The sequence below is a fragment of the Streptomyces sp. NPDC019890 genome (assembly GCF_044903445.1).
Taxonomy (GTDB): Bacteria; Actinomycetota; Actinomycetes; order Streptomycetales; family Streptomycetaceae; genus Streptomyces.
Map to the genome: position 1 here is coordinate 56472 of NZ_JBJDQK010000012.1, position 56734 is coordinate 113205.

A 56734-nucleotide genomic window follows, 5' to 3' on the forward strand; every position below is an offset into this window, starting at 1 on the left:
ACTCACTGGGAGGTACGTACATGTCCGTGACGACCACGGCCGGAGCACGTCTGCGTGCCGCCGGCGGCGGTGCAAACCGCTGGGTCGTCCTCGTCGTCCTCTGCGTCAGCCTGCTGCTCGTCGCGCTGGACGCGACCGTGCTGCACGTCGCGGTGCCCGCCGTCACGGAGGATCTGCGCCCCAGCGGCGTCGAGCTGCTGTGGGTCGTGGACGCGTACCCCCTCATCTGCGCCTCGCTGCTGATCCTCTTCGGCACGCTCGGCGACCGGGTCGGCCGCCGCCGGGTGCTGCTGCTCGGCTACGGCATATTCGGCATCGCATCCGCGGTCGCAGCACTCGCGACCACGCCGGAAGTGCTGATAGCCGCCCGTGCACTGCTCGGCGTCGGCGGCGCGATGATCATGCCCGCGACGCTCTCGATACTCCGCGCGGTCTTCCCCGACCGGCGGGAGCGGGCGACGGCGATCGGCATCTGGACCGCGGTCGCCGCGGTCGGCGCGGCCACCGGACCGGTCCTCGGCGGCTTTCTCGTCGAGAACTTCTGGTGGGGTTCGGTCTTCCTGATCAACATTCCGCTGATGGCACTGATACTGCCCGTCGGCCGCTGGCTGCTGCCCGAGTCTAGGGGCGGCGCCGACGGGCCCTGGGACGTGCTCGGCGCGCTGATGGCCGCGGCCGGAGTGCTCGGCGTGGTTCTCGGTGTGAAGCGACTGGGCGCCGGCGACAGCCTCCTCGACATCCGCACGACCGCACCGCTGCTGCTGGGCGCCACACTGCTCGCCCTGTTCGTACGGCGCCAAAGGCGCCGCGAACACCCGCTGATCGACATGCGGATGTTCGCCAGGGCCGCCTTCTCCACCTCGGTCGGCTGCATCATCCTCGCGATGCTCGCCCTGGTCGGCCTGGAACTGATAGCCGTCCAGTACCTCCAGCTGGTGCTCGGTCTCAGCCCGCTGGAGACCGGTCTGCGACTGCTGCCGCTCACCTTCGCCGCGATGGCCGCGGGCGCCACCGGTTCGCACACGCTGAACCGCACAGGCCCGCGCCGGATGGTCGGCTGGGGCTTTGTGCTGACCGCCGCCGCGGTGCTGCTGCTGGTCCTGATGGGACAGCACGACCGGCCCTGGCTGCTCACCACCGCCTTCGTACTGCTCGGCTTCGGACTGCAGACCACGCTGTTCGGCGCGTACGAGTCGATGCTCAGCGAGGCCCCCGCGGACCAGGCCGGCGGAGCGGCCGCCATCGGCGAGACCTCCTACCAGCTGGGCGCGGGCATGGGCATCGCAATGCTCGGCAGCGTCATGAACGCCGCCTACGCCCCCGCCTTCTCCTCGCTCGCCTCAGTCCCGGCCCGGGACAGGGCGGCGGCCTCCCACTCGCTGGGTGAGGCCTACCAGGTGGCGGACCGGCTCGGCGGCCCGGCCGGCGAGGTGCTGCGCACCACGGCCCGCCACTCCTTTGTCAGCGGACTCCATGTCACGCTCCTGGTCAGCGTGGGTCTGCTGCTGCTCGGCGCGCTCGCCGCGCTGCGACTGCCGAAGATCATGGAATGCGCGACGGCGGTCGAGAAATGCCCCAGGCCGCGGCGTCCGGAGGTCTCGCTCCCGGCGAGCCGCGAACCGGCCGAGGCCACCGGGTCTGGACGCGCGGCACACTGAGTCGTAACGTCGTGCGGAGCCCGTAACTAACACTGCTAGTTTTCCGAGTTCCGCCGTGTGAACGCCGCCGGAGGCCACGTCATGTCCGCACCCTCGAAGCCCGCACCCTTCGACCCGAGCGATCCCCTCGGCATCGACGATCTGCTCGACCCCGAGGACCTGGCGATCCGCGACACCGTCCGCGACTGGGCCGCCGACCGCGTGCTGCCGTACATCGCCGACTGGTACGAGCGCGGCGAGCTGCCCGGCATCCGCGAACTGGCCCGGGAGCTCGGTGCGCTCGGCGCGCTCGGCATGTCGCTGAAGGGCTACGGCTGCGCGGGCGCCACCGCCGTCCAGTACGGACTCGCCTGCCTGGAGCTGGAAGCCGCCGACTCCGGCATCCGCTCGCTCGTCTCCGTACAGGGCTCGCTCGCCATGTACGCGATCCACCGCTTCGGCTCCGAGGAGCAGAAGCAGCGGTGGCTGCCCGGCATGGCGGCGGGCGAGATCATCGGCTGCTTCGGCCTCACCGAGCCCGACCACGGCTCGGACCCGGCCGGTATGCGCACCTTCGCCAAGCGCGACGGCTCGGACTGGGTGTTGACCGGCCGCAAGATGTGGATCACCAACGGCTCGGTGGCCGGGGTCGCCGTCGTATGGGCGCAGACCGACGAGGGCATCCGCGGCTTCGTCGTACCGACCGACGCCCCGGGCTTCTCCGCCCCCGAGATCAAGCACAAGTGGTCGCTGCGCGCCAGCGTCACCAGCGAGCTGGTCATGGACGACGTGCGGCTGCCGGCCGACGCCGTACTGCCGGACGTCACCGGTCTGAAGGGCCCGCTGAGCTGTCTCACGCACGCCCGCTACGGAATCGTCTGGGGCTCGATGGGGGCCGCGCGTGCCAGCTTCGAGTCGGCGCTCGAGTACGCGACGACCCGCGAGCAGTTCGGCAGGCCGATCGGCGGCTTCCAGCTCACCCAGGCCAAACTCGCGGACATGGCGGTGGAACTGCACAAGGGCATCCTGCTCGCGCACCATCTGGGCCGCCGCATGGACGCGGGCAGGCTCCGCCCGGAGCAGGTCAGCTTCGGAAAGCTCAACAATGTGCGGGAGGCGATCGAGATCTGTCGCACCTCGCGCACCATCCTGGGTGCGAACGGAATTTCGCTGGAGTACCCCGTGATGCGGCATGCGACGAATCTCGAGTCGGTGCTCACCTACGAGGGCACCGTCGAGATGCATCAGCTCGTGCTGGGCAAGGCGCTCACCGGCCTCGACGCCTTCCGGTGACCCGGCAGCCCGTGTCCCGCGTCGGACGGGCTCGTCGGCCGGCGAGCGCCCTGCTCAGCTCTGGTTGAAGAATCCGTCCTGCCCGCGGCCCGCTGCTTCCCCGCTGACGACCTGGGTGTCGGCGGGGCTCAGCAGGAAGACCCGGGTGGCGACGCGCTCGATCGAGCCGCGCAGCCCGAAGGTCAGTCCCGCGGCGAAGTCCACCACGCGCTTGGCGTCGGAGGGCTCCATGGACGTGAGGTTGACGATGACCGGGACGCCGTCCCGGAACAGCTCACCGATGGCACGGGCGTCCCGGAAGCTGTCCGGTGACACCGTGGCGATCCGGCGGCCCGCTTCCTCGGCGGACTCGGAGGCCACGCGCACCCGCGGGTCGGTGACCCACGCGTCAGCGGCCTCAGCACCCTCGGCGTACTCGTCGTCGTAGTAACGCTCGTCGCCGTCCTCGACGAGTCCCAGCCAGGCGCTTGCCTTGCGCACAGATCCCATGGACGCCTCCTTTCACTGCAGTCCGCTCTCTGCGGTCTTCTGCCCGTTCCGCATCCCCCTATGGTCGTCCATAATGCGGATCGCGCGCCAAGTGGATAGTCGCCGCACAGGGGATTCGTGACGGTACTGGTGCAGAAGATGTGTCGATTCGTCAAGGTTCTTCCCGCAGGCGGAGCATGATCAGCCCAAAATATGAAAGTCCGGCCAGACGGGTGACGTCGGAGACGTACAGGTGAACGGTTCGCTCGATACGATGCGTGCCGCACTGTTGAACGACTCTCGGGGGACGTTGTGTTCGGAATCGTCAGGCCATGCACTCACCGCCTCGGCGACGGGCTGAAGACCGAGTGGATGGCCCATCTCTGCGGGCTCTGCCTGGCACTTCGCGCCGACCACGGCCAGTTCGCAAGGGTCGTGACCAACTACGACGGTCTGATCGTCTCGGTTCTGACGGAGGCTCAGGCCGAGCGCACCCCGGCCTCCCGGCGCACCGCAGGCCCCTGTCCACTGCGTGCCATGCGTACCGCTCCCGTCGCCAGAGGCGAGGGAGCGCGGCTCGCGGCCGCCGTCTCGTTGGTGCTGGCGTCCGCGAAGGTACGGGACCACGTCGCCGACCGGGACGGCGTGTTGGCCCGCAGGCCGGTGGCGGCCGCCGCCCGCAAGGTCGCCGCCGGCTGGGACCGGGCCGGGGCGCGCACCGGCTCCGCGCTCGGCTTCGACACCGCGGTGCTGCTCGACGCGGTCGACCGGCAGAGCGGCATCGAAGCGCTGGCCGGCCCGGGCACCTCGCTGCTGACGGTCACCGAACCGACCGAGACGGCCACTGCGGCCGCCTTCGCCCACACCGCCGTACTGGCAGGGCGGCCCGAGAACGCAGCCCCGCTCGCCGAGGCCGGAAAGCTCTTCGGGCGACTTGCTCATCTGCTGGATGCCGTGGAGGACAGAGAAGCTGACGCAGCGTCGGGCGCCTGGAACCCGCTCACCGCGACCGGCACCTCGCTCGCCGAGGCACGCCGACTGGCCGACGACGCGGTGCACGGGGTGCGCCTCGCGCTGCGCGACGCCCGTTTCGTGGACGACGGTCTTGTGCATGTGCTGCTCGCGCATGAGCTGCGGAACTCGGTGAACCGGGCGTTCGGCACGACGACGTGTTCGCACGCGGGGTACGGAGCGCAGCAGCCGCCCCAGCACGGAAGTCCGTACCAGGGCGGCGGCCACGGGCCGTACAACACGAACAACCCCTACGGCGGCGGGGGCCCTTACGGCGGGGGCAACCCGGGGGCGCCGGGCGGGCCCGGCGGCCCCGGTGGGCTGCCTCCCCAGTTCGGCGGCGAACCGCCGAAGCCGAAGAAGCGCGGCTTCCTGGCCGGCTGCGCCGTCTTCACCGGCCTCTTCTGCACCTGCCAGATCTGCTGCGCCAAGGAGTACGAAGGTCCCTGGTCCCGCAAGAAGCGGGAGGGCTGCTGCCGGGACTGCGACTGCCCCAGCTGCGAGTGCTCCGCCTGTGACTGCTGCTGCCCCTGCGACGGATGCTGACCCGGCGTCAGCTCACGTGATCCCGGGATCCGGCGTCAGCTCACGTGATCCCGGGACCCGGTAGCGGCTCACTTGATCTCGGGCGGCGAGATCTCGGACTTCTCGATCGCCGACTCGGTGGTGCCCCACTTCTTCAGGATCCGGTCGTACGTCCCGTCCGTCTTGAGCCTGTTCACCGCGGCCTGGAAGGCGGGCGCCAGCGGGGTGCCCTTCTCGAAGGCGAAGCCGACGTCGAGCCGCTTGAACTCATTGAGGAACTTCGTGTCCCCCTGCTGGGTGACGGCGTAGCGCAGCCCGTTGATCGTGCTCATCACCACATCGCTGCGGCCCTGCTGGAGGGAGATCCAGATCGCGCCCGTCTCGGCGTAGGTCTGGATCTTGTACGGCTTCCTGCCCGCCTTGGAGCAGCTGTCCTTGTTCTTCTCCAGCGACGCCTCGAACGTGGTGCCGGCCCCGGTCGCCACATTGAGGCCGCACAGATCGGTGAAGTCGGAGATCTTCGTCAGTTTGCTGCTCTTGAGCGCGGCGAAGCCCTGGCCGTCATTGATGTACGTGACGAAGTCGATGGTCTTTCGGCGCTCGTCGGTCACACCGAAGTTCCCGGTGCCCAGGTCGTACTTGCCGCTGCCCAGCGCCGGCAGGATCGCCTCGAAGCTCGCCACCTCGCGCTTGAGCCGCAGCCCGAGGACTCTGGCGACCGCCTCGGCGAAGTCGATGTCCTGGCCGACGACGGTCTTGCCGTCCTCCAGATAGGTGGCGCCCGGCGGGGTGCTCACGGCGCTGGCGATGGTGAGCGTGCCCCGGCTGCGTACATCGGCAGGCAGCAGCTTTGCGGCCGCCTCGTCCTTCGTGACCGACGACACGACATCGGTCGTGGGGATCTTCCCCGGCTTGGCGCCCGGCTCGGCCCCGACGCCGGCGGTCGCCGGGTCGCCGGAGCCGCAGCCGGTGAGCGTGAGCGCGGCGGCTGTGATCAGCGCAAAGGCGACGGCGTGGCGTGTCCGGCTCATGATGTGTGGGTCTCCAGATGTTTCTCGAACGGCAGGTGGCCGAGCGACTCCGGATCTGCGGACAGATCGAAGAGCGGGCGGTATCCGGCCGCCAGATAGAGGCCCTTGGCCTCGGGCTGACGGGGTCCGGTGGTCAGATGGATCCGGGAGTAGCCACGGTCGGCTGCCTCCCGTTCGAGCACCTGCAGCACGTGCCGGGCAAGGCCCCTGCGGCGGTGCCCGGAGTGCGTCCAGATCCTCTTCAGCTCGGCGGTGCTCGCGTCATAGCGGCGGTACGCGCCTCCGGCCACGGGCCGGCCCTGCTCCAGGAGCAGCACAAACGCGCCGTCGGGCGGAGCGAACTCCTCGGACGGGTAGCGCTCCAGATCGGAGGCGGAGCCGTACCGGCTGGTGTACTCGTGGGCCAGCTCATCGAGAAGCGGGCGGGCCAGGGGGTCGTCGACCGTGGTCCGGTGCACGGACAGCGCGGAACCACGGCTCGGGGTGAACGTCATGCGTGCCCTTCTTCGAGCAGGCAGAAGGAAACAGGGGTGTGGCGAGGGGAGGGGTGCGCGACGCGCGGTGCTGTGTGAGTGAAGGCGCGGAAAGACGACGCGGAGATGCGTCGGAAAAGCAGCGGGGTCAGCTCAACAGGAAGAGGACCACACGCGACCGAAGTCGATGTGGGAGCGCGTGACCAGCCACTGCTGCGAATGCATGGCCTAAGTGGAACAGGCATCCGTTTCTGCGTCAAATGCGCTGAGACATACGGCTCACAGTGTGGACAGGCTTGACAGCAGGCCGCGCTGCCCCTCAGCCTCAAGTACGGATCGTGCTGAGGGGCTCGGTCCACCTGTGTTTTCTGGTGAAGGCATTCCCGTGTTCGATCTCTGCATCCACGGAGCCTTCGTATGGCTGTGCCCACAGACACCCTCCCCGGGACCCCTGAATCTCCAGCGTCCCCAGCGGGCGAGCCCGCCGAGACCGACGCCGTACAGCCGCGCATCGTGCCCGTACGCCGAACCGGCCAGTGGGCGGCGGCAGTTGCCGTCCTCCTGCTGCTCGCGGGCGCCCTCAACTCCGTCATACGCAATGACGCGTTCCAATGGGACGTCGTCGGCGACTACTTCACCTCGGCCGCCGTACTGCGCGGCCTCGGACTCACCCTCTGGCTGACCGGCGTTGTCATGGTGCTGGGCTTCGCGCTCGGCACTCTTCTCGCCGTGATGCGGCTCTCCGCCAACCCCGTTCTGCGCAACGTCAGCTGGGGATACACCTGGCTGCTGCGCTCGACGCCGATCCTGGTGCAGCTGCTGTTCTGGTTCAACATCGGAGCGCTCTACCCGCAGATCCTCGGCATCAAGACGGTCGATCTGCTCGGACCGGTCACCATCGCGATCATCGGGCTCACGCTGCACGAGGCCGCGTACGCCGCCGAAGTGGTGCGCGGCGGCATCCTCTCCGTCGAGCGGGGACAGATCGAGGCCGCCGAGTCGCTCGGCCTCGGGCGGTGGCGCCGACTGCGCCGGATCGTGCTGCCGCAGGCCATGCGCTCCATCGTGCCGCCCGCCGGGAACATGCTCATCGGCACCCTCAAGGGCACCTCGATCGTCAGCGTGATCGCCGTACATGACCTGCTCTACTCGGTGCAGCTCGTCTACCACCGCACCTACCAGGTCGTGCCGCTGCTGCTCGTCGCCACCGTCTGGTACACCGTGGTGACCTCGGTGCTCAGCGTCGGGCAGCACTACGTCGAGAAGTACTACGCACGCGGCACAGCAGGTGCGCGATGACGTCCGTCGTCGTGATCGGAGCCGGTCCGCGGGGGACCGGCTTCCTGGAGCGACTGGCCGCCAACGCCCCTGAGCTGTATGCCGATCTGCCCCTGGACATCCATCTGGTGGACCCGCATCCGCCGGGCGGCGGCCGGATCTGGCGGCACGAGCAGTCCCCGCTCCTGTGGATGAACTCCATGGCCGAGGACGTCACCATGTTCACCGACGACACGGTCACGCTGGACGGGCCCGTACTGCCGGGCCCCACGCTCGCGGAGTGGGCAGGTCTCGACGGCCAGTCCTTTCCCAGCAGGCAGCAGCAGAGCGCGTATCTGCGCTGGGTGTACGAGGAGGCGGTGGCGGCCCTGCCGCCGACCGTCACCGTGCACGAGCACCGGGCGCGGGCCCTGCGCGTCCGCGGTCCGCGCGACGGCCGCCAGCGGGTCTGGCTCGAAGGGCGTACGGAGCCGCTCATCGCCGATCTGGTCGTGCTCACCCTGGGCCATCTCGACGCCGAACTCGACGACGAGCAGGTGGAGTTGGCGGACTTCGCGCGACGCAACAAGCTGCTCCATCTGCCGCCGGACTTCACCGCGGACAGCGATCTCTCCGTCCTCCCGGCCGGCGAACCGGTCATCGTCCGCGGCTTCGGGCTCGCCTTCATCGATCTGATGGTGCTGCTCACCGAGGGACGCGGCGGACGGCATGAGAACGGCGAGTATGTGCCTTCCGGCCGGGAGCCGGTGCTGTACGTCGGATCGCGGCGCGGCGTCCCGTACCACTCCAAGATCGGCTACAGCTGGCGGGGCGAACGGCCCCCGCTGCCCCGCTTCTTCGGGCCGGCGGAAGTCGACATGTTGCTCAGGAGGTCCGATCGCCCGGACTTCCGGCGTGACATCTGGCCCCTCATCGACAAAGAGCTCGGCTACGCCCACTACCACCGGCTCTTCGCCGCCCATCCCGAGCGCACCTCGGTCAACTGGTGCGACTTCGAGGAGAAGTACGCAGCCGCCGAGCCCGGCAGCCCCGAACTGCTCACGCTTGTCGCCGCCTCCGTCCCCGACCCCGCCGACCGTCTCGACCTCGATGCGCTCGACCACCCCCTGGACGGGATGCGGTTCTCCTCGTACGACGTACTCCAGGACGGGCTGCGCGGCTATATCGCGGCCGACCTCGAACGCCACCACGACCCCGGCCACAGCGAAGACCTCGCCGTCTTCCTCGGACTGCTCTCCGTCTACGGGCAGTTGATCCGGCTCGGCGACGTCGGCGGCTGGTGGCACGGCTTCTTCAGCTATCTCGCCTCGGGCCCGCCAGGACCCCGGCTGCGCCAACTCCTCGCGCTCTCCCGCGCGGGCGTCGTCCGCTTCCTCGGCGCGGGCGTCACCGTCGAGGCCGACGAGCGGCGCGGGATCTTCCGGGCGGGCAGCGCGAGCGTGCCGGGGGAGTGGATCGAGGCGCGGGCCCTGGTCGAGGCCCGGCTGCCGGAGCCCTCGCTGGAGCGCACCCGCAGCCCGCTGCTGCGCGCGCTGTACGCGGACGGTGCCGCCGCGACCCCGGGCGGACTGCTCTCGGTGGACCCCGGGGACGGCCGGGTGCTGGACCGCGAGGGCCGCCCGCATCTACGCCGTTTCGCGCTCGGCCCGCACACCACCGCCCGCGCGAGCGGGGCCTTCACCCGGCCGCGCACGGGCGGCCCCGCCTTCCGGCAGAACGACGCCACCGCGCGCAGCGCGCTCGCCCTGCTTCGCGATCTCGCCTGTCGCGAGCGCCTGAGCGTCTGAGCGCCTGAGGTCTGAGCATCTGAACGACTGAGCGCCCTGAGACCCACCCCCTGTCTCGTACGTACGAACGTGAGGACCCCATGTCGCTGACCAGCGATCCACCTGTCGACAAAGCTCCACCACTCACCGTCGCGGAACCCGAGGACTACGGCGCCCTCAAGGTGGTGCCCGTACGCCACCCCTGGCGCTGGGCCGCCGTCGCCGCCACCGCGATCCTGCTGGTGCAGTTCCTGCACGGGCTGGCCACCAACCCCGGCTGGGAGTGGGAGGTCTTCGCGCAGTTCTTCACGGCCGAAGTGATCCTCAAGGCCGTCTGGATCACCATCCAGCTCACCTTCTACGGCACGGTGATCGGCTTCGCCCTCGGCATCGTCCTCGCCTTCATGCGGCTGTCGGCGAGCCCCTTCCTCAAGTGGGTCGCCTTCACCTACATCTGGGCGTTCCGCTCCATCCCGCTCATCGTGCAGCTGCTGTTCTGGTTCAACCTCGCCTACCTCTACAAGGAGCTGCAGTTCGGCATCCCCTTCGGGCCCGGCTTCTTCTCCTTCGACACGATGGGCCTGGTCGGCGCGATGAGCGCGGCCGTCCTCGGACTCGCCCTGCACCAGGCGGCGTACGCGGCGGAGATCGTCCGCGGCGGCGTACTGGCCGTGGACAGCGGTCAGCTGGAGGCGGCTGCCGCGCTCGGCATCCCCCGGCTGCGCCAGCTGCGCCGCATCGTGCTGCCCCAGGCGATGCGCTCGATCCTCCCCAACGCCGCCAACGAGATCGTCTCCCTCTTCAAGGGCACCTCGATCGTCTCCGTCATGGCGATCGGCGAGCTCTTCTACCAGGTCCAGGTCATCTACGGCCGCAACGGCCGGGTCGTCCCGCTGCTGATGGTCGCCACCGCCTGGTACATCCTCCTGACCACCGTGCTCTCCGTTCTCCAGCACTACGTGGAACGCCACTTCGCAAAGGGGGCCACGCGATGAGCGCGATGGTCGACGTACGGTCCGTGCACAAGAGCTTCGGCGCGCTGGAGGTGCTGCGCGGAGTCGATCTCGAAGTGCGCACGGGGGAGGTCGCCGTCGTACTCGGGCCCTCGGGCTCGGGCAAGTCCACCCTGCTGCGCACCATCAACCATCTGGAGAAGGTCGACAGCGGCTGGATCAGCGTGGACGGCTCACTCGTCGGCTACCGCCGCTCCGGCGACAAGCTGTACGAACTGCGCGAGCGCGAAGTGCTCAAGCAGCGCACCCAGATCGGCTTCGTCTTCCAGAACTTCAACCTCTTCCCGCACCTCACCGTGATCGACAACATCATCGAGGCGCCGGTCTCCGCACTGAAGCGGCCCCGCAGGACGGCCATCGCGACCGCCGAGAAGCTGCTCGCCAGGGTGGGACTCGAAGACAAGGCGTCCGCCTACCCCAAGCAGCTTTCCGGCGGGCAGCAGCAGCGCGTCGCCATCGCTCGCGCGCTGGCCCTGGAGCCGAAACTGCTGCTCTTCGACGAGCCGACGTCCGCACTCGACCCCGAGCTGGTCGGCGAAGTCCTCGATGTCATCAAGGACTTGGCGCACCAAGGCACCACGATGATCGTGGTCACCCATGAGATCGGCTTCGCCCGTGAGGTCGCCGACACCGTGATCTTCATGGACGGCGGCCGGATCGTCGAGCAGGGCGCCCCCGCCGACGTACTCGACAACCCCCGGCACGAGCGTACCCGCGCCTTCCTTTCCAAGGTCCTGTGAACCACCCATGTCTGCAAGGAGTTTCCACGTGAACACCCGCCGCACCTTCGCCACCGCCGTCGCCGTGATCGCCGCCTCCAGCCTGCTCGCCGCCTGCGGAGGTACCGGCGACGCCACGACCGACGCGGTGAAGCCCAAGGGAGCGCAGGGCGAGGGCATCAATATCTCGCCCGACCAGCACCGCATCCGCGGCAAGAAGGTCGACGCCATCGCGGCCAAGGTGCCCGAGGCGATCCGTAAGCGCGGCACGATCCGCATCGGTGCCAGCGCCGACGCCTCGCCACCGCTCGGCTTCTACGCGACCGACGACAAGACGCGCATCGGCGCCGAGATCGACATCGCCACTCTGATCGTCGACACCCTGGGCCTGAAGCCGCAGTTCGAGGAGGTCTCCTGGGAGAACCTCTTCGTCGGCCTGGACAGCTCCAAGTTCGACGGCGTCCTGTCCAATGTCACGGTCACCGAGGAGCGCAAGGAGAAGTACGACTTCGCCACCTACCGGCTCGACAACCTGGCCTTCGAGGCGAAGAAGGGCACCGACTGGCGGGTGAAGGAGCCGAAGGACGTGGCGGGGAAGACCATCTCCGTCTCCTCCGGGACCAACCAGGAGAAGATCCTCGTCGACTGGAGCGAGCAGAACGTCAAGGCAGGCCTCAAGCCCGTCGACATCAAGTACTTCCAGAAGGACACCGACTACTACCTCGCTCTCCAGTCGGGCCGGATCGACGCCTACCTCGGGCCGAACCCGACGGCCGCGTACCACGTGGCATCGGCCGGACAGACCCAGATCATCGGCACCCTGTCGGGAGGCGGCTCCCAGGTCCAGGGCAAGATCGCCGCAACCACCAAGAAGGGAAGCGGGCTGGTCGAGGCGTATGCCGCGGCGATCGACCAGATCATCAAGGACGGGTCGTACGCCAAGGTGCTGAAGCGCTGGGGGCTCTCGAGCGAGGCGGTCGCGAAGTCGGAGATCAACCCGCTGGGCCTGCCCAAGATCAAGAACTGACCGGCGCAGGGCTCCAGAGAGGCATTCATCGTCATGTCCGCCACCCCCCGCCCGCTCCATCTGGCCGTCGCCCTCGACGGCCCGGCCCGGTACGACGCCGAGTACTACGTCGGTCTCTCCCGTCTTGCCGAGCGGGGCGCCCTCGACTTCGTCACCCTCGGCGACTCGTTCGCCCGGCCGGGGCTCGACGCCCTCGCGGTGCTGTCGAGAGTCGCGCCCACCACCGAACGGATCGGTCTCGTACCGACCGTGACCACCACGCACACCGAGCCCTTCCATGTGTCCGCGGCCGTGGCCACCCTCGACTGGGTGAGCCGCGGCCGCGCGGGCTGGCAGGTCGATGTGTCGACCACCGGGGCCGAGGCCCGGCTCTTCGGCCGCCGCCCGGCCGCGCCCGGCGACGCTCTGTGGCAGGAGGCCGGCGAGGTCGCCGATGTCGCCGCCCGGCTGTGGGACAGCTGGGAGGACGACGCGGAGATCCGCGACAGAGCGACAGGTCGGTTCATCGACCGCAACAAGCTGCATCATGTCGACTTCCAGGGCAGCACGTTCAGTGTGCGCGGCCCCTCGATCGTGCCGAGGCCGCCGCAGGGCCGTCCGGTCATCGTCGCGGACGGCACGGGGGAGCCGGCCAGAGCGGCCGCGGCCCGGCACGCCGACGTCGTTCTCGTACGGGCGGGCGCACCCGAACAGGCCGCCGCGCTCCGCGACGACATACGCCGGCGGGCACAGGAAGGCGGCCGGGACCCGGCCACCCTGCGGGTGCTGGTCTCGCTCGTCGTCGACCTCGGCGAGAGCGAGTCCGCGCCGGAGCCCGGCCTGGACAGCGGCCCTCGGCTCGCCGGCGGCCCGCACTTCAGCGGCGGCCCGGTCGACCTCGCCGAACTGATCACCGAGTGGCACGCTCAGGCGGCGGTGGACGGCTTCCATCTGGCGCCCATCGCGCCCCACCGTGACCTGGAGCGGATCGTCAACGGCACCGTCGCGCTGCTCCAGCACCGCAGTCTGTTCCGCACCTTCTATCCGGGCGGCACGCTCCGCGAGCATCTGGGACTCGCCCGGCCCGCCAACCAGTACGCACAGGCACGGGGAACGGCATGACGACCCGCAAACAGATGCATCTCGCGGCCCACTTCCCGGGCGTCAACAACACCACCGTCTGGGCCGACCCGCGTTCGCGCAGCCAGATCGACTTCTCCTCCTTCGAGCATCTGGCCCGCACCGCCGAGCGCGGACTGTTCGACTTCTTCTTCCTCGCCGAGGGGCTGCGGCTGCGGGAACACAAGGGCGAGATCCATGACCTGGACGTGGTCGGCCGCCCCGAGTCGATCACGGTGCTGAACGCGCTCGCCGCCGTCACCGACCGGCTCGGCCTTGCCGCCACGGTCAACGCCACGTTCAACGAGCCGTACGAACTGGCGCGTCGGCTCGCCTCGTTGGACCATCTCAGCGGTGGCCGGGCCGCCTGGAACGTCGTCACGTCCTCGGACGCTTTCACCGGAGAGAACTTCCGGCGCGGCGGCTATCTCGACCGGGCCGACCGCTACACCCGCGCCGCCGAGTTCGTCTCCACCGCCCGCAGGCTCTGGGACTCCTGGGCTCCCGACGGCCGTCCCCGCCCCTTCGCCCACAGCGGCCGGCACTTCGCGATCGAGGGCGAGTTCACCGTTCCCCGCTCGCCGCAGGGCCATCCCGTCGTCATCCAGGCGGGCGACTCCGACGAGGGCCGTGACTTCGCCGCATCCGCAGCAGACATCGTCTTTGCCCGCTGGGGGTCCGGGGGTTATCCCCCGGGAAGGCACAGCACGCGGCACGGGACGCCGGAGGCGGGGCGTGCCTTCTATTCGGACGTCAAGGCCCGGCTCGCCGCCCACGGACGGGAGCTCGGCGACCTCAAGATCATGCCGGGGGTCACCTTCGTCATCGGCGACAGCGACGCCGAGGCGCAGGAGAAGGCCGCCGAGATCCGCCGTCAGCAGGTCTCGCCGCAGAACGCGATCCTCGCCCTCGAGCTGGTCTGGGGCCGCGACCTCTCCTCGTACGACCCGGAAGGACCGCTCCCGGACATCGATCCGGACCCGGACTCGACGCTGGTCCAGGGCCGGGTGCGGATCGGCGACCCCTTCGCGACCGCCGCCAAGTGGCGGGCGCTGTCGGAGGCCAAGGGCCTGTCGATACGGCAGACCGTCATCGAGACGACCAGGAGGCAGTCCTTCATCGGCACCGCGAGCAGCGTTGCCGCCGCCATGGACGAGTTCGTGTCGACCGATGCGGCCGACGGATTCATCCTCGTCCCCCAACTCACCCCCGGCGGCCTCGACGACTTCGTCGAGCAGGTCGTACCGCTCCTCCAGGAGCGCGGGGCCTTCCGTACGCAGTACACCGGCTCGACGCTGCGCTCGCACCTCGGGCTTCGCGAGCCGGTGTGGAAAGGCTGAAGAATGAGTACAGACACGCGCGCGGCCGCCGCAGCGGATGCCGCGCACGAGTGGAAGAGCTGGCACGAGCACCGCAACGAGGCGGTCTCGGCGCCGTACGGACCGCTTTCCCTCACCGGCACGCACTGGCTCTCGGACTACCCGGAAGGTCGAATTCCGGCCGTCCCCGGCCAGTGGCGCGAAGACGGTGACGAAGTGGTGCTCTCCGCCGCCCCCGAGGACGGTCTGAGCGTCGACGGGCACCGGCTGACCGGCGAGATCCGGCTCACTGCGGACCACGGCCCGACCCCGGACTCCCGGGTCGCGCACGGCGAGCGGCGCCTGGTGCTGCTGCGTCGCGAAGGGCTGTGGGCGGTACGGGACTTCGACCCGGACGCCCCCGCGCGCCAGGCGTTCAAGGGCATTGAGGCCACCGAGTACGACGCCCGCTGGGCGCTGCCGGGACGCTTCACCCCGTACCCGGAACACCGCAGCGTACGCGTGCAGAACGCGGACGGACGCGAGCGGGGTCTGGGGCTCGGCGGAGAGATCACCTTCGAGCTCGACGGCGAGGAGCGCACCCTCAAGGTGGCAGTCGAGCCGGACGGCTCGCTGTGGGCGGTCTTCGCCGATGCGACCAGCGGGAACGGCAGCTACCGCTTCCGCTTTCTGCGGCTCGCCGCACCCGCCTGGGGGTCTCCCGGGACGAAGTCTGGGGGAGGTGCGGTGACAGTCGACTTCAACCGTTCGCTGCTGCCGCCGTGCGCCTTCGCGGACCACTTCCTCTGCCCCTTCCCGCCGCCCGGCAACACGCTCGCGACCGGCGTCCCGGCGGGCGAACGGAACCTTCTGGGCCGCTGACCCGTCTCAGGGGCGGAGACAAGTGCGCAGCCCCGGTGGCCACTGAGCCACCGGGGCCGTTTGCCGTGGCGCGCCGCGGCCGAAAAGCGCCCTTGCGCGGGTAGTTGAGCCCACGAATACTCCCGAACAGCGCTTGTCAGGGGCACGGCATGTTCGGAAACCGGACAGGCTCCACGTGTGCTCCATGGCTGCGCCTCACGGGCCCCGAACCCCACAACGGGCCCCCGATTCCCCCATGGAGGAACGACAAGTGAGGATCAAGCGCACCACCCCACGCAGTGGCACGGCGAGACGTACGCGTCTGCTCGCCGTCACCACTGGCCTGATCGCCGCCGCAGCGTTCGCCGTCCCCGCGGCCAACGCGAACCAGGCTCAGACCTTCAGCGCCAACCAGCTGACCGCGGCGAGCGACGCCGTGCTCGAAGCGGATGTGGCAGGGACCGCCTGGAACATCGACCCCGCGACCAAGAGCCTGGTCGTCACGGCCGACAGCACTGTCTCCCAGGCCGAGATCGCCAAGATCAAGCGTGCGGCCGGGAGCAACGCCGGCGCGCTCCGTATCGAGCGCACCTCCGGTACGTTCTCCAAGCTCATCTCCGGCGGCGACGCGATCTACGCGACAAGCTGGCGCTGCTCGCTCGGCTTCAACGTTCGCAGCGGCAGCACGTACTACTTCCTCACCGCCGGCCACTGCACCGACGGCAACCCGCCCTGGTACACCAACTCCTCGCGCACCACGAGCATCGGCCCCACGGTCGGCTCCAGCTTCCCGGGCAACGACTACGGCATCGTGCGCTACTCCAACACCTCGCTCTCCCACCCGGGCACCGTCGGCAGCCAGGACATCACCAGCGCGGCCAACGCCACGGTCGGCATGTCCGTGACCCGCCGCGGCTCCACCACCGGCATCCACAGCGGCACCGTCACCGGCCTCAACGCCACGGTCAACTACGGCGGCGGCGACATCGTCTACGGCATGATCCGCACCAACGTCTGCGCCGAACCGGGCGACAGCGGCGGCCCGCTCTACTCCGGCAGCCGGGCCATCGGCCTGACCTCCGGCGGCAGCGGCAACTGCTCCTCCGGCGGCACGACGTTCTTCCAGCCGGTCACCGAGGCCCTCAGCGCCTATGGAGTCAGCGTCTACTGACGCACCACCACTGCAACCGGCAGCAGTCGAGCCCCCGTCCGTATGACAGGACGGGGGCTCGACGTCACGTCCCGATTTGAGAGGATGTCAGTGCGGTCGGGCACTGGAGGGACGGGGGTTGCAGGTCAGTGAAACGCATCGGAGTGACCGGCCACAGGGGAATTCCCTCCGAGGGCTACGCCCATATCCGCGCCGGAATGCACGCGGTGCTCCGCGGCCACGAAGGCTCGATGGAAGCCCTCTCCAGCCTCGCGGCGGGCGCCGACCAGCTCTTCGCGGACATCGCCCTGGCCTGCGGCGCCGAGCTGACCGTGGTCATTCCCAGCGGGGACTACGAGGACGGTTTCACCGTCCCCGACGAACTGGCCCACTTCCAGCACCTCAGGGGTCGGGCCACCCGGGAGGTCCAGCTGGCCTTTCCGTACGCCACCGACGAGGCCTACTACGCGGCCGGTGCCTATATCGCGGACAACTGCGACCGCCTCCTCGCGGTCTGGGACGGCCACCCGGCCCGCGGCCTGGGCGGCACGGGCGACATCGTCCGCTACGCCCGCCACCTGGGCAAGCCGGTCACGGTCATCTGGCGCGAGGGCCTGCAACGCCTCTAGAGCCTGTCCGGCCGGGCAGACCCTAACTCCGATGTCTGACAAGCCAGTCCGTGTGCTGGGGCGACACGATGCGCTCCGTCTCGTACACCGCCGAAGGCCACTGCGCATCCGTCACCGTCGTCTCCATCGCGGTATGCATCGCCGCCAGGTCCTCCTCCACCAACGAGTGGGCCGCGATCAGGGGTTGATGGCGGCGGATCTCGCTCCACGCCAGACATGCGGCAGCCGCCGCCGACAACAGGCCTGCCAGGTCCACCGATTCGGCGAGTGAGAACGTCCGCAGCAGGGCGAAGAACAGTGCCAGCGCGGTGAGCATGCCGATCGAGGCCGACCAGAGCAGCGTGGCGCGGCGGGAGATCTCCTTGCGGCGGTGGTACCAGTTGCGCTGTTCGATCAGCCGATCCCTCACATAGGTCTCTTTGCGGACGCTGAATGCCTTGGCGCGCAGCAGTCGCATCGGTGTCGTGATCAGCTCTCCGGCCGCCACCTCCCGCACGCTTGTGCGCGGGTCCTCCCAGCCGACCTTCGTCAGCTCACGCAGCCCTTCCTCCAGGCGTAAGGTGAACAATTCGTCCGCGTCGGTGGAGTTGGAGTCGAAGGGCGCTCCATGGACCGAGTACCGCCAGCACATCGACTTGATGAACTCCGCTGCGGAGCGATTGAGTTGCCAATGCGACTTTGCTCTGCGCCGCGAGGAGCGATAGCTGAACAGCAGCACTCCGGCGTACGCCAACGCGCTGAGTGCGCCGGGGAGTTGGAAGGTGTCACCGAGCTTCAGTGACGACGGAAGCGCCGCCAGGGCCGCGCCCGCGACCAAGAGCAGCAGCTGGTAGCGGGTGGCGCCGACGGCCTCACGCTGGCGCGAGATCGCTATTGCGTCCGTATGGTGGAAGAGAACCGGCATATCATTGTTACGGAAGACCATGCTTTGCAGTGGGCCGGGAAACCCGGTCATGCGCACCCCTGTCTGCAGTTTTGTCTTCACTCTTTAGGCGGAATGGCTTGTTCCGTACTCTCCTGCGAGAATGCGATGCAACGCTTTTGTTCCGTCTCCACGTGCTGAGTTGCTGCGGGTGGCCATGAGAGTAAAGTCGTGCCGCCAGCATCGCAACGGTGCGTGGTACCTGTGCTGGACACAACATCAAGGACGGCCTCCCATGACGTTTCAGACCTCAGCGTCCTTCGCCGCTGCGAAGAAGAACCGCGTTCCACTGGCGCAGATCGATGTGCGTGGCGACGACACTGCCAGGAAGCTGGCCCGAGTCCTCTCGACCCCCGCCGACCGCTCGCTGCGTGCCGCCACCTTCAACTCGGCGCTCTAGACTGGCCGAATGACTGGACCCCTGGTCCCATTCCGCGAGATCGTATTGAAGGTTCACAGCAGATGCGATCTTGCATGTGACCACTGTTATATCTATGAACACGCTGATCAGAGCTGGCGTACCCGCCCGAAGGCAATCTCTGACGAAGCGATTTCCTGGACAGCTCTGCGACTGGCCGAGCATGCCAAGAGTCATGCCCTGCCCTCCGTGTCAGTGATCCTGCACGGAGGGGAGCCACTTCTGGCCGGGCCTCAGCGTCTGCGGCGCGTCTGCGAGGAGCTCACCGGAGCCCTCGACGGAGTCGCCGAACTCGACCTTCGTATCCATACGAACGGCTTACAGCTCAGTCCCCGCTACCTCGACCTCTTCGGCGAGTACGACGTCAAGGTCGGCATCTCCCTCGACGGCGACAGACGCGCGAACGACCGCCATCGCCGCTTCGCGGACGGCCGCACCAGCCATCCACTGGTCCTCCAGGCCGTCGACCTCCTCCGGCAGGACCGCTACCGCCACCTCTACCTCGGGCTTCTGTGCACCATCGACGTGGCCAACGACCCCCTCGCCGTGTACGACGCCCTCACCGAGCTGGACCCCCCGCGCATCGACTTCCTCCTGCCGCACGCCACCTGGGACGATCCGCCGGCCCGCCCGGACGGCTCACCCACCGCCTATGCGGACTGGATCCTGAAGATCTTCGACCGCTGGGACCGCCAGGGCAGGACGGTGCCGGTGCGGCTCTTCGAGTCCGTGCTCTCCACCCTCGGCGGCGGCCCCAGCCTCACCGAATCCCTCGGCCTCGCCCCCACCGACCTCGTCGTCGTCGAGACCGACGGCACCCTGGAGCAGGTCGACTCGCTCAAGAGCGCCTACGAGGGCGCGGCAGCCACCGGGTTCGACGTCTTCACGCATGCCTTCGACGATGTGGCGGCCCACCCCGGGGTCAGAGCGCGCCAGCTGGGGCTCGCGGGCGTCAGCGAGACCTGCCGCCAGTGCCCGGTCGTACGCTCCTGCGGCGGCGGGCTCTACACCCACCGCTACAGCTCCCGGAGCGACTTCGACAACACCTCCGTCTACTGCACCGACCTCGAGGCGCTGATCCGGGGCATCGAGCAGCGCACGGCCACCACCACCGTGTCCCCGGCGGTCACCGATCCCGGCGAGCTCATGGCCCAGCACCAGGACGTGACCCGCATGCTGCTCGCCGACCTCCATCTGGAGCTCGACGGGCGGGGCGGCGAGGCATGGGAGGAGGCCTGGGAGTTGGCGTGCGCGCTGGAGGGGCAGGGCGATGCGCTCGACGTGGTGTACGGCCATCCGTACACGCACACCTGGCTGCAGGAGACGCTGGCCGCCCTGCGGGCAGCAAAGCCGGAGACGGCCGCGCTCGCGCTGCGGCTGCCGTCGTATCTCGCGGCCGCGGTCGTCCGAGGCGGTCTTGAGACGTCCGTCCGGGTGCCGTACCAGGACGGCAGGCTCTGCCTGCCCACGCTCGGCGAGCTGAGGCTGACCGGCGGTGCGGAGCACGGCGTGGCCGAGCTGAGCGTGGCCGAGAAGGGCTTCCTGGTGCGCGTGGGCGGCCGCGAGCCGCAGCATGTGCACACCGGCCGGGAGAGTGCCCTGTGGCGGCCCGTGCGCACGCTCGGCGGCGACGGGACGCCGAAGCTGCGGCTGGACGACCTCGACCCGTACCGGGACTGCTTCGGCGTGCCCGTGCGCAAGCGGCTCGGCGCCGGCGAGGCGGCTGCGTGGAGCGGACGGCTGGCCGAGGCCTGGGGGCTGTTGTGGCACACCGTTCCCGAGCAGGCGACCGAGGCCGCCGACTGTCTGACCACGCTGACACCCCTGATCGCGGGCGAGCCGGCACAGGGCCGCCACGGCTATGGAGCGCTCGGGATCGCGCTGCCCGATACGGCCCGCGGGCTGGCGCTCGACCTGCTGCGCGGCTTCCGGCGCGCCAAACTGCATGCGCTCGTCGAGGTCACGGATCTGTACGCACAGGACGGCTGGTGGCGCCACCCGGCCCCCTGGCAGGACGAGCCGGTCACCGCCTCCGAGCTGCTGGCCGGGGCGTACGAACGCGTGGGCCTCGCGGCCTTCGAACCGGCGGGGGCGGAGCAGGCCGGGCGCGCCCTGGAGACCCTTGAGAGCGCGGCGGAGCTGACCGTCGGCGGGCGGCGTCTGCTGGACGAGCTCCGGAAGGAGGCCGGCCGTGGCTGAGCCCGCGAGCGGCGGCGAGCTGGCGCGGTCACTGCGTGCGCTGGGGGTACGGGACGGCATGACGCTGCTCGTCCACGCCTCCCTGCGCGCCACCGGGCTGCCCGCCACGGCCGTGCGCGACACGCTGCTCGATGTGCTGGGCGAGGACGGCACGCTGGTGGTCCCCACCTTCACCCCGGCGAACTCCGACACCTCGCCCCCGTACCTCGCCGCGGTGCGCGGGATGACACCCGAGCAGGCGGCGGCCTTCCGGGCGGAAATGCCGGCCTTCGACGCGGCCACCACGCCCAGCCAGCGGATGGGCCGGTTGGCCGAGTCCGTGCGCACCGCCGACGGTGCCGTACGCAGCACCCATCCGCAGACTTCTTTCGCCGCCCTGGGGCGCCGCGCCGCGGAACTGCTCGCCGATCATCCGCTGGCTTCCCACCTCGGTGAGGACTCCCCGCTGGGAGCTCTGTACCGGGCCGGGGCGCAGGTTTTGATGATCAATGTGGATTTCTCGGTGTGTACGGCATTCCATCTCGCCGAATACCGGACCGGATCACCTCTGCGCACCTACCGTTGTGTAGTGCAGCGACCGGACGGGGGCAGGCAATGGACGCAGTACGAGGACGTCGAACTGAACGACAGCGATTTCGACGTGATCGGTGATGCCTTCGCCTGGGGTATGGAGCAGAAGGGACAACTGGGAGGAAGGCCCGCAAGGTTGTTCGCGATCAAGGAAGCAGTCGACCACGCGGTGAGCTGGATGACCGAAAAGCGGTGTTGATTGACTGAACAGCGGGGGGAAGGAGTGGGTCGGGCTCCGGAATGATTAATTCGCTCGCATCTCTCATCGATGCTGGGTGTGAGGGCGGGCGTTCACACAGGACGGGGGTCGTGTGTCAGATTCATCGCAGCGAGCGGCGGACCATCGGCCGTACTTCTTCTTGAGTTACGCGCACACGCCGCGGTACGGGGCAGGGGGCCCGGACCCGGACATGTGGGTGGAGCGGCTCTTCCGGGATCTGTGCGGCCATGTGATGGCCATGACCGATCTGCCGGCCGGGGCCCCGGCCGGGTTCATGGACCGGGAGATCCGCTCGGGGGAGGGCTGGTCGGAGCGGCTGGGTGAAGTTCTGGCCACCTGCCGGGTGTTCGTGCCGCTCTTCTCGCCGCGGTACTTCGCCAGCGAGATGTGCGGCAAGGAGTGGTACGCCTTCGCCCAGCGGGCGATCTACCACCAGGCCAAGAGCAACAGGCCCGCCGAGGCGATCGTGCCCGCGCTGTGGGTGCCGATGCCGCCCGAACAACTCCCGGGTCCCGCCGAGCGGTTGCAGTTCAACCACCGGGCCTTCGGCGACCGCTATGTCACCGACGGCCTCTACGGGCTCATCAAACTCCGGATATTCGCCGAGGAGTACGAAGCTGCAGTCTATGAACTCGCCAAACGCATCGTCAGCGTCGCCGACACTACGCGCGTCGGCTCCGGCAACCCCGTGGACTACCGGCAGGCGCCCAGCGCCTTCGGCAGGCCCAGCGGCGGCCCCCGCCCGATGCATGTGACGGTCGCCGCACCGACCCGCCACGACCTGCCCGAAGGCCGCGCGTCCGACTACTACGGCAAGCAGTCGCAGGACTGGAATCCGTACCACCCGGACTCCGCACGCCCGTTGGCGTACGTCGCACAGGACCTGGTGCGCTCACTCAACTACCAGGCCACGGTCTCCTCCTTCGACCACGAGACGCCGCCCGACCCGAACCATCCGCCCACCCGGCCCGAGATTCTTCTCGTCGACCGCTGGGCGCTGGAGGACGACGACCGGTGTCGGCGGCTCGCCGCCTTCGACGCGGAGCCGCGGCCCTGGGTGAGCGTCGTCGTCCCGTGGAACCGCGACGACCCGCAGAGCCGGGTCTCCGAGGCGGAGCTGGTCGAGAAGCTGGAGCAGACCATGCCGCATCAGATGCGCCAGGGCAGAGCCGCCTGCCGGGCCGCCGCCAGAGGAGTGCTCAGCATGGAGGCATTCGGCCAGATCCTGCCCCAGGTGGTGGAGTCGGCGGCCCAGGAGTATCTGCGGCACGCCGAGGTCTTCCCGCCCGCGGCGCCCCCCACCCCGGGAGCCCGCTCTTCCGAACGGCCGCGGCTGCGCGGCCCGATGGCCGAGTACGGCACCACGCACTACGTCCCGAACACGCGTGACATCGCCCCCGATGCGGAGGACACGGATGACAGCCAGTCGTGACGGACGCATCGTCACCTTCTATTCGTACAAGGGAGGTACCGGCCGCACGATGGCCCTGGCCAACACGGCGTGGATTCTCGCCGCCAACGGCAAACGGGTCCTCGCGGTCGACTGGGACCTGGAAGCGCCGGGCCTGCACCGCTTCTTCCACCCCTTCCTCGACCCCTCCACGCTCGGCGCCACCACCGGGGTCATCGATCTGATCACCGAGTACGCCTGGGCCGCGACCAGTCCCGAGCCGCGCCGCGACGACTGGCACCTCGACTACGCGCGTATCCAGCCGCACGCCGTCTCGCTCACCCCGGAGAACCTGGGCTGGGAGTTCCCCGACGGGGGCACGCTCGACTTCGTCTCCGCGGGCAAGCAGAACCGCGAGTACTCGGCGACCGTCTCCACCTTCGACTGGGACAACTTCTACGACCGGCTCGGCGGCGGCCACTTCTTCGACGCGCTGCGCGAGGACATGAAGGCCAACTACGACTACGTCCTCATCGACAGCCGCACCGGCCTGAGCGACATCGCCGACATCTGCACCGTCCATCTGCCCGACGTGCTCGTGGACTGCTTCACGCTCAGCGACCAGTCCATCGACGGTGCCGCCGCGGTGGCCCGGCAGATCGACGAGAGGTACGGCGGCCGCGGCATCAAGATCTTCCCCGTCCCGATGCGGATCGACGAGGGCGAGAAGGAGAAGGCGGACGCCGGACGTGCGCTGGCCCGGCTGAAGTTCGACCGCTTCCCCACCGGCCTGGCCGGCGAGGAACTCACCGCCTACTGGGGCGCGGTGGAGATTCCGTACCGGCCCTACTACGCGTACGAGGAGACCCTGGCCACCTTCGGCGACGAAGCGGGTCTGACCAACTCCCTGCTCTCCGCCTTCGAACGGCTCACCGCCGTCGTCACCGACCAGCGGATCACCTCGATGCCCGCGGTCGGCGAGGAGGTCAGGCTCAGGATCAGAGACGCCTTCACCCGGCGCAGGCCCGCCCTGCCCGCCGACCTCTTCCTCAGCTATGTCGCCGAGAACCGCATGTGGGCCGACTGGGTCGAGTACCAGCTCACCCGGGCCGGATTCCGGGTGGTGCCGCGCGATGTCTCGGTGGAGCGCGAGCCGTCCGACCTGGACGAACTGGCCGCCGAGAACGCCGCACGCACCGTCGTGCTGCTGTCCACCGCATATCTCAAGTCCTCCCGCGCGGTGGAGGTCTATACGCGAGCCGCGGCCGACGACCCCGGCGGAGGCAGGCACCATCTGCTGCCGGTCCGGGTCGGCGACGTCAGACTCACCACGCCCTACATCGACCGCAACCCGGTGGATCTCTTCCGGCTCGACGAGGTGCACGCGACCACCGCGCTGCTGCGCGCGCTCGACCGCCCGGTCCAGCTCTCCGACAGCTCCTCGCCGGGGCCGCGCTTCCCCGGCACCGTGCCGAAGATCTGGAACGCGCCGCCCCGCAACCCCGGCTTCACCGGACGCTCGGTGGTGCTGGAGCGGATGCGCGACCAGCTCGGCGGCGGCATGGCGGTGGCCGCGGTGCTGCCCCAGCCGCAGACCCTGTACGGGCTCGGCGGCGTCGGCAAGACCCAGGTCGCCCTCGAGTACGTACACCGCTTCATGGCCGACTACGACCTGGTGTGGTGGATCTCCTCCGAGCGGACCGACGACGTGGTCGCGGGACTCGCCGAACTCGCCGTCCGGCTCGGCGCCCAGGGCGGCGAGGACATGGCGGCCGCCTCGCAGGAGGCCATCGACCTGCTGCGGCGCGGCGTGCCCTCCACCCGCTGGCTGCTGGTCTTCGACAACGCCGACGACCCGGAGCAGCTCAAGAGGTTCTTCCCGCCGCAGGGGCCCGGCCACATCCTGGTCACCTCCAGGAACCAGACGTGGTCGCAGTACGGGGACGCGCTGCCCGTCGACGTGTTCCTGCGCGAGGAGTCCATCGAGCACCTCCAGCGCCGTGCCCGCGGGCTGAGCATCGAGGACGCGGACCAGGTCGCCACCGCCGTCGGCGATCTGCCCCTCGCCGTCGAACAGGCCGCGGCCTGGATCGCGGAGACCGCCACACCCGTCGCCGCGTATCTGGAACAGCTCAAGGAACAGGCCGCGAGCGTCCTCGCGCTCAACCAGCCGGCCGGCTACCCCGAGCCGGTCGCCGCGACCTGGAACGTCTCCATCCAACGGCTCAAGGAACGCTCGCCCGCCGCAGTGCGGCTGCTCCAGCTCTGCGCCTTCTTCGCGCCCGAGCCGATCTCCGCGAACCTCCTCTACAGCAAGGAGATGATCGACGCGCTCAAACCGTACGACGCCTCGCTCCAGGAAAAGCTGGTGCTCGGCCGGGTCATCCGGGAGATCGGCAGGTTCGCGCTGGCCAAGGTCGACCAGGTGTCCAACAGCATCCAGGTGCACCGGCTCGTGCAGGCGGTCATCCGGGCGCAGCTGAGCGAACAGGAGCAGCAGGACGCGCGACACGCCGTCCACCGGGTCCTCGCGGGTGCCCGGCCCGATGACGACGAGCCGATCGACAACCCCGAGACCTGGCCGCGGTTCGCCACCATCTGGCCGCATCTGGGCACCTCCGAGGCCCGGTTGTGCAAGGAGCCGGAGACCCGCCGACTGATGATCGACCGGGTGCGCTATCTGTGGAAGCGCGGCGACCTGAACACGGCCTACACGCTCGCCGACGAACTGCGCGAGAACTGGCGCGAGATGCTGGGCAACGACGATCTCCAGTACCTCTACCTCCGCTTCCACCTCTCCAACATCCTTCGCTCACAAGGTCGCTATGTGGAGGCCAAGGAGCTGGACGAGGTGACTCTGGAGCGCCAGCAGGCCGTGCTGGGCACGTCCCATCCGCATACGTACATGACCACCAGCGGTCTCGCGATGGACCTGGGCACCCTCGGCCAGTACGGCAGGGCGATGGAGCTGGCGACCGAGGCGCACGAGGGCTTCAGCCAGATCTTCCACGAGTCCCATCCGCGTACCCTCGCGGCCGCCAACAACCTGGCGCTGAATCTGCGCATGGTCGGGCAGTACTCCAGGGCGCGCGAGATCGACCAGGAGGTCTTCGACCGGCGCACCGAGGTACTCGGCCCGGAGCATCCGTACACCCTGTCCTCCGCGATGAACCTGGCGCGGGACCTGAGGGAGGTCGGACGGTACGAGGACTCGGTCTCGCTGGCGAGCCGGACGTACGACCTCTACAAGGAGCAGCTCGGCCGGACCTTCCCCGGCACGCTCGCGGCGGCCAAGAGCCTCGCGGTATCGCTGCGCAGGGCAGGCAGGCTGGAGGACGCGCGACGGCTGACCACGGCCACGCGCAACCGCTATCGCGCCAAGTACACCTCGGCCACCCCGGACTGGCTCGCCTGCGATCTGAACCTGGCGGCCGACCTGTTCGCGGCGGGTGAGCCGGTGGCCGCGCGGGATCTGGCGCAGGAGGTCGTCGACCAGTACATGAAGGTGCCGGGGGAGCGGCATCCGTACACCCTGACCGCCATCAACAATCTGGGCATCTTCCAATGGGGCTGTGGCGCTCCCGAGGCCGCGGAGGCGCTGCTGCTGAAGGTGTCGAGGACGATGCGGGAGGTGCTGGGCGAGAGCCACCCGCACGCCCTTTACAGCACGATCAACCTGGCCAACGCCCTGGCGGATCTGGGCGGTCTGGAGGAGGCGCTGGAGATCGAGCAGCGAACCGTGGCCCGGCTGCGAGAGGTCCTGGGTGCGTACCACCCCGAGGTGCTGGGCGTCGCCTCCAACATGTCCGTCACGCTGGGGCTGCTCGGCCGTAAGGACGAGGCGGCGCGGCTGCGGGCGGAGACGGTGGAGGAGCTGCAGCGGCTGCTCGGGGACGAGCATGCGCTGACGCGGATCGCACGCGACGAACGAAGGGTCCACCGCGACTTGGAGCCGCTCGCGGTGTGACGTGCGGGAATGCGGCGTTGCGATTGATTCGTCCATCGCAACGCCGTTCAGTGCTGCCCGGATTCCTTTGGCTATTGCGGGTGGCTATTGCGTGATGTCGCAAACAGCTTTGCGAAGCGCACCGCACATCGCCGGGACAGTGAATTGATGAACTCGGCTGCGGAGCGACGCAGTTGCCAGTGCGACTTTGCTCGCGTCCTTGTCGGCCGATGAATCCGACACTGATCACGGTGATGCAAATTCGCAGGTCAGAGCACGCAGAAAGGTTTCCTCTCCATTCGCTGGAGTGAGCAACTCGCCGCAGGGCTCGAATGTGTGGGGCGACTCTTTTGTCGCAGCTCTCGGTGCTGAGTTGCTCTGGGTGGCCACGAGAGTAAAGTCGTGCAGAACCCAACGGCAGGCATCCCGCCTTCTGTTGGTGCATCTGTCGCGATGGCATCCCGGCATAATGCGCTGGGAGCCCCAGGACTTCTTTTCCGACCGTCGGCCTCGACAACCCGATCGGAAAGAGGGGCTCCCAGCCGGGCCATCCGGCGCTCCCCATCATCGGAAGAGAGAGGACGACCCGTCATGGAGTTTAAACCCCTGTCCCGCCTGCGGCGCTTCGCCCGTCGCATGGCCCATGAGCTGCGGCGGTTGGGTCAATGGGCCGCCGCGCGCCGGCGCGCCGCGCTTTCGCTGTTCCTCCGTGGCCTGTGCCAGGGGCTCGGTGTGAGCACCGTCGGTCTCGTCGTGTTCCTGGTCGAGCGCAGCGTCTGACCCCGGCGCCGGGGCCCTCAGCACTCCAGGAGCCAGGTCAGGATTCGCGGCAGGGCATGCAGCGCGTCGAAGTGGGCGGCGGCCGGTTCGAGTACGGCCGTCGCGCCCGGGATCCGCTCCGCCAGCCAGCGCGAGTGCCCCACCGGCGAGAAGACGTCCTTCTCGCCGTGCCAGAGCATCACCGGGCCCTTGATGTCGGCGGGGTCGAACCCCCACGGGCTGCAGAAGGCGAGTGCGTCGTCGATCCAGCCGTACGCGGAAGTGCGCAGCGCCTCCTGGTAGTTGCGAAGGAGCATGGATCTGACGCCCGCGTCCGCCACCACCATCCGGTCGGACTCGGTCAGCTCCCTGCGCAGATCGTCGAGCAGCCGGATCGGGTCCTTCCTGATCTCGGCGGAGCGCAGGATGAACCGCTCGGTCAGCCCTACCGGATCGACCGCCGCGGTGGTGTACTCCAGCACGTTGGACGCCGCCATGCCCTCGAACCAGTCGAGCCCGTCGGCGTCCCGTGGCGCGAGTGTCACCAGCGCCGCGGTACGGGTGATCCGTTCGGGCATCAGGGCGGCGCAGGCCAGCGCATGCGGCGCGCCGCCCGAGCGGCCCACCACGGCGAACCGTTCCAGGCCGAGCTCGTCGGCGATCGCCCTCACGTCCTGTGCCACATCGGCGACACTGCGACCCGCCAGCCGGTCCGAACCGCCGTAGCCGGGGCGGTCGTACGCGATCAGCTGCGTGCCGCGCTGGTACAGCACCATGCCGCGCGGCGCAGGTCCCAGCCGGCTGCCGGGGGTGCCGTGCAGCAGGAAGACCGGCCTGCCGCGCGGATCTCCCAGCCGCTCCACCATCAGATGCCGCCCGTCCGCCGCGTGCAATCGACCTCGCACCCCGGCGACCCCCTTCGTCGTATGTGCCCTGTGCAGGGGCCACGATGAGCCCTGCATTCCCCGCCCACTCGATGATTACCCATCAGAGGCCCCGACCGGGACTCCCTTTGACGTCATTTGGGGGTTACCTTCGAAAGAGGCACGTGCATGCGCGTCCACCTCGCACCCCAGGGGGCCGTGATGGTAGAGGCACTGGTGACGGCCGGCGCACTCGTCGCGTCTGCCGGAGTCGTCTATGTGATGGCGGCGGCCCGGGTGGTCAAACAGTACGAACGAGGGGTGGTCTTCCGGCTCGGACGGCTCAGGTCCTCGGTCCGCGGCCCGGGTTTCACGCTGGTCGTCCCCTTCGTCGACCGGCTCCGCAAAGTCAATATGCAGATCGTGACCATGCCCGTACCTGCCCAGGACGGCATCACCCGGGACAATGTGACGGTCCGCGTGGACGCGGTGATCTACTTCAAGGTCGTGGATGCCTCCGAGGCGATCGTGCAGGTGGAGGACTATCGTTTCGCGGTCTCGCAGATGGCGCAGACGTCGCTGCGGTCGATCATCGGCAAGAGTGATCTGGACGATCTGCTGTCGAACCGTGAAAAGCTCAATCAGGGGCTCGAGTTGATGATCGACAGTCCGGCGATCGGGTGGGGCGTGCAGATCGACCGGGTGGAGATCAAGGACGTGTCCCTGCCGGAGACGATGAAGCGGTCGATGGCGCGGCAGGCCGAGGCGGACCGTGAGCGGCGGGCCCGGGTCATCAACGCGGACGCGGAGCTGCAGGCGTCGAAGAAGCTGGCCGAGGCGGCGAAGGAGATGTCGGAGCAGCCTGCCGCCCTGCAACTGCGGCTGTTGCAGACCGTGGTTGCGGTCGCGGCGGAGAAGAACTCCACGCTGGTGCTGCCGTTCCCGGTGGAGCTGCTCCGCTTCCTGGAGCGGGCCCAGCAGCAGCCCCTGCCGCCCGCGGATTCCAGTTCCGCAAAGACGGAAACAGGACAGGACTAGTCCTTACTCGCTGCCCATAACGCAGTTGCGGGCGGTGTTCGCAAACGGAACCGATGGAAGTGGCCAGTGCGAACCCATCGTGTGAAGAGCCTGTGAACGCACCCGTGTTGTCGTGTGCCCGTCCTGAAGTCGACCTTGTGTGCTACCGATCGGTATCGGAATAGTGGGCGGCTCATCCTCCGTGTCCTGGCACCCCACTTGTCCGGACGCGGCCCCCACAGGAGGTCGATGTTGAAGCACCGACGCATACCCAAGAGGAAAGCGGCAATGGCAGGCGGCGCGGTCGTCGCGCTGGTCGCCGCGGGCGTCACATTCCAGAGTGCGAACGCCAGTGACAACACTGAGCAGTTCACCGCCAAGACACTGTCGGCGATAGCGGCCGGAAACCTTGCCTCCACGCTGAACAAGGACCTGGGTGCCGACGCGGCCGGTACCTACTACGACGCCGACGCCAAGACTCTCGTGGTGAACGTCCTCGACGAGTCCGCGGCCCAGGCCGTGCGCAAGGCGGGCGGCAAGGCGAGAATCGTGGAGAACACCCTCGCCGAGCTGAAGACCGCCCGGCAGACCCTCACCACGAAGGCGACCATCCCCGGCACCTCCTGGGCGGTCGACCCGGTCACCAACAAGGTCGTCGTCACGGCCGACCGTACGGTCAAGGGCGCGCAGCTGACCAAGCTCAGCCAGGTGGTCAAGGGCCTGGGCGGCAAGGCCGAACTGAAGAAGTCCGCCGGGGAGTTCAAGCCCTTCATCGCCGGTGGCGACGCAATCAAGGGCGGCGACGGCCGCTGCTCCCTCGGCTTCAATGTCGTCAAGGACGGCGAGCCGTTCTTCATCACGGCGGGGCACTGCACCGAGGCGATCTCCACCTGGTCCGACAGCAGCGGCAAGGAGATCGGCCAGAACGCGGACTCCAGCTTCCCGGACAACGACTTCGGTCTGGTCAAGTACACCTCGGACGTCGCGCACCCCAGCGAGGTCAACCTCTACAACGGCAGCACGCAGGCCATCACCAAGGCGGGCGAGGCGACCGTCGGCATGAAGGTGACCCGCAGCGGCTCCACCACCCAGGTGCACGACGGTGAGGTCACCGGGCTCGACGCCACCGTGAACTACGGCAACGGCGACATCGTCAACGGCCTCATCCAGACCACGGTCTGCGCCGAGCCGGGCGACAGCGGCGGCTCGCTCTTCGCCGGCGACACGGCGATCGGTCTGACCTCGGGCGGCAGCGGCGACTGCTCATCGGGTGGCGAGACCTTCTTCCAGCCGGTGACGGAGGCACTGTCGGCGTTCGGCGCGGAAATCGGCTGACTGGGGGTTGGCCCCCAGACCCCCGTATGCGACCTTCGGCCGCATGTCCTCAATCGCCGGACAAATTAAGCCTCTCCGGCGATTGAGGCGCTGGGGTCCCCCCACGCCCGCAGGGCGTAGGGGGCGGGTTCGGGGGCGGAGCCCCCGCAATCGGGGTCCGGGGCGGAGCCCCGGGGCTTGGCGGGCGCGGCCCGGCCTCACGCGCGCGGCCCCGCCGCGGTCCCGCCCCCCACCGTCACATCCGCCCCGACCGTCGTCGGCCCGCGGCCGCGGACCAGCCCGCACAGCAGCGTGACCAGCGCCCCGCCCACCGCCCACGCGGCGAGCACCAGCATCGGGCCGCCCGCGCCGTTGCCCTTGAAGTACGCGATCGAGCGTGCCGTGAAGGTGCCCGCGCCCGGCGGCAGCGCGGGTCCGACGGCCCGCCAGAACGTCGGCAGCAGCGGATACGGATACGCGCCGCCCGCGCTCGGGTTGCCGAGGACCACCACAAGCAGGATCGCCAGACCGATGCCGACGACGCCCGCCAGGCCCTGGAGGCCGAGGGTGATCGCCCCGACCGCGAAGACCAGCAGTGAGCCGAGCCCCCACAGCGCCCACACGCTGCCGGGCAGGGCGTCGAGGATGGGGCCCGCGATGACCGTGCCGAGCAGGCCGGCCGCGATCGAGTACAGCAGCAGCACGCCCAGTCTGATCAGGGCGCGCGCCGTGTTGGCGGGCCGGGCGCCCGCGCTGATCGCGAGGCTCGCCGCGCACAGATAGCCGCCCACGCACCAGCCGATGACCAGGTAGAACGACGAGAGTCCGCGGGCGTCGCCCTTGGCGCTCGGGACCACGTCCACGACGGCCACGGTGCGCTGCTGCGCCCTCTCCGTCTGCACGATGACCGCGGTGAGCGCCTGCGCGAGCGAGGCGCCCGAGGCACCGGCAACCAGCAGTTTGTCGGCGGCGCCCCGCGGATCGACGATCAGCGCCCCGTCGACGTCCCGGTTCTTGATCTGCTGCAGCGCGGTCTGCGCGTCCTTCACCGCGCGCGGATCGAGCGGATCGCCGGGCAGTGCCGACAGCCGCCGCACGGCCTGATCGGTGATCTCCGTCCGGGGTGTCACGACGGCCAGCGGGATCTCATGAGGCTTCGGGTTGTGGAAGGCGCCGAGGTACGACGTGATGAAGGCGAGCTGGAGCGCCAGCACCCCGATGACCAGGACGGCCGCCCGCACACTCACGGCGTCCTTGATCTCGGCGAGGAAACCCTGACGAGGATCACGCGGACTGCCAGGCCCACGGGGGCTGTCAGCTGACTGGGTCATGGGCCCCACGCTCCGTGTCGCATGGTGTTTACGCAGGTGGGAGGGGTCCGAATGGCTGATGGAACATGTATCGCACGAATGTTCGAAACTTGGTCTATGGTGGAGGTGGGGGAGGTGAGACGGACTGATCCAGGAGGTGCAGGTGCCCGGGTTCACGCATCTGCACACCGTTTCCGGGTTCTCCCTGCGGTACGGGGCATCGCACCCGGAGCGGCTTGCCGAGTGCGCCGCCGAGCGGGGCATGGACGCCCTCGCGCTGACCGACCGCGACACCGTCGCGGGCACGGTCCGCTTCGCGAAGGCCTGTGCCCGGGCCGGGGTGCGCCCGCTGTTCGGCGTCGACCTCGCGGTGGGGGAACGGGTCCGCGAGGAGGGGCCGACCGAACGGCGGCGTACCCCGGTGCGCGGCGGGGCGTTCGTGGACGAGTCCGCTCCCCGTACGGTCTTCCTCGCCGAATCCCGGGAGGGCTGGGCCGAGCTGTGCCGACTGGTGACCGCCGCCCATGCGACCGGCGGCGGCCCGCTGCTGCCCTGGGACGACAACCACGGCGAGAGGCTGACCGTGCTGCTCGGACCGGCGTCCGAGATCGGTCGGGCGCTCACCGCGGGACGCCCCGACCGCGCGGCCGCGCTGCTTGTGCCCTGGCGAGAGATTTACGGCGACCGGCTGCGCCTCGAGGTGGTGCACCACGGCCTCAAGGGCACCGGACCCGGCTCGCTGCGGCACGCCGCCCGCACCCTCGGCTTCGCCGCCGAACAGGGCGTACGGGCCGTGCTGACCAATGCCGTCCGGTACGCCGACCCGGGGCAGGGCCCGGTCGCCGACGTCCTCGACGCGGCTCGCCGCCTGGTCCCGATCGACCCGCGCAAGGGGCTCGACAGCGGGGAGCGCTGGCTCAAGGAACCGGCCGCGATGGCCCGTACCGCCGAGCGGGTTGCCGAGGCCGCCGGCTTCCGCCGGGACACCGCGCACCGGCTGCTCACGATGACGGAGGAGACGGCGGCAGCGTGTCTGATCGACCCCGAGGACGATCTGGGGCTCGGCACCGTCCACTACCCGGAGCCGCATCTGGTCGGCGCCGGGCGGCGCACCCCGCAGCGGGTGCTGGCCTCCCGCGCCGCCGCCGGAATGGTGCTGCGCGGCTACGACGGCCGCCGTGAGTACTGGGAGCGGATGCACCGGGAGCTGGACATCATCGCCTACTGGGGCTACGCCTCCTATTTCCTGACGGTCGCCCAAGTCGTGGACGACGTACGGAAGATGGGCATCAGAGTCGCGGCACGCGGCTCCGGAGCCGGCTCGCTCGTCAACCATCTCCTCGGCATCGCGCACGCCGACCCCGTCGAACAGGGGCTGCTGATGGAGCGCTTCCTCTCCACGCGCCGCTCCGTGCTGCCCGACATCGACATCGACGTGGAGTCCGCCCGCCGTCTCGAGGTCTACCGCGCGATCATCGGCCGCTTCGGCGAGGAGCGGGTCGCGACCGTCGCCATGCCCGAGACCTACCGGGTGCGCCATGCGGTACGGGACGTGGGCGCCGCGCTCTCCATGGACCCGGCCGAGATCGACAGGATCGCCAAGTCCTTCCCGCACATCCGCGCCCGCGATGCCCGCGCCGCCCTGGAGGAGCTGCCCGAACTGCGCGAACTGGCGGGGGAGTTTCAGCGGGAAGGGGACACGTACGGACGACTGTGGGAGCTGGTCGAGGCGCTGGACGCGCTGCCGCGGGGCGTCGCCATGCACCCGTGCGGAGTGCTGCTCTCGGACGCCACGCTCCTTGCGCGTACGCCGGTGATGCCCACCAGTGGCGAGGGTTTCCCCATGTCGCAGTTCGACAAGGACGACGTGGAGGACCTCGGGCTGCTCAAGCTCGACGTCCTGGGGGTGCGGATGCAGTCGGCGATGGCACACGCGGTCGCCGAGCTGCGGCGGGCGACCGGGCAGGAGCTCGACCTCGACGACCCGCGGCAGGTGCCGCCGGGCGACCCGGCGACGTATCAACTCATCCGGTCCACCGAGACGTTGGGCTGTTTCCAGATCGAGTCGCCGGGCCAGCGGGACCTGGTAGGCCGGCTTCAGCCCGCCACCTTCGACGACCTGGTCGTCGACATCTCGCTCTTCAGGCCGGGGCCGGTCGCGGCCGACATGGTGCGGCCGTTCATCGAGGCCCGGCACGGCCGGGCGCCCGTCCGCTATCCGCATCCCGACCTGGAGGGGCCGCTGAAGGAGACGTACGGAGTGGTCGTCTTCCATGAGCAGATCATCGAGATGGTGAACATCATGACCGGCTGCGGCCGGGGCGAGGCCGACCGGGTGCGGCGCGGGCTCTCCCACCCCGAGTCGCAGGGGGAGATCAAGGTCTGGTTCGCACAGCATGCGGAGGCCAGGGGGTACACGCCCGAAGTCATCGCCCGCACGTGGGAGATCATCGAGGCATTCGGCTCGTACGGCTTCTGCAAGGCGCACGCGGTGGCCTTCGCCGTGCCGACGTATCAGTCGGCCTGGCTCAAGGCGCACCATCCGGCGGCCTTCTACGCCGGGCTGCTCACGCACGACCCCGGGATGTATCCGAAGCGGCTGCTGCTGGCGGACGCACGGCGGCGCGGGGTGCCGGTGCTGCCGCTGGATGTGAACCGGTCGACGGTCGGACACCGCATCGAACTGGTGTCTGATAATTGGGGTATCCGGCTGGCACTCGCGGATGTGTACGGCATCAGTGAGGCGGAGGCGGCCCGGATCGAAGCCGGGCAGCCGTACGCCTCGCTGCTCGACTTCTGGCAGCGGGCCCGCCCGGGGCGGCCCGTCGCCGAACGGCTCGCCCAGGTCGGCGCGTTGGACGCGTTCGGTGCGAACCGCCGTGATCTGCTGCTGCATCTCGCGGAGTTGCACCGTACGCAGCGGGGAGCCGGGGCGTACGGAAACCAACTCCCCCTGGGCGAAGCGGGGAAGACCTCGCCCATCGGACTGCCCGACCTGAACGAAGCGGAACGGCTCAGCGCCGAGCTGGGTGTCCTCTCCATGGATGCCTCGCGCAATCTGATGAGCGATCACCACGCCTTCCTGGCGGAGCTCGGCGTGCACAGCGCGCAGCGGCTGCGGTCGGCGAAGCACGGCGAGACCGTACTGGTCGCGGGCGCGAAGGCGGCCACCCAGACACCGCCGATCCGGTCCGGCAAGCGGGTCATCTTCACCACGCTCGACGACGGCACGGGCCTGGTCGACCTCGCCTTCTTCGACGACAGCCACGCCGCGTGCGCGTACACCGTCTTCCACTCCTGGCTGCTGCTGGTACGCGGGGTGGTGCAGCGGCGCGGGCCGCGCAGCCTCAGCGTGGTCGGCGCGGCGGCATGGAATCTGGCGGAGCTGGTGGAGCTGCGGCGTACGGGCGGTCTTGACGCGGTCGCGGCGCGGCTGGCGGAGGTCCCGACCGAGGCGGCCCCGGCCGACAGCGGCCGCCGTATCCAGCTCGCCACGGGATATGAGCTGAACCCCTGGGCGGATCTCCAGCCGGCGGGCGAGCAACAGGGCGGCACCGGAAGGAAGTTGTGGCACCAGAGCCCGGGGAGCGCGGGATGATCCTCTACGTACGTTTCCGGCCGGCCCCGATGCATGAGACGGGCGGGGTCGAGGCGGCGCTGCCCGCGCTGCTCGGTCTGGCCGAGGACATCAGCCCCGTGGTGCAGGCGCTCCCGCCGGACGCCGCGCTCCTCGATGTGCGCGGCGCCGAGCGGTACTTCGGGCGGGACGCCGGCCAGCTCGGCTCGCTGCTGCGGGTGCGTGCGCTCGCCCACTGCGGGGTGGAGTGCGCGATCGGGGCAGGGCCGAACCCGATGCTGGCCAGGATGGCGGCACGGGAGGCCGGGCCCGGCACGACCCTGGTGGTGACGGACGGCGAGGTGGCCGGATTCCTGGCCGGCAAACCGGTCGCCGCGCTGGACGGCGTGGGGGCGACGACGGCCCGCACCCTGTGTGCGTACGGCCTCGACTCCATCAGCAAGGTCGCCGCCGCGCCGCTCGCCGTGCTCCAGCGGATCGTCGGCGCGCGAGCCGGGCGCGAGCTGTGGCAGCGGGCGCACGGCATCGACCGCACGCCGGTCGTCCCGAACGCCGCGGCGCGTTCGGTCGCTGCCGAACGGGCCTTCGGCCGCGACGAGCTGGACCCCGTACGACACCGCCGGGCGCTGCTCTCGATCGCCGAGGAGCTGGGCATGAGGATGCGCGGCGAGGGTCAGGTGTGCCGTTCGCTGACCCTCACGGTGCGGTACGCGGACCGGTCCACGACCACGCGGTCGCGCACCCTGCGCGAGCCGACCGCCCACTCCGCGACGCTCACCGGTACCGCGTACCGGATCCATGAGTCGCTGGGCCTGCAGCGGGCCCGGGTGCGGAGCCTCGCGCTGCGCGCCGAGGATCTGACACCTGTCGAACAGGCGGCGCGGCAGCTGACGTTCGACCCCGCGGACGAACGGGCGCGCAGGATCGAGGCGGTGGCGGACCGGGCGCGGGCGAGGTTCGGGCCGGGGGCTGTGGTGCCGGGCTCACTCGCGGCATGAGGCCCGCGGTAACGCCTGCCATGCCTTTACGTAGCACCCGCTATTGACACGTATTCAGTTTTTACCGACACGTAACTTCCAATCCACGGTTACTCGTGCGTAAGTTGTCGTGAGCACCGCCAAACCAATCCAGCCATCGCTACTCCCCTTGAGCCGCAAGGAGATTGCTCGATGCTGTCATGGAAGCGTGCGCTCAGACCGGTCGCAGCCTTGCTGTTGGCCGCCTGCGCCACTCTCACCCCCTCAGTCGCCGCGCAGGCCGATTCAGCCACTGAATCGGCCGTCGACTCGGCACCCCACAGCGGTTGGAACAACTACTCCTGCAAGCCCTCCGCCGCCCATCCCCGTCCCGTCGTCCTCGTCCACGGCACCCTCGGTAACTCCGTGGACAACTGGCTCGCACTCGCCCCGTACTTGGTGAACCGCGGATACTGCGTCTTCAGCCTCGATTACGGGCAGCTCCCCGGAGTGCCCCTCTTCTACGGCCTCGGCCCGATCGACAAGTCGGCAGAGCAGCTCGACACGTACGTCGACAAAGTGCTCACAGCGACCGGCGCATCCAAAGCGGATCTCGTCGGCCACTCCCAGGGCGGCCTGATGCCGCGCTACTACCTCAAGTTCCTGGGCGGGGCGGACAAGGTGAACGCGCTGGTGGGCCTCGGACCCGACAACCACGGCACGACGCTGAGCGGTTTCGCGAAGCTGCTGCCGTACTTCCCCGGCGCGGAGGATCTGCTCAACGCCGCAACCCCGGGGCTGGCCGACCAGGTGGCCGGCTCCGCCTTCCTGACCAAACTCAACGCGGGCGGCGACACCGTGCCCGGCGTGCGCTACACGGTCATCGCCAGTCGGTACGACGAGGTCGTAACCCCTTACCGTACGGCGTACCTGGAGGGACCGAACGTACGGAACGTCCTGCTGCAGGACCTGTGTGCGGTCGACCTGTCGGAGCATCTGGCGATAGGGCTGTTCGACCGGATTGCATTCCACGAGGTGGCGAACGCCCTTGATCCGGCGCACGCCACCCCGACGAATTGCGCGTCAGTCTTCAGCTGACGCTGGTGCCTGGTGCCTGGTGGACGGTCAGCGGCTGCGACGGCCGCTGACCGTCGCCTTGCGCCGGGCGGCCCCGAACATCGCGGCGGCACCGAGTGCGAGGGCGGCGGCACCGCCGATGGCGATGTACGAGGTGTTGCTGTCACCGCCGGTCTCGGCGAGGTTCTCAGTACTGGCGCCGGGCTGGGAGGCGCTGTTGGCCTCGGGAGCGTTGGGAGCTTCGGGGGCCGGAGCCTCGGCCTTGGTGCTGTGGTCCCCGCCATGCCCGTTGTGATCGACGGTGGACTTGTCCGCGTTGTCCGCGATCTCCTTCTCGGAGGGGGCGGACGCCGTCGGAGCGGCGGAGCCGGCGCCGCCGTTGTCCTGGCCGAAGACCACGTCGGAGCAGGTGTAGAAGGCCTCGGGCGAGTCCGAACGCTGCCAGATCGAGTAGATCAGATGCCGCCCGGACTTCTTCGGGACGGCGCCGTCGAAGACGTACTCACCGTTCACCAGCTTGGGGTTGGTGACCTTCGCGAACGGCTTCCCCTCCAGGTCCGACCACTTCAGCGGCTTCGTCGGGTCGTAACCGTCCTTGGTGAGGTACAGCTCGAAGGAGCCCTTGTGCGGGGCGGTCGCCTTGTAGTGGAAGGTGTGATTGCCGGACGCAAGCTTGGACGACGGCCAGTCGGCCCGCGGCAGATCGAGCCCCTTGTACTTGTCCCGTCCCGCGCTGCACAGCTTGCCGTCCGGGATCAGCTGCTTGTGATTGCCCGCGGCGTTGGCGATGTTGACTTCGTTCCAGTCGTAGAAGGCCTGCGTCCCGCTGGCCGCGACCGCCGCCTTGCACGCCGCGGAGTCCGGGCTCTCCGGCCCCTCGGAAAAACAGGCGGACACCCGGCTGACCGGGTCGGTCATCGACCCGTGCGCAACGGCCGGCGCGGCGGCGAGCCCGACGATGGCGAGCGGCGCGATGCCGAGGGCGGCGACCGTGGTGACCTTACGGCGGCGAGCGGTCATGGTGACGTACTCCTTCAAGAGCGGCGTGTGGGGGGTCCAGAGCCGTGTTCGAAGGAGCGGCGCGGCCCCCCGTAGGACTACGGCACCGAGCCTTCGAACGGGCTCCGGCGCTCAGCAAGCTAGCCGCTCGGAAGGCTGAAATCGCCTGCTGGGAGGGGGTGATGGCGATCCTTATGCTGCGTTTAAGGAGGCGCTAAGAGGGGGCTCAGGAAGCGGCAGCGCTGAGGGGGCCGGCCCGCTGGTCAGGGCGGGGTCATCGTCCGTAGTTGTCCAGGGAGGACCGCCTCGTGTTGGCGGCGGTGGCTCCCAGTCTGGCTCCCCTTGTGGCTCCCCGAGCAGGGAGCAGCGAGTGAGGCACCAGCCACACCAAGATCATCCCCTGTGGTGGGGTGGCTCTGGGCGACGTCTCGCGGAATCCGCTGGTGCGACGCAGCTTCGGCGTCAAGAATCGCCGGATGCATGAAGTGAAGCTGTCCGATGGGATCATCACTCTGTCGCCGCTGCGCCTGGACGATGTGAAGGTCCATCTCACGGGGGAGGATGAGCTGCTGGTTCGCTGGCTCAACGGTGGTCCCGGCACGCGCGAGGGCGTTGAAGCGTACTTCCAGCACTGCTGGGAACAGTGGGACACTGCCGGGCCGCTCCGCGCTTTTGGCATCCGGGTAGGCGCCGACGAGGCGCTCGCGGGGACGATCGACTTGCGGTTCACAGGGGAGGGCTTGGCTCCCGGCCAGGTGAATGTCGCCTACGGCCTCTATCCGTCATGGAGGGGGCGTGGCCTGGCTACCCGCGCGGTCCTCCTGGCGTCCCAGTACGCGGCCAGTGAGGGTGGGGAGGAGGCGGTGATCCAGGTGGAGCCGGAGAATCCCGCATCCGCCGCCGTCGCGCGGCGGGCAGGATTCACCCCCGGCAAGCAGCCGCACAGCAAGGACGGCACACGGTTCCACTGGTACATCCGGGACCTGCGCGTCGCTCTCCAGTGATGATGGGAACGTGTGAAGTCCGGCCAGTGTCGCTCTTCGTTCCCCAGCTGCTCAGGGTTTCGAGCCGGGCGTCGGAGGCCGCTCGTCTTGGCGGCTCCTGAACGGAGGGGTCCCACCTAGGTGGCTTGGACTCAAGGGGAGGCGAGGCTCGCGCGTGCTGCGGCCATGAAGGCGATCTTGTGTTCCTCGAGGTGCTCGTTGACCTCGACGTCGCCGATCTCTCGCCACACCGCCTGGTTGAGTGCCCGACCGTATATGTGCACAGGGGCGTGCAGGTCCGCGTCGCTGAGCAGCACGAGGTGCCGTTCAGCGATCCAGAGCCTGGTCATGGCACCCGAAGCGGTACTGTTCCAGTCTTCGTCATCGCCCCAAGCCTCGGGACGGCTGTAGGCCGCCCGTTCGGCATCCTGGGCGCAGGCGATGAAGTCCTTGATCGCCTGCATCTGCTCTGCTCGGCGCGCCTCGCAGGTGGCTGCTGCCTGGCGGCGTTCCTCCAGCCGTTCGGCGGAGCGCTGAGTGGCGCGCTGGGAGAGCGCCGTCAGGCCGCCGCCGAGGGCGACGCCTGCGAGTGAAAAGATCGGTGCCCACACTTCCATCGCCACGCGGCGCCCCCTACGACAAGTCCTTGTGCATCAGCGTGCACATGGTCTCGTACCGGAGCAGTGAGGCAGATCAGCGCCGACGTCCGGCGCCTGGACGTCCCAGGCGTCCGGTCGGCGACCGTGGGCCAGGTAGCCCAGTCGCTCGTACAGGGCCGCCCGGGCCCGTGGTCCTGGCAGGTCAAGGCGCCATATCGGCGGTAGGCACGTAAGTCACGTAGCGCTGTGGTCCCGGAGTGGGGTTAGCACGAGGCTGGCGACGCAGTCGGGCAGGGGCATGGGGGCTGGGCACGTTTCCGTGTATGCCGACGTGGCGGGGTACGAGATCGCGTGACGACGGCCGATGGGGAGGGGAGACGCCGGCTCCTGGCCGAGGCCAGGGATGTCGCGCCGCACTGTGGACTGGGGTGCTGGCGTTGCCTTTTGCCCGGTGGGCTACGCTGTGCGGCCATGAATACCGGGACGGCATTGCGCCACACACGGATTGGTGACCCGGTGCTCTTCTGAGCGCCGTACGGGCCGGTGCGGGCCCGCTGTTTGATCGAGGATCTTGCGCTGCTGCGCGGGCTCCGCCTCCGTCGTGTTGATCACAGGCTTGATACATCAACCACGACAGGAGAATTCATGCCCACCAAGACGTTGCAGATTCCCACCACGGATGGCCAGGCCGACGCCTTCGCCGCCTTCCCCGACCGCGGCGAGCGGCACCCAGGGGTGCTGATGTACGCGGACGGCTTCGGCATCCGGCCCGTGCTGCGGGAGATGGCCCGCGAACTGGCCGGGCACGGGTACTACGTGCTCGTCCCCAACCTCTTCTACCGGCACGGCCCGGCACCGGTGATCGAACTTCCCGAGCACATCGGAGAAGAGGTCCGGCCCGCGTTCATGGCCCAGTTGATGCCCTTGATCGAGGCGCACACCGCCGAACGTGTCCTGAGCGACGCCGACGCCTACCTCAGGTTCCTCACCACCCAGCCCGAGGTCGCCGCCGGACCGGTCGCGGTGACCGGCTACTGCATAGGCGGCCTCCTGGCGATGCGCACCGCCGCGGCCCACCCCGACCAGGTGGCCGCCCTCGCCGCATTCCACGGCCCCGTGGGCGCGGACGGGCCCGACGCCCTCGCCGAGATCACCGCCCAGGTCCACTTCGGCCATGCCGAAAGCGACCTGACGCCCGAAGCCCTGGGCGAGCTCAACCGGGCCCTGGACGCCGCGAAGGTCGACTACACCTCCGAGATCTACCCTGGCACCGTCCACGGGTTCACCATGTCCGACACCGACGCCTTCGACCCCGCCGGACTACAGCGCCACTGGGACCGCCTGGTCCCCCTCCTCGACCGCACACTGGCCAACAGCTGAGGCTCCGGCTCGGAAACCAAACCTGAAGTACACGGCTGCGACCAGCAGACAGCGCGGCGGGTCACACCGATGTCGGCATGGCCGTGGCCCACTTGGCCACCGAACGCTGGATGGCCGACGAGCAGGCCGACTTCGTCTGGGAGCTTTCGGCTGGCGTGGCGGAATTGCTCGCCGTCGCCGCCGGGGCGTTCGGCGCGAGCGGGGCATCCCAGGCTCAGTCACGTTCCTGGCGGAGGGCAGTGATCTCCTCGCGAGCCATGAGCAGGTCGGACTTCAGGCTCGCCGGGCTGGCCTGGCAACCGTCTGATCGTGCGACGACAGGTTCGTGTTCCTGCTGGCGGATGGCCGCTTCAACGTGCTCGCGTACGCCTTCGGCATAGACGAGCCAGGTTGAGACCTTCGCGGTGCGGGCAACTGTGGTGAAGGTGATGGGCTCGCCGTCGGCCAGCATTCTCTGGACGGCGTCCACGACTCGCTGCCGTTTTTGGGGGCTGTCGGCCCTGCGCGCCTGGCGCGACTCCGTCACCTACTCGATCCTGGAGCGCGAGTGGGAGGCTGCTCCAGGCTGAGCAGCGGTGGGAGCGGTGGGAGCGGTGGGAGCGGTGGGAGCGGTGGGAGCGGTGGGAGCGGTGGGCAGAATCGCCTGACCCGCGCCATGGGCGCACGACTTCAGCAGCCGAGGGAGAGTTCCCGCGTGAGTGATCAGCTCGACCAGCTCAAGAAGCCGTTCCTGTACGTCGTCGTCTGCGCGGCCGGGATCGCCGGGGATGTCGGCAAGCTCATCACCGCGGCCCAGGAACAGAACTGGGACGTGGGCCTCGTCGCGACCCCACCAACGCTCGGCTTCATCGACGTCCAGACGGTGGAGGCCCAGACCGGCTACCCGATCCGCTCGGCTTGGCGCAGCCCCGGCGACCCGCGCCCGTTGCCGCCGGCAGATGCGATCGCGGTGGCTCCCGCCACCTTCAACACCATCAACAAGTGGGCGTCCGGAATCTCGGACACCCTGGCGCTGGGCATCCTGTGCGAGGCGTACGGCTTCGGCATCCCCACTGCCGTACTGCCCTATCTGAACGCGGCCCAGGCTGCGCACCCCGCGTATGGGCAGAGCCTGGAGCGGCTGCGGAGGATGGGCGTTTTGATCGGCGACTACGAGCCCTATCAACCCGAGGCGGGAGGTAGCGCTGATCACTTCCGCTGGGAGCAGGCACTGGAGCTGCTGGAACCGCAAGTGCGGTAGGGCGCTAACGCCGAGCGCACGGTGCCTGCCGCACAGCATGTCGGTCCTGGAGGACCCCGTCAGCGTGTGCCCGCCTCGATGGGGGCGGATCACGCGGCCGAGGTGGCGGCGTGGCGGTGCCCAGTGCGGGGCGTCATCACTACCGGCCGCGGTGATCGAGCAGATCCGTCAACTTGCCCCGGTGGGCGAGGACTTCCAGCTCGTCCAGGGCCTGGACCGCATGCTTCGCCGCCTCCGGGTCGCGGGCGGCGAGCCCGCTCGCCTCGAACTCGTCCTCGTCCAGACGCAGCACCGACAAACCGTCCGCCGACACCCACAGATCGAGGTCCAGGTCCTCGACGGTCAGCTCGTCGCCGTCCAGCGTGGCGGGGCGGGTGATGTCGCAGTACCAGCCCTTCAGCGTGCCGTCGCCGGCGCGGACCTCCTTCACCGAGTACCAGCGGTTGCGCCAGTAGTGCTCGGTGAAGACATCGCCCGCCTCGAAGCGTACGAAGCCGAAGTCGCGCGTCCCCTCGCCCGCCCACGGCGCGCGCACCGTCACCTGGGTGCCGTCGTCCGCGAGCAGCTCGGCGGAATAGCGGATCTTGGTCCGGCCGGCCTTGACCAGGACCACCTCAACCAAGCGTGCGGACATGCCGTACCTCCGTAGCGCAGATCTCGTAACGAGCGCACGGTACGTGCCCGCAGGGTCGTGTCGCCTCCTCATTTCCCACGAGGGGGGAGAGCGGCTGGGGGACAATCGGCGGGTGACCTTGAACATCGCCATCGACTTTGATGCGGCTGTCGCTCCGTACGAGCAGCTGCGCAGCCAGATCTCCGAACAGGCCAGGTCGGGCGTGCTGCCCGTGGGCTACCGGCTGCCGACCGTACGCGGCCTCGCGGAGGACCTCGGTCTCGCCGCCAACACTGTCGCCAAGGCGTACCGCGCGCTGGAGGCCGACGGTGTGATCGAGACGCGCGGCCGCAATGGGACGTTCATCGCGGCGGCGGGGGATGCGGCGGTGCGGCAGGCTGCGGTGGCCGCGGCGGCGTATGCCGAGCAGGTGCATCGGCTCGGCCTCACGCGTGCCGACGCGCTGTCGGCGGTGCAGGATGCGCTGCGCGCGGCGTACGGGGGTTGACGCGTAGGCCTTTCGCCACGGACCCCCCTACGCTCAAAATGAGCCCGTCAGAGGTACAGGCCCGCGTCCGCGCCGTCGTGTTGCGGGGGCACCGACGCCGGGGTGTTGCCGCGGCGCAGTGCGTACAGCTCCGCCAGCGTCGCGCCCTCTCGGCCGACGCCCTCCTCCGTACCCAGCCAGTTCACCGACTCCTTGCGGGTCAGCGCGCCCACCTCGATGCGGGCCAGACAGCGGCCCGGGCGGACCACGGCGGGGTGCAGTCGCTCCAGGTCCTCGTTGGTCGTCACGCCCACCAGGACGTTGCGTCCCTGGCCGAGCAGGCCGTCCGTGAGGTTGAGCAACCGCGACAGCGCCTGGCCCGCGGTGTGCTTGGCCTCGCCGCGGATCAGTTCGTCGCAGTCCTCAAGGAGAAGCAGCCGCCAGCGGCCCTTCGACGTGCCCTCGTCCTCGCCGATCGCGATGTCCATCAGATAGCCGACATCGTTGAAGAGCCGCTCCGGGTCGAGTACGCAGTCGACCTGGCACCAGTCCCGCCAGGAACGGGCCAGCGTGCGCAGCGCGGAGGTCTTTCCGGTGCCGGGCGGGCCGTGCAGCAGGAGCAGCCGGCCCGCGATGTCGTCCGGCGTCACCTTCATCAGGCGGTCCATCGCGTCGGCCACCGGCGCCGTGTAGTTGGGCTTGACCTCGTCCCAGGTCCCGGCGGCGATCTGGCGCGTCGTGCGGTGCGGACCGCGCCGCGGCGACACGTACCAGAACCCCATGGTGACGTTCTCCGGCTGCGGTTCGGGCTCGTCGGCGGCGCCGTCCGTCGCCTGTTTGAGCACCTTCTCGGCGAGCTCGGAGGTGACCGCGGTGACCGTGACGTCGGCGCCGCGGTTCCAGCGGGAGATGAGCAGCGTCCAGCCCTCGCCCTCGGCGAGGGTGGCGCTGCGGTCGTCGTCGCGGGCGGAGCGCAGCACGGAGGCGGCGGGCGGCAGCAGGGTGGCGCCGGGCTTGACTCGGTCGATGGTGGAGCTGTGGGAGTACGGCTGCTCGCCCGTCGCGAAACGGCCGAGGAACAGCGCGTCGACGACGTCCGAAGGTGAATCGCTGTCGTCGACGTTGAGCCGGATCGGCAGTGCGTCCTGAGGCTTGGCAGACATGCGCCCATGATCCGGCACGCTGCCGCCGAGCGCACGGTGTTTTGACCGGTGGCGCGCCCAGGGGCGGCCGGCGGGTCCGGCCGCGCGGGAGGCACCTTCGGGCCCGGCCGTGCCAGGGCCCCGTTCGGGCCCGGCCGCCCCTGGGGCCCGCTCCGGTTCGGCCGTGCCCCGGGTTCCTTCCCGCATCAGCCGCCGGCCCGGCGGATCAGGCTCCCGACCCGACGCGCCCGGCGCACCACGGCGTAGCCCTTGGTGAGCGCCCGGTCCTTGGCGAAGTTGCGGGCGATCGACCGGCCTTCGATCAGCCGCTCGAACTCCTCGATGCCGGTGCTGCGCCGCACGGTCACCCGCTGCAGGGCGTACGGCCCCTGCCGGGGCAGGGCGAGAGCGTTGCCCACGGCGAGCGACTGCGCGAAACCCGCGGCCCGGACCGTACGCCGCACCCGGCGGCTGGAGTACCCGTACGGATAGGCGAAGGAGACCGGCAGGGCACCCAGTTCGTCGCCCACGATGTCCCGGCAGCGGATGGTCTCGTGGCGCAGCCGGTCGTCGTCGAGCTGGTCCAGCTGCGGATGGGTGTGGGTGTGCCCGCCGATCTCCATTCCGGCCGCGGCCAGTTCGCGCACCTGGTCCCAGTCGAGCATGGTGTCGAGCGCGCCGCCTTCGTCGTACGGGCCGCGCAGCCAGCCTGTCGAGACGAAGAGTGTCGAGGCGAAGCCGTGCTTGGCGAGCACGGGGAGAGCGTGCCGGTGCACGCCCTCGTAGCCGTCGTCGAAGGTGATCAGCACCGGGCGGCGTGGCAACGGCCGGCCGCCGCCCGACCGCCAGGCGTCGCCCAGCTGTGCGGTGGTGAGGGGGGTGAACCCGCGCTCGCCGAGCAGTTCGAGCTGCTCGGCGAACGCGTCGGGCGAGACGGACAGGCCGTGGGTGGCCTCGGCCGTCCGGTGCCCGATGGCGTGGTACATCAGAATGGGTACGGGCTGACTCACGCAGGCTCACCTCGCGCGTCCGACGCGGGGACTACGAGTCTCGAGGGCACCGGCTCGGACGGCAGGACCGATTTCGAGGGAGCCGCGCCCGACCGGGCCCGGCCGTCCACGATCGGTCCCGACGAGAACGTCACGCCGCCACCGCGCGCCCGCACGCTCCCCACCACATAGCCGCCCGCCGCCACCGCGACCCCCGCGACGATCGCGGCCGCCCGGCCCGCGCCGCCCCGGCGACCGAGCAACGCGTCGCGCAGCCCGCGCGCGACTCCGGCCGGGAGCACCCGCGTGGTGTACCGGCGCTCGGACTCGAGCCCCTTGTCCGCGCCCACGCTTTTGGCCACGAGCGCCTTGGACAGGCCCTCCGCGTAGGTGCGGGTGCGGAAGTACCCGAACCGTTCACGCGCGGCCGGGACCTTGTGGTGGATCACTGCGCGGTCGTCGATCAGCAGAACCGCGTCCGGCAGCGCCTTGGTGAGCCGGATGCACAGCTCGGTCTCCTCGCAGCCCAGCGGGCGTTTGTCGCCGTCGCGCCCGATCCCGGTGGCGAAGCCGCCCGACGCGTCGAATGCGCTGCGCCGGAAGGAAGCGTTCCCTCCCAGCACATTGCGCACCCGCACCTTGCCGCGCGGCAGTCCCCGGTACGTACAGCCGACGACCCAGTCGAACTCCTCGGGGAACCAGCGGGGCCTGTGCCCGGATGCCCACGCCGCCTTCGTCCGCCCGCCGACGGCCATCACCCGTGGTTCGTCGTACCCCTCGGCGAAGTACCGCAGCCAGTCGCGCTCGGCCACGGCGTCGTCGTCCAGGAAGGCGACGAACTCGCCGCGGGCGGCGGCGATCCCGGTGTTGCGGCCCGCGGAGAGGCCGCGGGGGCCCGCGTTCGCGAGCACCCGCACCTTCTCGCCGTCGGCGGCAGGTTCACCCTGCTCGCCGTACTCCCGGTACTCCTCGGTGAGCCGGTCCAGAAGCGCCGGATTGTGGTCCACGACGAGCAGCGTCTCCAGAGCCGGCAGCGACTGACTCCGTACGGAGTCGACCGCCGCGAGGATGTCCTCCCAGCGGTCCTCCGTATAGACGCAGATCACCACGGAGAAGCGTCGGTCGCTCAAGACACCTCTCCCCGCGGAATCCTGAGGCTCAGCGCGGCCTCACGGCGGCGCTGGGCGCGGCTCACGCCCTTCTCCTTGAGGATCACTCTGAGGACCCGCAGCCCGTCCCGTACGGCGCTGAGGTTGCTGACGCCGTGGATGCGGAGGTACTCGTGGCTGGGGACCTCCTGCACGCGCAGTCCGGCCTTGACGACCCGGACGTTCATCAGGGTCTCTATCTCGAAGCCCGTGCAGTCCAGGGTGATCTTGTCCAGGCAGTGCTTCCAGAAGGCGTTGTATCCGTAGCAGAGGTCGGTGTAGCGGGCTCCGAACTTGGCGTTGACGATGGTGCACAGGACCCAGTTGCCGAACTTGCGGATGGGGGTCATGTCGTCGGTGCCGCCGCCGTTGGCGAAGCGGGAGCCCTTGGCGAAATCGGCGCCCGAGACAAGGGCCGAGACATAGGAGACGATCTCCTGGCCGTCGGCCGAGCCGTCCGCGTCGACCATCACGATGATGTCGCCCGTGCAGGCGGCGAATCCGCTGATGAGGGCATCCCCTTTGCCCTTGCCGACCTGCTTGACGACCTTGACGTCCGGCCACAGCTCACGGGCGACCTGAACGGTGTTGTCGCTCGAATTCCCGTCCACCAGCACGACTTCATGAATCCAGTCGGGCAGGGTCTTGAAGACGTACGGAAGATTTTCCGCCTCATTCATGGCGGGGATCACGACGCTCACGGGCGGAGTGATCGCGAGATGCGAGGAGATCGGCCGGTACGGATGGGACAGGCGGCCGACTTCCTTTGCCGGAGCTTCCGCCGCGGCCGTTCTTTCGGAAGTTCCCCCCTGCTGCGACGGTTCGGTGAACTGATCTTGCCCCGGAGCGGCCGGGCGCAGGACTGAGCTCATGAGTCTGTTTCCCTCTCCACCGGTGGACCGCCCGCCCCCGGGCAGTCCGGATGAGTTTCCGGTTCGAAAGGGGGGTTCTTCTCACCCCGCCCATGACGGCAAGCGGCTCCGTTCTCGGTGGGTGAGCTGGCAAAACTGGCCGCGCGGCGTACGGCTCGGATTGAGCGCGAAAACCGAGCACGGCACCCCCCTACCGCGCTCCGCTCCGAAGCCATCGCGGCGCTTGAGCCCTCCCCTGGAGCCGCTTTGCGTGATGGTCCGTTGCGGGTGGATGTACGACGGTATTGATGAATAGGACTGTATGACAAGACCTGGGACGGGGACTCACCTTTTTACTTTTTTGATACTGATTCGTCCTTGGATGCGAACAGTCCGGATCTGCCTGTCTTGATCCCTTTCATCCAGCGGTCGGCTGTATTGATGTGTTCTGTATTCCGGATTCGCCGTCCCAGTGCCCAGAGGAAGAGCAGTGCGGTGATCACCACGACGGCCGTGATGCCCCGGTCGACCGTCAGAAGACGTGGCGACGACAGTGATTGGGCCACTGCCAGATCGATGGCGACCGCGCCGCCCGCGGCCACGGCTGCCCTGGCCGCCGGGTCCAGTCGGGGAAGAGCGGCGGCAAGGCCGCAGGCCGGTCCCGCGAACAGGAGGAAGAGAACGAACGGAGCGCGCAGCGGCGACTGAACGCCGGCCAGCGCCAGTGCGACTCCCACCCCCGAGACGGCGCACGCGCCGCCGGCGAGCATCGGCGGCAGATTTTTCACGACTGCCAACGGCATGTCTTTGATCGTCGGCATGGCCGACTTGCCCCCAAGGTGCCGGATGTTCCGGTTGCTGACCCTCCATGCTGCGCAGTGTGTGACGCACCGTCAAGAAGCCTTACGGAAACATTCTTGGCATGGACACTTCCAGTGAAGTATGGGCGCTGCTACGAAAGTTGTGGCAGAGATCCTGCTAAAGGGAGGTTCCATGAAACTGTCCCGAATCACGGCATTCTCGTCCTCACTCCTCCTCGGCGTCGTCCTCGCTCTCACCGGCGCCGGCCAGGCTCAGGCCACGGACACCGCTCTCGCCCTTGACTACGTGGCCCTGGGTGACTCGTACTCCTCAGGCGTCGGAGCCGGCAGCTACGACAGCGCAAGCGGCGACTGCAAGCGCAGCACGAAGGCCTACCCCAAGCTCTGGGCGGCCGCGCATTCACCCTCGTCGTTCGCATTCACCGCTTGCTCAGGCGCTCGTACGGGTGATGTCACGGCCGGCCAGCTCGCACCCCTCAGCGCCGCCACCGACCTTGTCTCCCTCACCGTCGGCGGCAATGACGCCGGCTTCTCCGACGTCATGACCACATGCGTCCTGCAGTCCGAGTCCAGCTGCATCAACCGGATCAACCAGGCCCGCGCGTACGTCGACACCACCCTGCCCGGCAAGCTCGACTCGGTGTACTCGGCCATCAGATCCAAGGCCCCCGCCGCCCAGGTCGTCGTCCTCGGCTACCCCCGCTTCTACAAGCTCAGCGGCAGCTGCATCGCCGGCATGACCGAGAAGAAGCGGGCCGCGATCAACTCGGCCGCGGACTATCTCAATGCCGCCGTCGCAAAGCGCGCGGCCAACCACGGCTACGACTTCGCGGATGTCGTGCCCGCCTTCACCGGACACGAGATCTGCTCCGGCGCGGCCTGGCTGCACAGCCTGAACTGGCTCAACATCGGCGAGTCCTACCACCCCACCGCCGCCGGACACTCCGGCGGCTATCTGCCCGTCTTCACCTCGCACGCCTGAACACGGCGTTGTCCGCGCTCGACGCGGTAACGCCTGCTGCGGTCGCGCCAGGCGCGGTCGCGTTCGCCGCGGGCGTGTTCGGCGTGTAGGAGCCCCCGTCCGTCGGGGTCTGCTGATGGCACGTGACAGAGAAGTCGATCCAGTTCGAGCGGACCTCGACCGGACTCCGGATCTCCACCCGGATCCGGTCGTGGTGCGTCCCGTCCTGCTTGTACGTCAGCTCTATGTGGCTGACCTGCTTCTGCTTCGAGCCCCCGGCGGCGAAGTCGAGCGTCTTCCAGCCGGAGCCGGAGCTCTCGCCGCTCTTGGTCGCCCAGCGGTAGTCGACCGTCGCCGGGGTACGCCCCACGGTGATCGTCGCGTGGAAGGCCGGAGCCTCCGCTTCCGGCGGCGGGCAGCTGCCCGAGTAACTGCCCTGCACGCTCTGGGCGTAGACCTGGACGGTCTGCGGCGGCGTGTATGTACCGCCATTGCCGCCACCGTTGTTGCCATTGTTTCCGCTGTTGCCGGTGTTGCCCGCGTTGCCGCCGTCCGTCCCGCCTCCCGGGGCGGCCGTGCCGCCCGGACCGGTGCTCGAACTGCTCGGCCCGGGGGGTGCACCGCGGCCGTTGTTGTTCCCGGTGTCCTGGGTCCTGTTGTGGTTGATCAGCGCCCAGGCGAGGCCGCCCACCGCGAGGAGCAGCGCGGCAACCCCGGCGATCAGCACCACCGTCGCCCGCCTGGCGCGGTCGGGCGGCACAGCGGTGGCGGCCGTGGTGGCCGGACCTGGCACCAGGGTGGGCGCGCGCGGCAGCGGAGGAACGACCGGGGTGGGTGAACCGGCCGCCACGGTGGGGCTGTACGGACCGGGCAGCGGCGGCGCGGCCGTACGGGCTGCACCGCCCGCTGCCACCACCCGCAGCTGCCGCTCGGCCTCCTGTGCCGAAAGCCGCTCGGCCGGGTCCTTGCGCAGCAGCCCCGCAATCAGCGGCGCCAGCGGACCGGCCCGGTGCGGCGGTGGCAGCTCCTCGTCGACGACGGCCCGCAGTGTGCTCAGCGGGGTGTTCTGGCGGAAGGGGGAGTTGCCCTCGACCGCGGCATACAGCAGGACCCCCAGCGACCAGAGATCCGACTCGGGCCCCGGTGTACGCCCCAGCGCCCGCTCGGGGGCGAGGAATTCGGGAGAGCCGATCAGCTCGCCCGTCATCGTGAGGTTGGAGGACCCCTCGACCGTCGCGATCCCGAAGTCGGACAGCACCACGCGGCCGTCATTGCCGATGAGTACGTTCCCGGGCTTCACGTCCCGGTGCAGCACCCCCGCGTCGTGCGCGGCGCGCAGGCCCGCGAGGATCTCCGCTCCGATGTGCGCGGCACGCTGCGGGGCGAGGGGCCCCTCGGCGTCCAGCACATCGGAGAGCGCGAGCCCGCGGATCAGCTCCATCACGATCCAGGGCCGGCCGTCCTCGGTCGCCACGTCGTAGACGGTCACCACATTGCGGTGCGAGATCCGGCCTGCGGCCCAGGCCTCCCGCTCCAGGCGCGCGTACAGCCGCTGCTCGTCGGTGGTGCCGAGGGCGGCGGGGGCGCGGACCTCCTTGACCGCGACCTCCCGGCCCAGCAGCTCGTCGCGGGCGCGCCACACCACGCCCATCCCGCCCTCGCCCAAGGGGCTCAGCAGGCGGTAGCGCCCCACCACCAGCCGCTCATCGCCCGGCACTTCGCTCACAGAGAGCCCCCATCGGTAGCAGAGCAACTACCCCAAGTTAGCTCACGCAAGAGCTGTTGCCGCCCCCTTGAGCGCCAATCCGCATCCGAGGGCGAGGACGACGCAGGCGGTCCCCAGCGGCATGACGCGCTGAACAGCGGAGAAAAGCCGTCCCTTGCGGCGGCTGCGCTCGGCGAGCAGCCGGGTGGCGCGTTCGCCGAGCCGGACCGCGGCGAAGCCGGCGGCGGCGAGGGTGAGGGCGAGCCCGAGGCCGTACGCGAGGACGAGCAGGAGGCCGAACCAGGCGCGGCCGAGCGCGGCGGCGCCGACGAGCACGACGACGGCGGACGGGCTGGGGACGAGCCCGCCGGCGAAGCCGAGCAGAAGTGTGGAGCGGAGTCCGAGCGATCGGTGATCGTGGCTGTGGGTATGCCCGTGCGCGTGGCTGTGGCCGTGATCGTGCCCGTGCGGGTGGCCCTGGTCGTCCGGGTGCGCGTCGTCGTGGCTGTGACTCTGCCCGTGCCCGTGCCCGTGCCCGTGGTCGTGCCCATGCCCATGCCCATGCCCATGCCCATGCGCGTCGCCGCGGTTGTGCCATGCCCTTCGTACGAGTACCACCCCCGCAACGGCCACCAGCGCCCCGCTCGCCACGCCGAGCCACGCCACCACGGACGGCGCCGCCGCCGAGCCCACCGCGATCAGACCGCCGAGTGCGAACACCCCGAGGGTGTGCGTGATCGTCACCGACGCGCCCAACGAGAGGACATCACGAAGGGAGTTCTTCCCACCCGCGGCCGCCGCGGCCGCCATCACCGTCTTGCCGTGGCCCGGCGCGAGCGCGTGCAGCGCGCCCAGCAGCACCGCGGTCGCGAGGGCCAGCGCGGCGAATCCCACGGTCAGGTCGCGGCGGGACACCAGATTCGTCAGCGCCTGCGTCCAGCGGTCGGCGCCGCGCGGCAGTACGGAGGCCGGGGCCAGGGCCTCCTGCCGGTCCGCCCCCGCAGGCGCGCCGCCGGGGGCGACCGACAGCGCGGCCGTCGTGCGGTCGGGCGCCGAGGAGAGCTGCCCGTTCGGGTACTGCGTCAGCCGCCGCGAGGTGGATGCCTGCGGGACGTCGGACGAGCTGAGCGTCATCCGGTCGCCGCGGGCCGTGATCTCCCGCCAGCCCGGTCCGTTGCCGCTGCCCGCCGCGCGGAACCCGATCGTCTGGCGACCGTCCGGCAGTTCGGCCGTCAGCCTGCACTCGAGCCGGAGCGTCGGCAGCCCGGCCTGCCCGGGGCGCACCTCGGCGGTGCTCGCACCGGGCGTGAGCGCGACGGCGCGCCGCTCGACGGTGACCCGGCTGCCCCGGGCCGCGTCCTGGCAGCGCCCCTTGGCCCACTCGGACAGTTCGGCGGGGGACATCTCCCGGTCGCCGTTCCGGTCGACCTTGGAGCGGGCCTGGGCGGCGGGGATCTCCGCCAGGTCCTCGACATGGTCGACACTCAGCCGCCCGGGCGCGACGAGCAGCCCGTCGTAACGGTTGACCGTGAAGTTCCCCAGGGGATGCGCAGCGGCCGTTCCCGCGGGCAGCACCGCGAGCGCGGCCCCGGCGATCAGGACCGCCGCGCCGACGGCGGTCGTACGCCTCTTCATGACGCCTCCAGAGCCTGCAGTGCGGCCCGGGCCGCACGTGAACCGGTGGGGGAGAAACCGGGGTTGATCTTCAGCGCGGCGGTGAGCGAGGCACGGGCGGCCGCCGGCTTGTCCGCGGCCCGCTCGATCATGCCGCGGTGGTAGAGAAACATCGCGTTGCGGCAGCCGGCCGGCGCCGAGGTGGCGAGGTACTGCAGAGCCTCGGCGGAACGGCCGTTGACGTGCAGGGCCCAGGCCAGCGCGTCCGCCGTGTGCACGGTCCGGCGCTTCTTCCACTCGGCGCGGGCGGCGGTCAGCGCCTGCGCCTTGTCGCCGTGGTCGGCCAGGGCGAGCGCGGTGTCCAGGTCGGTGTCGACGCCATTGGCGCGTGCCAACTCCGTCCAGGTGCCGATCAGTTCGTACTGATTGCGGGCATCGGCCTTGCGCCCCGCGGCCTCGTACAGCTCACCCAGCGCCACCAGCTGTCCCGGCAGCGGCAGCCTGTCCACCACCGCTTCGAGCCCGGACACGGCGCCCTTGGTGTCGCCGCGCGCGGCCTGGGTGCGCGCCCGGCCCTCGAGCGCGGGCAGATACCCCGGGTCCGCATCGAGCGCCGTGGTGAAGTACTTCAGCGCCGGGGCGTACGCCCCCTGGCTCCACTCCAGTTGGCCCAGAGCCGTGGACACATACGCCATGTCGCCCGGGGAGGAGGCCGAGTTCATCGCGACGTTCAGCACCCGGCGGGCCCCCGCAACATCGCCGCGCAGTTCCAGTACGTACGCATAGCGCGTGAAGACGGGGATGCCGGGGCGGCGGTCGTCGGCCTGCTTGGCCGCCGCCAACGCCTTGTCGTAGCTGCCGAGTTCGACGAGAGCGTCGATGCGGGAGGACATCGCCCGCTCGCTGAAGGCATTGACCTTCAGCGCCGCCTCCGACTCGCGCAGCGCGCCGTGGAAGTCGTGCCGCGCCGCCGCGAGTGCGGCACGGCCGGCGAGCGCCGCGTCGTTGTCCCGCGGCTGGAGTGCAAGCGAGCGGGCCAGTGCCTTGTCGGCCTGCGGATACCGGGTCGGGTCGCCGCTGGTCCTGGCCTGCTCGACATAGGCGGCGCCCAGCGTCGCCCACCCCCGGGCGTCCTTGGGCTGGGCCCGCAGATGCGCCTGGAGGCCGGTGACCCCCCGGGCGAGGTCACCGGTGCCTATCCGGTCGAGCGGTGTGTCCGCGGCGGGTGCGGCGGTGCGGGCCGTCGGTGGCTCCTGGTCCGCACCGCCCGCCATGACGACGCCCACGGTGAGGGCGAGGGCCAGCGTCCCGGCGGGAAGCAGCAACCCCCAGACCCTGCCCGCCCCGAGCCGGGGACCCGCCCCGGACCGGAGACCCGGCTCCCGGTCGCCCGGGTCGCGGCCCGTGGCCGCGGTCGTGTCTGGCGCCCTTCGCAGGGACATCTGTCTGCCCTTTCGGTTCGTAGGAGCGATTGCGTCGTACAGCGTTTCGAAGCCGTGTCCCGGTCAGCTGTACGTATTGCGGCTGTACGCAGTGCGGCGCCGCATCCGCCACCAGGTCAGCCCCAGGGCCACGAGCAGCACACCCGCGCCCGCGGAGATGGCCGAGACGACCAGCGCGTTGTTGGTGAAGTCGCTGCTGGAGGCCGCCGACGACGCGCCACCGGTGAGCAGGTTGCCCTGGGCGTCCTTGGCCGCGGCCTCCTTGGCGAGCGGGCCCCGCGAGCCGGAGGTCGGCAGCGCCACATACGGGAAGGAGTGGCTGAACTTCTGGTCGTTCTCGTTGACCGCGTCACCCAAGTCGTTCTTGGTGCCGACCAGTTCGCCCTCGACCACCTGGAGCGCGATGTCCAGGACGTCGTCCGAGAGCCGCCGTCCGTTCGGGAATCCCGCGTTGTCGCCGTCGAGCACGCCCAGCCGCTTCGGCTCCGCGCTCGGCGGGATGGAGGTGTTGAGCCGCAGCGCCTCGGCGGGGCGGACGTGCGGCGGCTTGTTGAGCTTGTCGACGCCGGTCAGGAACACCGAGACCAGGTCGTTGCGCGGCTCGGCCGGGGCCTTGATCTTGTAGATGCCCTCGATCAGCTTCGGCAGTTCCGGCTGGGTGACGAACTGCAGGAAGTCACCGTCGTTCCACGGGTGGGACGCGTTGAACTTGTCCTTGTCCTTGACGGGGATGACGACCTCGTTGACCAGCGGCATGCCGAGCCGGGACACCTGCTTCCAGTGGCCGCCCGCGCTCTTGCGCTGGGTGGTCGACCAGATGCCGACGATGGGCTGCTTCTCCGACTGCCGGATGTACGCGGTGGGCACCTGCAGGGCGATGGAGTTGACGTTGTAGCCCTTGAGCGTGTCGTTGCCGACCTCGGTGAGGTTCGCGCCGTAGAGCAGGTCGAAGACGCGCAGGTCGGCGAAGAAGGGATCGTCCGCCTGGCCCGCGAACGCCGTCGATCCGCCGGGGAGTTCCTTCACCGCCTGGTCGCGCAGGCTCTGGTAGTCCGGCATGGACGCCTTGCCCACGTTCGACGGTGCCACCGGCAGATCGTCGGCGATCTTTGTGGAGTGCATCACATGCTGGTTCTTCAGCCTCAGCAGATCGATGTCGTACGTCTGCGTGATGTTGAGGTCCGGGTCGTCGATCGCGGTGACGGGGCCGGTGTTGAAGAGGAAGGTGTTGCCGTTCTTGACGTGGTCCTTGAAGGTCCACCGGTAGATCAGGTCGCCCTGGGCGTCACCGTCGCTGTCGATGTGGATGTCGTACTGGGCGTCGTCGGCGAACTTGTAGAAGTTCGGGCCGCCGGCCGGCTCCTGGAACGGCAGGAAGTTGCCCACGATCGTGGTCGTGTCGGGCTTGTCGGGGCTGACGAACGCGTATACGTCGGTGTTGTCGTACTGCGGCTGCCCGGAGATCAGCGGGGCCTCACGGTGGCTGGATGCCCGGGCCGTCCCCGGCTCCAGACCGGTCACGCCGGAAGCCACGAGCGCCCCGGTGGCCAGCGCCACGCAGGCGAGTGCGGCGAGCCTCCGGGCCCCCCGCCCGTTGCTGCTGAGTGCGGTCATCGAATCTGTCCTTCACGCGAGTGCTGGTCGAGCTTCATTGCCAGTCATTCGGTGCGGAGGGCCGAGCGGATTGGTCGCAAGTCCGAGAACTTCTTCGAAGGCCGACAGCGTTCGCTGACGCGCCGGCCAACTCGCCCTGGAAACAGATGGATCCGTAGACTGGCCGTCAACTCGCGTACAGGTGTGGTGAATCCTGCGCCCGGGATACACGAGTGTCATGGCGGGGCGATAGGGTTAATCTGCCCGGGGCCGGGTGCCCTCGTACGGGTGGGGAGTGACATGGAACAGATAACGGTGCGCAGCAGGGCGCGAGTGCCTGCGATCACGTGTG

The 56734-nt window shown here is 69.6% G+C and carries 49 protein-coding genes and 1 pseudogene (1 of these 50 running past the window's edge); 30 read left to right on the forward strand and 20 right to left on the reverse strand.

The genetic code is table 11. From position 1 onward, the window contains the following. The first annotated feature begins 20 nt into the window (after nt 1–20). Together ACI2LP_RS28020 and ACI2LP_RS28025 are read left to right on the forward strand one after the other, a co-directional pair. Nucleotides 21–1658, forward strand: a complete 1638-nt coding sequence (locus tag ACI2LP_RS28020) for an MFS transporter (RefSeq protein ID WP_404727300.1) — start codon at nt 21–23, stop codon at nt 1656–1658. Between the two features lie 81 nt (nt 1659–1739). Further along, complete coding sequence (locus ACI2LP_RS28025) at nt 1740–2930, forward strand: acyl-CoA dehydrogenase family protein (RefSeq protein WP_404727301.1); 1191 nt, start codon at nt 1740–1742, stop codon at nt 2928–2930. Between the two features lie 54 nt (nt 2931–2984). Here ACI2LP_RS28025 and ACI2LP_RS28030 read toward each other — a convergent pair whose 3' ends face one another. After that, a complete protein-coding gene (locus ACI2LP_RS28030; RefSeq protein WP_360881481.1) occupies nt 2985–3419 on the reverse strand; it encodes a cell division protein SepF in 435 nt (144 codons plus the stop codon). 291 nt (nt 3420–3710) lie between these two features. Between ACI2LP_RS28030 and ACI2LP_RS28035 the strand changes: the two genes are divergently transcribed. After that, nucleotides 3711–4955, forward strand: a complete 1245-nt coding sequence (locus ACI2LP_RS28035; RefSeq protein ID WP_404727302.1) for a DUF5685 family protein — start codon at nt 3711–3713, stop codon at nt 4953–4955. Nucleotides 4956–5023: 68 nt separating this feature from the next. On the opposite strand, the gene ACI2LP_RS28040 is transcribed toward ACI2LP_RS28035, so the two are convergent. Both ACI2LP_RS28040 and ACI2LP_RS28045 read right to left on the reverse strand, forming a co-directional pair. Continuing rightward, nucleotides 5024–5965, reverse strand: coding sequence for an ABC transporter substrate-binding protein (locus ACI2LP_RS28040; protein WP_404727303.1), 942 nt, complete (start codon nt 5963–5965; stop codon nt 5024–5026). Continuing rightward, nucleotides 5962–6459: a GNAT family N-acetyltransferase gene (locus ACI2LP_RS28045; RefSeq protein ID WP_404727304.1), complete on the reverse strand. Its 498-nt coding sequence runs from the start codon at nt 6457–6459 to the stop codon at nt 5962–5964. The genes ACI2LP_RS28040 and ACI2LP_RS28045 overlap by 4 nt, the downstream gene beginning before the upstream one ends. A gap of 396 nt (nt 6460–6855) precedes the next feature. Here ACI2LP_RS28045 and ACI2LP_RS28050 point away from each other — a divergent pair, with 396 nt between their 5' ends. The 10 genes from ACI2LP_RS28050 to ACI2LP_RS28095 all read left to right on the forward strand — a co-directional run bounded on the left by ACI2LP_RS28050 (nt 6856) and on the right by ACI2LP_RS28095 (nt 17277). Then, complete coding sequence (locus ACI2LP_RS28050; protein WP_404727305.1) at nt 6856–7737, forward strand: amino acid ABC transporter permease; 882 nt, start codon at nt 6856–6858, stop codon at nt 7735–7737. Next, complete coding sequence (locus tag ACI2LP_RS28055; RefSeq protein ID WP_404727306.1) at nt 7734–9503, forward strand: FAD/NAD(P)-binding protein; 1770 nt, start codon at nt 7734–7736, stop codon at nt 9501–9503. Before ACI2LP_RS28050 ends, ACI2LP_RS28055 begins: the two co-directional genes overlap by 4 nt. An 80-nt stretch (nt 9504–9583) precedes the next feature. After that, the gene (locus tag ACI2LP_RS28060; RefSeq protein WP_404727307.1) at nt 9584–10477 is read left to right on the forward strand and encodes an amino acid ABC transporter permease; all 894 of its coding nucleotides are present in this window, start codon (nt 9584–9586) and stop codon (nt 10475–10477) included. A 5-nt stretch (nt 10478–10482) separates the two neighbouring features. Next, the gene (locus tag ACI2LP_RS28065; protein ID WP_404727412.1) at nt 10483–11235 is read left to right on the forward strand and encodes an amino acid ABC transporter ATP-binding protein; all 753 of its coding nucleotides are present in this window, start codon (nt 10483–10485) and stop codon (nt 11233–11235) included. 28 nt (nt 11236–11263) lie between these two features. Then, nucleotides 11264–12241, forward strand: a complete 978-nt coding sequence (locus ACI2LP_RS28070; protein WP_404727308.1) for an ABC transporter substrate-binding protein — start codon at nt 11264–11266, stop codon at nt 12239–12241. A 33-nt stretch (nt 12242–12274) separates the two neighbouring features. Then, nucleotides 12275–13342: an LLM class flavin-dependent oxidoreductase gene (locus ACI2LP_RS28075; protein WP_404727309.1), complete on the forward strand. Its 1068-nt coding sequence runs from the start codon at nt 12275–12277 to the stop codon at nt 13340–13342. A gap of 14 nt (nt 13343–13356) precedes the next feature. Beyond that, complete coding sequence (locus ACI2LP_RS28080) at nt 13357–14679, forward strand: NtaA/DmoA family FMN-dependent monooxygenase (protein ID WP_404727413.1); 1323 nt, start codon at nt 13357–13359, stop codon at nt 14677–14679. A 3-nt stretch (nt 14680–14682) separates the two neighbouring features. Next, nucleotides 14683–15519 carry a DUF1684 domain-containing protein gene (locus ACI2LP_RS28085; RefSeq protein ID WP_404727310.1) on the forward strand — a complete coding sequence of 279 codons (837 nt, stop codon included), beginning with the start codon at nt 14683–14685 and terminating at the stop codon, nt 15517–15519. Nucleotides 15520–15769: 250 nt separating this feature from the next. Beyond that, entirely contained in the window at nt 15770–16669 is a 900-nt protein-coding gene (locus ACI2LP_RS28090) for a S1 family peptidase (RefSeq protein WP_404727311.1), read from the forward strand. 128 nt (nt 16670–16797) lie between these two features. Further along, the gene (locus ACI2LP_RS28095; protein ID WP_404727312.1) at nt 16798–17277 is read left to right on the forward strand and encodes a hypothetical protein; all 480 of its coding nucleotides are present in this window, start codon (nt 16798–16800) and stop codon (nt 17275–17277) included. Between the two features lie 22 nt (nt 17278–17299). Here ACI2LP_RS28095 and ACI2LP_RS28100 read toward each other — a convergent pair whose 3' ends face one another. Further along, nucleotides 17300–18202 carry a DUF4231 domain-containing protein gene (locus ACI2LP_RS28100; RefSeq protein WP_404727414.1) on the reverse strand — a complete coding sequence of 301 codons (903 nt, stop codon included), beginning with the start codon at nt 18200–18202 and terminating at the stop codon, nt 17300–17302. 232 nt (nt 18203–18434) lie between these two features. Here ACI2LP_RS28100 and fxsA point away from each other — a divergent pair, with 232 nt between their 5' ends. The 6 genes from fxsA (at nt 18435) to ACI2LP_RS28130 (ending at nt 27722) form a co-directional block, all read left to right on the forward strand. Then, nucleotides 18435–18599, forward strand: coding sequence for an FxSxx-COOH cyclophane-containing RiPP peptide (fxsA, locus tag ACI2LP_RS28105; protein ID WP_404727313.1), 165 nt, complete (start codon nt 18435–18437; stop codon nt 18597–18599). A gap of 9 nt (nt 18600–18608) precedes the next feature. Further along, nucleotides 18609–20816 (forward strand): radical SAM/SPASM protein FxsBH, inactivated beta-hydroxylase extension form, encoded by a 2208-nt coding sequence (fxsBH, locus tag ACI2LP_RS28110; protein ID WP_404727314.1) that lies wholly within the window; start codon nt 18609–18611, stop codon nt 20814–20816. Further along, nucleotides 20809–21585 carry an aminoglycoside N(3)-acetyltransferase gene (locus tag ACI2LP_RS28115; RefSeq protein ID WP_404727315.1) on the forward strand — a complete coding sequence of 259 codons (777 nt, stop codon included), beginning with the start codon at nt 20809–20811 and terminating at the stop codon, nt 21583–21585. Before fxsBH ends, ACI2LP_RS28115 begins: the two co-directional genes overlap by 8 nt. A gap of 112 nt (nt 21586–21697) precedes the next feature. After that, nucleotides 21698–23038 carry a TIR-like protein FxsC gene (locus ACI2LP_RS28120; protein WP_404727316.1) on the forward strand — a complete coding sequence of 447 codons (1341 nt, stop codon included), beginning with the start codon at nt 21698–21700 and terminating at the stop codon, nt 23036–23038. Further along, entirely contained in the window at nt 23022–26963 is a 3942-nt protein-coding gene (fxsT, locus tag ACI2LP_RS28125; protein ID WP_404727317.1) for an FxSxx-COOH system tetratricopeptide repeat protein, read from the forward strand. The genes ACI2LP_RS28120 and fxsT overlap by 17 nt, the downstream gene beginning before the upstream one ends. Before the next feature lie 570 nt (nt 26964–27533). After that, nucleotides 27534–27722 (forward strand): hypothetical protein, encoded by a 189-nt coding sequence (locus tag ACI2LP_RS28130; protein WP_404727318.1) that lies wholly within the window; start codon nt 27534–27536, stop codon nt 27720–27722. Between the two features lie 17 nt (nt 27723–27739). Here ACI2LP_RS28130 and ACI2LP_RS28135 read toward each other — a convergent pair whose 3' ends face one another. Beyond that, nucleotides 27740–28606: an alpha/beta fold hydrolase gene (locus ACI2LP_RS28135; protein ID WP_404727319.1), complete on the reverse strand. Its 867-nt coding sequence runs from the start codon at nt 28604–28606 to the stop codon at nt 27740–27742. A gap of 180 nt (nt 28607–28786) precedes the next feature. Here ACI2LP_RS28135 and ACI2LP_RS28140 point away from each other — a divergent pair, with 180 nt between their 5' ends. Further along, on the forward strand, nt 28787–29602 hold the full coding sequence (locus ACI2LP_RS28140; RefSeq protein ID WP_360885362.1) for a slipin family protein: 816 nt from the start codon (nt 28787–28789) through the stop codon (nt 29600–29602). A 231-nt stretch (nt 29603–29833) separates the two neighbouring features. After that, nucleotides 29834–30916 carry a S1 family peptidase gene (locus tag ACI2LP_RS28145; protein ID WP_404727415.1) on the forward strand — a complete coding sequence of 361 codons (1083 nt, stop codon included), beginning with the start codon at nt 29834–29836 and terminating at the stop codon, nt 30914–30916. Nucleotides 30917–31113: 197 nt separating this feature from the next. On the opposite strand, the gene ACI2LP_RS28150 is transcribed toward ACI2LP_RS28145, so the two are convergent. Next, nucleotides 31114–32226: a DUF3533 domain-containing protein gene (locus ACI2LP_RS28150; RefSeq protein WP_404727320.1), complete on the reverse strand. Its 1113-nt coding sequence runs from the start codon at nt 32224–32226 to the stop codon at nt 31114–31116. A 142-nt stretch (nt 32227–32368) separates the two neighbouring features. Between ACI2LP_RS28150 and ACI2LP_RS28155 the strand changes: the two genes are divergently transcribed. The 3 genes from ACI2LP_RS28155 (at nt 32369) to ACI2LP_RS28165 (ending at nt 37836) form a co-directional block, all read left to right on the forward strand. Continuing rightward, the gene (locus ACI2LP_RS28155) at nt 32369–35803 is read left to right on the forward strand and encodes a DNA polymerase III subunit alpha (protein ID WP_404727321.1); all 3435 of its coding nucleotides are present in this window, start codon (nt 32369–32371) and stop codon (nt 35801–35803) included. After that, nucleotides 35800–36780 (forward strand): DNA polymerase thumb domain-containing protein, encoded by a 981-nt coding sequence (locus ACI2LP_RS28160; protein ID WP_404727322.1) that lies wholly within the window; start codon nt 35800–35802, stop codon nt 36778–36780. The genes ACI2LP_RS28155 and ACI2LP_RS28160 overlap by 4 nt, the downstream gene beginning before the upstream one ends. Nucleotides 36781–36951: 171 nt before the next feature. Next, the gene (locus ACI2LP_RS28165) at nt 36952–37836 is read left to right on the forward strand and encodes an esterase/lipase family protein (protein WP_404727323.1); all 885 of its coding nucleotides are present in this window, start codon (nt 36952–36954) and stop codon (nt 37834–37836) included. A gap of 27 nt (nt 37837–37863) precedes the next feature. Here the strand turns inward: ACI2LP_RS28165 and ACI2LP_RS28170 are convergent, their stop codons facing one another. After that, nucleotides 37864–38835 (reverse strand): lytic polysaccharide monooxygenase, encoded by a 972-nt coding sequence (locus ACI2LP_RS28170; protein WP_404727324.1) that lies wholly within the window; start codon nt 38833–38835, stop codon nt 37864–37866. 389 nt (nt 38836–39224) lie between these two features. On the opposite strand from ACI2LP_RS28170, the gene ACI2LP_RS28175 reads away from it, so the two are divergent. Beyond that, nucleotides 39225–39818, forward strand: a complete 594-nt coding sequence (locus ACI2LP_RS28175; protein ID WP_404727325.1) for a GNAT family N-acetyltransferase — start codon at nt 39225–39227, stop codon at nt 39816–39818. Nucleotides 39819–39949: 131 nt separating this feature from the next. Here the strand turns inward: ACI2LP_RS28175 and ACI2LP_RS28180 are convergent, their stop codons facing one another. Further along, nucleotides 39950–40420, reverse strand: coding sequence for a hypothetical protein (locus ACI2LP_RS28180; protein ID WP_404727326.1), 471 nt, complete (start codon nt 40418–40420; stop codon nt 39950–39952). Nucleotides 40421–40430: 10 nt separating this feature from the next. Next, nucleotides 40431–40588 (reverse strand): annotated as a pseudogene (locus tag ACI2LP_RS28185) (GNAT family N-acetyltransferase); the annotation flags it as partial. Nucleotides 40589–41041: 453 nt separating this feature from the next. Here ACI2LP_RS28185 and ACI2LP_RS28190 point away from each other — a divergent pair. Beyond that, nucleotides 41042–41776, forward strand: coding sequence for a dienelactone hydrolase family protein (locus ACI2LP_RS28190; protein ID WP_404727327.1), 735 nt, complete (start codon nt 41042–41044; stop codon nt 41774–41776). A gap of 214 nt (nt 41777–41990) precedes the next feature. Here the strand turns inward: ACI2LP_RS28190 and ACI2LP_RS28195 are convergent, their stop codons facing one another. Continuing rightward, nucleotides 41991–42302, reverse strand: coding sequence for a DUF6262 family protein (locus ACI2LP_RS28195; RefSeq protein ID WP_404727328.1), 312 nt, complete (start codon nt 42300–42302; stop codon nt 41991–41993). A gap of 168 nt (nt 42303–42470) precedes the next feature. Between ACI2LP_RS28195 and ACI2LP_RS28200 the strand changes: the two genes are divergently transcribed. After that, on the forward strand, nt 42471–43016 hold the full coding sequence (locus ACI2LP_RS28200) for a flavoprotein (protein WP_404727329.1): 546 nt from the start codon (nt 42471–42473) through the stop codon (nt 43014–43016). A gap of 139 nt (nt 43017–43155) precedes the next feature. On the opposite strand, the gene ACI2LP_RS28205 is transcribed toward ACI2LP_RS28200, so the two are convergent. Next, entirely contained in the window at nt 43156–43650 is a 495-nt protein-coding gene (locus ACI2LP_RS28205) for a DUF402 domain-containing protein (protein ID WP_404727330.1), read from the reverse strand. Nucleotides 43651–43762: 112 nt separating this feature from the next. On the opposite strand from ACI2LP_RS28205, the gene ACI2LP_RS28210 reads away from it, so the two are divergent. Continuing rightward, nucleotides 43763–44137 carry a GntR family transcriptional regulator gene (locus ACI2LP_RS28210; RefSeq protein ID WP_404727331.1) on the forward strand — a complete coding sequence of 125 codons (375 nt, stop codon included), beginning with the start codon at nt 43763–43765 and terminating at the stop codon, nt 44135–44137. Nucleotides 44138–44184: 47 nt separating this feature from the next. Here the strand turns inward: ACI2LP_RS28210 and ACI2LP_RS28215 are convergent, their stop codons facing one another. The 5 genes from ACI2LP_RS28215 to ACI2LP_RS28235 form a co-directional block, all read right to left on the reverse strand. After that, entirely contained in the window at nt 44185–45279 is a 1095-nt protein-coding gene (locus ACI2LP_RS28215; protein WP_404727332.1) for a DUF5925 domain-containing protein, read from the reverse strand. Between the two features lie 185 nt (nt 45280–45464). After that, the gene (locus ACI2LP_RS28220) at nt 45465–46244 is read right to left on the reverse strand and encodes a polysaccharide deacetylase family protein (RefSeq protein WP_404727416.1); all 780 of its coding nucleotides are present in this window, start codon (nt 46242–46244) and stop codon (nt 45465–45467) included. A gap of 20 nt (nt 46245–46264) precedes the next feature. Next, a complete protein-coding gene (locus ACI2LP_RS28225; RefSeq protein WP_404727333.1) occupies nt 46265–47377 on the reverse strand; it encodes a glycosyltransferase family 2 protein in 1113 nt (370 codons plus the stop codon). Further along, nucleotides 47374–48267, reverse strand: coding sequence for a glycosyltransferase family 2 protein (locus ACI2LP_RS28230; RefSeq protein WP_404727334.1), 894 nt, complete (start codon nt 48265–48267; stop codon nt 47374–47376). Before ACI2LP_RS28230 ends, ACI2LP_RS28225 begins: the two co-directional genes overlap by 4 nt. Nucleotides 48268–48599: 332 nt before the next feature. Next, nucleotides 48600–49067 (reverse strand): hypothetical protein, encoded by a 468-nt coding sequence (locus ACI2LP_RS28235; protein ID WP_404727335.1) that lies wholly within the window; start codon nt 49065–49067, stop codon nt 48600–48602. Nucleotides 49068–49239: 172 nt separating this feature from the next. On the opposite strand from ACI2LP_RS28235, the gene ACI2LP_RS28240 reads away from it, so the two are divergent. Further along, nucleotides 49240–50049: an SGNH/GDSL hydrolase family protein gene (locus ACI2LP_RS28240; protein WP_404727336.1), complete on the forward strand. Its 810-nt coding sequence runs from the start codon at nt 49240–49242 to the stop codon at nt 50047–50049. Here ACI2LP_RS28240 and ACI2LP_RS28245 read toward each other — a convergent pair. The 4 genes from ACI2LP_RS28245 to ACI2LP_RS28260 all read right to left on the reverse strand — a co-directional run bounded on the left by ACI2LP_RS28245 (nt 50033) and on the right by ACI2LP_RS28260 (nt 56403). Then, nucleotides 50033–51754, reverse strand: a complete 1722-nt coding sequence (locus ACI2LP_RS28245; protein WP_404727337.1) for a protein kinase — start codon at nt 51752–51754, stop codon at nt 50033–50035. The two genes, ACI2LP_RS28240 and ACI2LP_RS28245, sit on opposite strands and share 17 nt — an antisense overlap. Before the next feature lie 42 nt (nt 51755–51796). Further along, nucleotides 51797–53368, reverse strand: a complete 1572-nt coding sequence (locus tag ACI2LP_RS28250) for a nickel transporter (protein WP_404727338.1) — start codon at nt 53366–53368, stop codon at nt 51797–51799. After that, nucleotides 53365–54789 carry a hypothetical protein gene (locus tag ACI2LP_RS28255; RefSeq protein WP_404727339.1) on the reverse strand — a complete coding sequence of 475 codons (1425 nt, stop codon included), beginning with the start codon at nt 54787–54789 and terminating at the stop codon, nt 53365–53367. Before ACI2LP_RS28255 ends, ACI2LP_RS28250 begins: the two co-directional genes overlap by 4 nt. A 63-nt stretch (nt 54790–54852) precedes the next feature. Further along, entirely contained in the window at nt 54853–56403 is a 1551-nt protein-coding gene (locus ACI2LP_RS28260) for a DUF4331 domain-containing protein (RefSeq protein ID WP_404727340.1), read from the reverse strand. Between the two features lie 279 nt (nt 56404–56682). Here ACI2LP_RS28260 and ACI2LP_RS28265 point away from each other — a divergent pair, with 279 nt between their 5' ends. After that, nucleotides 56683–56734: the start of a hypothetical protein gene (locus tag ACI2LP_RS28265; protein ID WP_404727341.1), read on the forward strand. 212 nt of this gene lie beyond the right edge of the window; the window shows 52 of its 264 coding nt (coding positions 1–52); the start codon lies at nt 56683–56685; the stop codon falls past the right edge of the window.

What these genes read in the sequence shown, in the direction of transcription:
- ACI2LP_RS28045 (WP_404727304.1), bottom strand. Translation starts at nt 6,459, where the DNA reads ATGACGTTCACCCCGAGCCGTGGTTCCGCGCTGTCCGTGCACCGGACC.
- ACI2LP_RS28060 (WP_404727307.1), top strand. Translation starts at nt 9,584, where the DNA reads ATGTCGCTGACCAGCGATCCACCTGTCGACAAAGCTCCACCACTCACC.
- ACI2LP_RS28055 (WP_404727306.1), top strand. Translation starts at nt 7,734, where the DNA reads ATGACGTCCGTCGTCGTGATCGGAGCCGGTCCGCGGGGGACCGGCTTC.
- ACI2LP_RS28075 (WP_404727309.1), top strand. Translation starts at nt 12,275, where the DNA reads ATGTCCGCCACCCCCCGCCCGCTCCATCTGGCCGTCGCCCTCGACGGC.
- fxsT (WP_404727317.1), top strand. Translation starts at nt 23,022, where the DNA reads ATGACAGCCAGTCGTGACGGACGCATCGTCACCTTCTATTCGTACAAG.
- ACI2LP_RS28165 (WP_404727323.1), top strand. Translation starts at nt 36,952, where the DNA reads ATGCTGTCATGGAAGCGTGCGCTCAGACCGGTCGCAGCCTTGCTGTTG.
- ACI2LP_RS28030 (WP_360881481.1), bottom strand. Translation starts at nt 3,419, where the DNA reads ATGGGATCTGTGCGCAAGGCAAGCGCCTGGCTGGGACTCGTCGAGGAC.
- ACI2LP_RS28215 (WP_404727332.1), bottom strand. Translation starts at nt 45,279, where the DNA reads ATGTCTGCCAAGCCTCAGGACGCACTGCCGATCCGGCTCAACGTCGAC.
- ACI2LP_RS28190 (WP_404727327.1), top strand. Translation starts at nt 41,042, where the DNA reads ATGCCCACCAAGACGTTGCAGATTCCCACCACGGATGGCCAGGCCGAC.
- ACI2LP_RS28230 (WP_404727334.1), bottom strand. Translation starts at nt 48,267, where the DNA reads ATGAGCTCAGTCCTGCGCCCGGCCGCTCCGGGGCAAGATCAGTTCACC.
- ACI2LP_RS28065 (WP_404727412.1), top strand. Translation starts at nt 10,483, where the DNA reads ATGGTCGACGTACGGTCCGTGCACAAGAGCTTCGGCGCGCTGGAGGTG.
- ACI2LP_RS28235 (WP_404727335.1), bottom strand. Translation starts at nt 49,067, where the DNA reads ATGCCGACGATCAAAGACATGCCGTTGGCAGTCGTGAAAAATCTGCCG.
- ACI2LP_RS28160 (WP_404727322.1), top strand. Translation starts at nt 35,800, where the DNA reads ATGATCCTCTACGTACGTTTCCGGCCGGCCCCGATGCATGAGACGGGC.
- ACI2LP_RS28050 (WP_404727305.1), top strand. Translation starts at nt 6,856, where the DNA reads ATGGCTGTGCCCACAGACACCCTCCCCGGGACCCCTGAATCTCCAGCG.
- ACI2LP_RS28140 (WP_360885362.1), top strand. Translation starts at nt 28,787, where the DNA reads ATGGTAGAGGCACTGGTGACGGCCGGCGCACTCGTCGCGTCTGCCGGA.
- fxsA (WP_404727313.1), top strand. Translation starts at nt 18,435, where the DNA reads ATGACGTTTCAGACCTCAGCGTCCTTCGCCGCTGCGAAGAAGAACCGC.
- fxsBH (WP_404727314.1), top strand. Translation starts at nt 18,609, where the DNA reads ATGACTGGACCCCTGGTCCCATTCCGCGAGATCGTATTGAAGGTTCAC.
- ACI2LP_RS28025 (WP_404727301.1), top strand. Translation starts at nt 1,740, where the DNA reads ATGTCCGCACCCTCGAAGCCCGCACCCTTCGACCCGAGCGATCCCCTC.
- ACI2LP_RS28020 (WP_404727300.1), top strand. Translation starts at nt 21, where the DNA reads ATGTCCGTGACGACCACGGCCGGAGCACGTCTGCGTGCCGCCGGCGGC.
- ACI2LP_RS28170 (WP_404727324.1), bottom strand. Translation starts at nt 38,835, where the DNA reads ATGACCGCTCGCCGCCGTAAGGTCACCACGGTCGCCGCCCTCGGCATC.
- ACI2LP_RS28080 (WP_404727413.1), top strand. Translation starts at nt 13,357, where the DNA reads ATGCATCTCGCGGCCCACTTCCCGGGCGTCAACAACACCACCGTCTGG.
- ACI2LP_RS28260 (WP_404727340.1), bottom strand. Translation starts at nt 56,403, where the DNA reads ATGACCGCACTCAGCAGCAACGGGCGGGGGGCCCGGAGGCTCGCCGCA.
- ACI2LP_RS28040 (WP_404727303.1), bottom strand. Translation starts at nt 5,965, where the DNA reads ATGAGCCGGACACGCCACGCCGTCGCCTTTGCGCTGATCACAGCCGCC.
- ACI2LP_RS28205 (WP_404727330.1), bottom strand. Translation starts at nt 43,650, where the DNA reads ATGTCCGCACGCTTGGTTGAGGTGGTCCTGGTCAAGGCCGGCCGGACC.
- ACI2LP_RS28255 (WP_404727339.1), bottom strand. Translation starts at nt 54,789, where the DNA reads ATGTCCCTGCGAAGGGCGCCAGACACGACCGCGGCCACGGGCCGCGAC.
- ACI2LP_RS28150 (WP_404727320.1), bottom strand. Translation starts at nt 32,226, where the DNA reads ATGACCCAGTCAGCTGACAGCCCCCGTGGGCCTGGCAGTCCGCGTGAT.
- ACI2LP_RS28100 (WP_404727414.1), bottom strand. Translation starts at nt 18,202, where the DNA reads ATGGTCTTCCGTAACAATGATATGCCGGTTCTCTTCCACCATACGGAC.
- ACI2LP_RS28220 (WP_404727416.1), bottom strand. Translation starts at nt 46,244, where the DNA reads ATGTACCACGCCATCGGGCACCGGACGGCCGAGGCCACCCACGGCCTG.
- ACI2LP_RS28130 (WP_404727318.1), top strand. Translation starts at nt 27,534, where the DNA reads ATGGAGTTTAAACCCCTGTCCCGCCTGCGGCGCTTCGCCCGTCGCATG.
- ACI2LP_RS28240 (WP_404727336.1), top strand. Translation starts at nt 49,240, where the DNA reads ATGAAACTGTCCCGAATCACGGCATTCTCGTCCTCACTCCTCCTCGGC.
- ACI2LP_RS28250 (WP_404727338.1), bottom strand. Translation starts at nt 53,368, where the DNA reads ATGAAGAGGCGTACGACCGCCGTCGGCGCGGCGGTCCTGATCGCCGGG.
- ACI2LP_RS28085 (WP_404727310.1), top strand. Translation starts at nt 14,683, where the DNA reads ATGAGTACAGACACGCGCGCGGCCGCCGCAGCGGATGCCGCGCACGAG.